Source organism: Actinophytocola sp. (assembly GCF_035762905.1).
In the GTDB taxonomy this organism is placed as follows: Bacteria; Actinomycetota; Actinomycetes; order Mycobacteriales; family Pseudonocardiaceae; genus DASYTH01.
Genome location: NZ_DASUCC010000010.1, coordinates 1 through 49,777, shown reverse-complemented (window position 1 = coordinate 49,777; position 49,777 = coordinate 1). Strand labels below are relative to the sequence as shown.

Below are 49,777 nucleotides of genomic sequence, written 5' to 3'. Positions count from 1 at the left end.
CTCTTCCGCAAACCGGAAACCGATATCGCTGAATTTGTCATGGCACTACCATCCCGACCCCACCCGCCACACCCCTGACACACCCCTGACACCACCACTGACACCGCGCCCCCCCACGTCACCGCAGGTCAAAGCCATGTGCGAGGACAACGCGCCCCAGGGTTGGTCTCTGGGTGGGGTCCGGGTGGTTCCCGATGTGGCGGTCGCGTCGCTCTGCGCATAGTCGGGGATATGCGAAAACTCAGTCCGGTGTGCACATGCCAATGCCCTTGGACCCAACCCCTTCTCGCCGGCCCCACACCCGACTTCCCCGAGATCACCTTCCACCACAATCTCAGAAGCTGATGCGGGCCCACGGCATCGTGGGGTGGGCGGGGTCGTACTCGATGTAGACGGGTTCGGAGGTCGCGTCCACGAAGTACAGCTTGTCCTTGCCGGCCGTCACCTTGAGGGCGTGGAAGGTGTCGCGCAGCGAAACGAGCGCCTGGTTGCGGAACTCCACCACACCGTTGCGACCGGCCGTGAGGATGACGCGGTCGTCCAGCGTGGCGACGTCGTACAGTTGCAGGTCGTCGTCGTGGGCGAGCGCGATGAGCCCGCCGGCGGTGCCGTGCAGCAGTCGGCCGTCCATGCTGCAGGCGAGCAGGGCCCCGTCGGGGCCGATGCAGCAGCCGGTGAAGGTTTCGTCCGCGGTGCCGCCGGCGGGGTTTTCCATGGTGCTCCAGGCATTGCCGTCGTAGTGCAGCAGCGTGGCGTTCTCGCCGACGGCGTACACGTCATGCGGCCCGGTGCCGGCGAAGGCCCGTACCTCGCCCGGCGCCGTGAACGTCTGCCGCCATTCCTCGCCGTTCCACTGGTAGATGTGTCCGCGGTGAACGGCGACGAACACGTCCGCATCGCCCGTGCCCCACAGCGGCCCCAGCGTGGGCGCATAGCCTTCCTCGCGCAGGTCCGGCAACGTGGTCACGGTCCACCGCAACGTCGGATCATGGGCGACGGAATCGAGGCCGTCCTGGCGCGGTTCGGGCCACCGCACCGAGGCGCTGGTCCACACGTTGCCGTCTTCGCTCGAAGCCCAGAGCGCGCCCGTCGGGGATCCCCAGAAGGCACGCAGGATGTCGTTCGTGCTCAGCACCGCTTCCAATACCGTGTGCCGCTCGCCGTCGGTGCGCTGGATGTGGCCCACGCCGTTGCCACCGTCGCCCTCCTCGTAGTCGACGAACAACAGGTACAGCGCTCCGTCCCGCGGGATGATCGCGACGATTTCACTGATGCGTTCGCTCATGGCGGGTTCCTCACCTCGTCCCGGGTTGGCGCACCGCGCCGGCGCGACCGGCCACCTTGATCACCCGAGCATGCTTTCAACGAAGGGCGGCCCCGGCAAGGACAATCGCTGCCGGTCCCGGCCGCGGACTCCCGCCCGCGGCCGGGCCGGTTCAACGAACTCCTACGCACACTTGTCGAAAGTCGCGAAATTGTATCCCAGTTGGTGCACATCGCCGGAAATGCTCATGCTCCATATGCCATCGCCGCCGCGCCGGAAATTGACGCTGTTCCCAGAACTGCCGGTATACCTGTACGCGTTGCCGCCCAGCGGGACAAGAGATTCACTGGCCGTGGTGAACGCCCCGTTTCCAGCAATGCCATCGTTGGGAAGTCCGCGGGCACTCTTCCAGCTCCTGGTCGCGGCGCTTGTCTGCGGTCCGAAGATGCAGTCGATCCCCGACCAGGGAAGGTTGCCATCTGCCCAGAGGATCTGCTGCCACATCGCGACGACGTTATTGTGTGAAAAGGTCGAACTGGAGATGGGGCCTTCATCGGTCCAATCGTCCTCCCACGCACCGACCCCCAGGACGTAGCCCTGGCTGGGGTTGGCCGACGCCGGCGTTGGCAGGATGACCACGGTCGCCGCGGTGGTCAAGGCAATCAAGGCGGCTGCGGCGAGTCGTTTCTTCAGATCAGTTTTCTTCATTCGCTGGCTCCTCACGGCTTCGGGGAAGGCGGGTTGTCCACTGTCAGGTACAGGTACGGAAGTTGTAGCCGGCGAGCCGGTGAACGCCGTCGTCGTAGAATCCGAACCGACCCTCCGAGTCGATGGTGATCCAGGCAACGCGCACGTCGCCCCGGTAAATGTACGTTTCCAGAACATCGGACCAAACAATGTCGTTTCCCGCGATCCTGAAGGCGTTGATACCGGCCTTTCCGTCGTCCGGCAGGTTCCTTGTGCGCTTCCATGCCGCGGTGGCGTTCGCCGTGTCCGGGCCGAAGATGCCGTCGATGCCGGCGTTGTCGAGTTTCCCGTCGGCCCACAGGATCTTCTGCCACAGGCAGGTCGCGTTGGAGAGTGCGTGTCTGCTGGTCGACAAGTCGCCCTCGTCCAGCCACCAGTCGTGGGAATGCACGTAGGCCCGCCCGCTGTGGTCTCCGCTCGCGGCGGCCGGAGACGCGCTCAGGCCCAGCACCGTCGCGACCGACACCGCCACCGTGATGGCCGCCGTGCCGAGTCTTTTGAGTTGCACGATTCACTCCTTCGCTCCGGATGTTCGGACATGCCGATTTCACCGGGTTCGGGAGTTGATGAGCATCCCCGTTCGCGGTTTTATCAACCGCCATCTTTGGTAGGCGGCCCGCCGGCCTGCGTCTTATCAACGCGACGAGCAGGTCGGGCGGTAGGGGGTGCTGGGCAGGAACTTCGTCCATTCCTCCGGGGAAAGATCGCGGTCGAGGGTGTCGCAGATGGTGGTGATGGCAGTGGGCGGATCGGTGTCCCACAGGGTGATCGTCTTGTCGGTGCTCGCGGTGGCCAGCGTGCGGCCGTCCGGGCTGTAGGCGACGGCGATGACCGGCCCGGCGTGGCCGGTGAGGGTGGCGAGCCGGGCACGGGCCGCCGTATCCCAGATGTCGACGGTGCGTTCGACGCTGCCGGTGGTGAGGGTGCGGTTGTCCGGGCTGAACGCGATGCTGTTGAGCGTTTCGGCCTGGGCGAGGGTGGTCGGGGCGGCGCGCTGCTGGCGGATGTCCCAGAGGGAAACGGTTCCATCGATGCCGGCGGTGGCGAGGGTGCGGCTGTCCGGGCTGAAGGCGAGGCCGCGGGCGATCGCGTTGTGCGGCAGGGTGGCGATGTGGGTGTGCGTGCCGGCGTTCCACAACTCGGCGGTCTGACCGTGGCTGGTGGCGGCCAGGGCGTGACCATCGGGGCTGAACACGACGCTGTTGAGAACGCTGCCGGCGGTAAGGGTGGCCAGTCGGGTGTGCTGTCGGGTGTCCCACAGGATGAGTTGCTGGTCGGTGCTGACGCTGGCGAGCGTGCGTCCGTCCGGGCTGAACGCCACATCCCGGATCTGGTCGGTGTGCCCGCGCAGGTCGGCCGTCTTGATCGGGTTCGCGGGGTGAGTGACGTCCCAGAGAGTGAGGGTCTGGTCCTGGATGGTGGCGGCTTGCTGCGGTGAGCCGCCGCCGACGGCGAGCAGACGCCCGTCGGGACTGAACGTGACGGTGGTCAGCGGCCCTGGCTGGACCGGCATGGTGCCCGACAAAGTGCGTTTCTCCCGATCCCAGAGCAGGACGGTGCGGTCAGCGCTGGCCGAGGCCAGGGTGCGGCCGTCGGGGCTGAACCCGATGGCCGTGACCGTTTCGGTGTGGCCGGTGAGCGGGATGCGGGTGGGGTCCCAGAGGATGACCCGGCTGTTCTCCTCGCCCGAGGCCAGCAGCGGCAGGTGGGGATGGAACGCGAGGGTGTAGATGAAGTTCGCGTGGCCGGTGAGCCGGACGCGGAGCGAACGGTGGGCGAGATCCCACAGGATGATGGTGCGGTCGTGGCCGGCGGAGGCCAGGGTGCGGCCGTCTGGGCTGAACGCCACGACTCTGACCTCGTCACTGTGTCCCGTCAGGGTGGCCACCGGGGCGCGGCGGACGGTGTCCCACAGTTTGACCGTCTGGTCGGGACCGGTGGAGGCGAGCAGGGCGCCGTCTGGGCTGAACGCGAGGGAGTCCACGGACCGGGTATGGGCTGTGATCGTTGCCAGTTTGGCGCCGGTTGTGCTGTCCCACAGCGTGATGGCGCCTTGGCCGCCGCCGGTTGCCAGCATGTCGCCGGCCGGGCTGTAGGCGACCGTTTGTGCCGGCCCGGTATTGCCGACCAGCCGTCTGATGGGCAGTCGCGTGTGCAGGTCCCACACGACGACGGTGTGGTCGAGGCTGGCCGAGGCCAGGGTCGCGCCGTCGGGGCTGAAGGCGATCGCCTTGACCGCGCGGGTGTGCGCGGCGAGGGTGGCCACGGGGGTTCCGGTGTTGGCGTTCCACAGCATGACCATGCTGTCGTCGCCGCCGGTGGCCAGCAGCTGCCCGTTCGGGCTGAAGGCAAGCGCGCGCAGCCAGGTGTTGTGTTCGGTAAGGACGGTTCGATGGTCGCGCCGTTGGAGATCGACCAGCGCTAGGGTGTGGTCTTTGCTGACGGAGGCCAGACGTTTGCCGTCCGGGCTGAAGGCGATCCGGCTGATGGCGTCGGTGTGACCGGTCAGCTCACCCTGATAGGCCCCGTGTGCGGTGATCGTGAGCAGCGCGCTGCGGGCTTCGGTGGTCGGCGCGATGCGGTACGCCTCGGTGGCGAGCAGCATCGCTGTGCCGGGTTGGGTTTCGAACAATCCGAGCGCCTGGGCGGCCAGTTGCCGGGACGTCGCGCCCTTGGCGACCTGGTCGGCCCGGCGCCGCTGGTCCAGGGCTACGACGCCCATGGTGGTTGCCGCCACGAGCAACACGGCCAGCGCGCCGGCCAGCAACCGCAGGCGCCGGTGATTGCGCACGGTCGCGGCGCGTTCGGCGTCCTCGGCATGGATGCTGGCGGTCACGAAGGCCCGCTCGGCGGGGCTCAGATCGTCCTCGGCGCCATCCGTCGCAAGCCAGTCCCGAGTCAGCACCAACCGCGCACCCCGGTACAGCGCACCGGATTCGTGGCCGAGCTCGGCCCAGGCGTGCGCGGCGACGGCGAGCTGCTGGTGGAACCGCAGCCGTTCGCGGTCGTTCTCGATCCAGTTCTTGAGCCGGGGCCATGCGGTGATCAGCGCCTCGTGCGCCAGGTCGACCGTATCGCCGTCAAGGGAGACCAACCGCGCGCGAGCCAACTGGTCCAACACCACCGTGGCGTCGTCGGGCGCGGTGTCGATGAGTTCGACCCGCTTGGCCGGCCGGCGGGTGTCGGGACCGTCCTGGCCCGGCGTGACCAGCCGCAGCAGCAGCCGGCGGGCCACGGCGGCCTGGGCGGATGAGAGCCGGACGTAGAAGTCCTCCGCGGTGCGCGTCAGCGCGCCGTGCACACCGCCGGCAGCCTCGTACCCTTCCATCGTCAGTGCGCGGCCACGGCGCCGTTGCCAGGTCTCGGCCAGCACATGCGACAGCAACGGCAATCCACCGGGCTCGCCGGCGACCTCGTCGATCAGTCGTGCGGTCAGCGCGCGTTCGACGACGAGCCCCTCGGCCGTGGCCGGTTTCACGATGACCTCGCGTAACTCGCCCCGGGTCATCGGGCCGACCAGCAGATGCGCCCGCGCGACGGCAGTGGCCAGCCGACGATGTTCGGCGCACCGGCCGTAGAAATCGGCTCTGATGGCCACGACCACCCGCAACCGGCTCTGCGGGCGCCGGGCGGCGAGGAGCAGGCCGATGAACCGGTCCTGTTCGCGTAGATCGCGGCAGAGCGTGAACAACTCCTCGAACTGATCCACGATGACGACGGTCTCCGGGGCGTCGTCCGCGGCTCGGACCAGGTCGGCGTACTGGCTGGCGGGATGCGTACCAGGAGTGAGGATCCGAATGGTCGCCGGGTTTGCGGTGTTTCCCAGCGCCGGTATGAGACCGGCCCGCAACAGCGAGGACTTCCCGCTGCCCGATGGCCCGACGAGCGCGACGAAACGCTGCTCGCGCACCATCGTCAGCAGGCTGTCGACCAGCCGGTCCCGACCGAAGAACCGGTCCCGGTCGCCCGGCTCGAACCGCGCCAATCCCAGGTACGGCGACACCGTTTCGCCGGACTCGGCTCGTTGGCCGCTCAGATCGTCGACGGCCTGACGCCACCGCCGTTTCCAATCCTGAACATCCCCACCGCACGCCGTCACGTACGCCATCGCCACCGGCAACGTCGGCAGCTGCCGACCCGCGGCGGCCTGGGAGAGCGCCGGAGCCGAATACTCGACCCGCTGGGCCATCGCCCGATACGTCAACCCACTGTCCTGCCGTAACAGGCGCAATTGGTAAGCGAACCGCTCAACCGGCCCGGTGGCCGGATCCAACGGATTCTCTTGCCGACCCATCCCGGCTCTCTCCCCACGGCGCGTCGAACATCGCCCGTCGAAGTAAACACCGCCGGCATCAATCCAAGCGCGCTGCGTAGTTGGTCAGCAGCCGAACCGGACCGCTTATCAATCGAACCGGACCGAAGTGATCACCAGGGGAGGGCGGTCAGCATGCTGCCACGGTCGAAGTCCGGTTCCTGACCCGCGCAGCGCTGTCCTTCGGTGCCGTGAACCGACAGGCTTGTCCCAACAGCGAAGCGGGCCCCCGGACTCCGGGGACGGTCTCAAGGAAAGGAACGCGAAGTGATCTTCGATGCGTCGTTCACTTTTGCAAACGCGGATTACTACGCACCGCTCGCCGCGGCCGACCCTGGGCTTCGCTACCTGCCGAGCCGTCCGCCGGCCGGTTGGGTCCGGCGGGACTTCGACGTGTGGACCGAGTGGGCACCGCCCGGTGCGCATGTTCCGGAGCAGGGGTGGAAGGTGCACGTCTCGGCGGCGCTGGTCCATGCCCAGGTGGTGCTGGACGTCGTGACCGCGGCCTGCGCGGATCACGGCGTGCCGTTCAAGCACCTTGCGGGGCGGAACTTCTTCCTCGGGTTGCACGGGAAGCATGCCAACCGGGCACAGAGCGGGAAGTTCTGCGCCGCGTATCCCCAGACTCCGGAACTCGCCGGCGAGTTGCTGCGGCGGCTGGAACACGATCTGGCCGGCGTTTCCGGGCCTTATGTGCTGACCGACCGCCGGTTCGGCGCCTCGGCGTGCGTCTCCTACCGGTACGGCAGCTTCCGCGGCGGCGGGCGGATGGAGGCGGACGGAACCACCACGCACACCGTACGCGCGGTGGACGGGTCGGAGGTTCCGGACGAGCGCCGGGCGGAGTTCCTGCTGCCGCCAGGAGTCGTCGACCCGTTCGCGCCGGTCGAACCGCTTTCCGTTGACGCTCCGGTGAGCTTCGGCGGCTACACCTTCGACGCCGTGCTGCAGCACAGCAACGGCGGCGGTGCCTATCAGGCAAGCAGCGCGGACGGCACGACGGTGTTCATCAAGGAGGCCAGGGCGCACAACGGTTACTCCGGCGACGGCCTGGACGCCCGCGCGCGGCTGCGCCGCGAGTACCTGACCCTGCGCGCCCTGCACGCGGCCACGCCGGGGCTGTGTCCCGAGCCGCTGGACTACTTCAGCCACTGGGAGCACACCTATCTGGTGACCGAGTTCGTGCCCGGCCGGCAGTTGGTCAAGTGGATGCTGACCAACACCCCGGCCATCAAGGTCGGCCAGCGGCCGCAGGACTTCGCGGACTACTACCGGCGCTGCATGTCCATTCTGGACCAGCTCACCGCGACCGTCGCCCGGCTGCACGCCCTCGGCTACGTGTTCGTGGACCTGAACTCGCGCAACGTCATGGTCGATGACGACGACCGCATCCGGCTGATCGACTTCGAGAGCGCGCGGAGTGCCGGCGAGCACATCCGGGCGATCGGCACCCCGGGCTACCTGCCGCCGGAGGCCACCGACCCGAAGCGGGTCGCCGCCATCGCGCCCACTCACTACGACAACTACGGGCTGTCGGCGATCGCCCAGATGCTGCTCTTTCCCTTGCATCCCTTCGCGGAGCGCAGTCCGGAGGTGCTCGACCATCTGCGGGCCGGGCTGGCCGAGCTGGCACCGGTGCCGCCCGTGCTGTGGCGGGCCGCGACCAGGTTCCGGCCGGCCGGGCGACGCCGCGCGCTGCCCCGACCGGACGAGGTGCGCGCCGACCCGCTGACCCACCTCGGCTGGCTGCGCGACCGCACCGCGGACGCGCTCGAAGCGATGGCCGAGCCGGACCAGCCGCACCGGATCTATCCGTGCGCCCCGGACGGGTACCGGACCAACAACCGCTGCGTGGCCCACGGCACCGCCGGTGTGCTGCACGCGTTGCGGCTGGCCGGCCGGGAGATCGACCCGAAGATCGTGGCCCGGCTGCGCGACGACTCGCTGCGCGGCCGGGACGACCTGCCGCCCGGACTGCTGTTCGGCACCGCGGGCATCGCCTGGGTGCTGGCCGACCTCGGCGAGCGGGACGCGGCCGGGGAGTTGCTGGCCGCGGCCGGGACGCACCCGCTCGCCGGCCGGTCGGCGACGCTGGCCGGCGGTGCCGCCGGGGTCGCGCTGGCCGAGTTGGCCGCGTACTGCCGCGACGACGATCAGAACCATCTCGACCGGGCCGCCGGCCTGCTCGAGGCGGTTCCGGACGGGCCGGAACTGGCCGGCCGGCTCGGTCGCGACGATGCCGCCGGGCTTTCCCAAGGCCGGCCTGGGCTCGCGCTCGCGCTCTACTACCTCGGCCGGCTCGGCGGTGATCCGGACCACCTCGACCGTGGCCTCCGGCTGCTGCACGAGGAACTGGCGCACGCCGTGCCATGGGAACGCGGCGCGCTGGGCTTCCGAGTGTCTACTTCGGACAAGCGAACCATGCCCTACCTGTACGCGGGCAGCGCCGGTTATGTCCACGTGCTCGCCAGGTATCTCAGCGTCCGGGCCGAGCCGGAGCTGGCGGCGGTGCTCGAGCAGTGCCTTGCCGGACTGGCCACCCGGTTCACCGTCAGCGGTGGGCTGTTCCAAGGGCAGGCCGGGCTCGCGTTGGTGCAGAGCGACATCGCGGCTCTGCTCGGCCGCCCGGAGTTGGCGGCCAGAGCGATCGACTCCGGCCGGGCGCTGTTCCAGTACGCCATTCCGGGCCCGACCGGCGTGCGCTGGGCGGGCGGCTACGGCTACCGGTTCAGCGCCGACCTGTGGAGCGGATCGGCCGGTGTGCTGCTGACGCTGCACCGGTTGGTCTCCGGCCAACGCGATCCGCTGTTCACGCTGGACGAGCACGTGCGGACCGGACAACAGACTTCGGCACCGATCAGCGGTGCCGGGAGATAAGAAGGAGAACGACGATGACCGAGGTTCTGAAGCTGCAGGCCGAGAACGAGCCGGAGACCACCGAGGACGCTCCGGTGAGCACGATCAGCACCGGCTGCTGCGGCCGGCCCGAACTCGGCTCCGAGTGACCTCGACCAACCACCAACTCTGACGAAAGGAGAATGACGATGACCGAGATTCTGAAGCTGCAGGCCGAGAACGAGCCGGAGTCCAATGAGGACGCTCCGTTCAGCACGATCAGCACCGCGTGCTGCGGCCCGCGCGAGACCGTGGAGTAACACCTGCTACGGCGCGCACCGCCCGGCCCGACGGTCGAGCAGTGCCGCTGCCGGTGACCGGGTGCGGCGACTCCCCCGCCGCACCCGGTCCGTGGTTCGACCCCAATCCATCTCCCGGAGGACGAAGTCATGAACGAAACCCTTTCCCTTGCCGAGCTGCCCTTCGACGAACCGATCGAGGACGCGCCGATCAGCGCGCTGTCCGTCGCCTACTGCGAGGACGCCTTCTTCGGCTGACCGATTCCGGCCACATCCACAAGGAGACGCCATGTTCGCCACCATCGGCGACGACATCGACGGCCCGCAGAGCGATCGGGAGACCCCCGTCCCGCTCACCCTGCCCCGGACCCCGGCCGGCTGCCTCGGCCGGCACTCCGGAGGCCCGCGATGACCACGGCCACCGTGGCCGACCGGGACCTGCGCCGGTTCCTGGCCGGCCAGGTGGCCTCGGTCTTCGGCACGTCGCTGACCAGCACCGCGATGTCGGTCATCGCGGTGGTCGGTCTCGGGTCCGGGCCGGCCGAGGTCTCGCTGATCATCGGTGCCGGAGTGTTGCCGGCGCTGGTGTTCGGCCCGGTGATCGGCGTGCTGCTGGACCGGGTGCGGCGGCCGCGCCGGATGCTGATCGGCACCGACCTGACCGCGGCGGTCGCGGTCGGCGCCGTGGCACTGGTCGGACTGGCCGGCATGCTGAGCATCGCCGTGCTGATCGCGCTGAACCTGGTGCTCGGCTGCACGCGGATCGTCATGGAAGGCCTGTACTTCTCCCACCTGAACGGGCTCGGCGTTTCCGACCTCGGGCGTGCCCGCGGCCGGCTGCAGTCGGCCGAACTGGTCGCCGGCGCGGCGGCCGGCGGGGTGGCCGGCCCGCTCGCCGCGGCCGTGAGTGCCGCCCTGCTGTTCCTCGGCGACGCGCTCACCTACCTGATCAGCGCGGCGTTCCTGATGTCGCTGCGCTCGCCCGACAAGCGCAGCGCGCGGGCACCGGAACGCAAGGGAGTCGCCGCCGAGCTGCGGGACGGGTTCCGCGTGGTGCGCGAGCATTCGGTGCTGGCCGGATTTCTCGGCTATGTGCTGATCGCCGAGCTGGCCACGGGCGGGATCAGTGCCCAGCGGGCGGTCTTCCTGCTCGACGAGCTCGGCCTTCCGGTCGCGTTGTTCACCGTTCCCGCGATCGCGGCCACCCTGCTCGGCGCCGTGGGCGCGCTGCTGGCCCCGCGGCTGCTGGCTCGTGGCGTGCCCGCGCGGCGGCTCGTCCTCACCGGACTTCCCATCGCGGCCGTGCTCATGACGGCGTTGCCGCTTGCCGGCGGCGGGATCGGCCCGACGCTGGCGATCGCGGCGGTCGGCATCGCGACTCCGGCCCTGTTCGGCGCCATGTCCAACATCGCCCTGGTCACCATGATCAGTGCGGACATCGGCGACGAGTACTTCGCCCGGATCACCACGTTGCTGGTCTCGGCGGGAACCCTGTCCGGCCTTGCCGGACTGCTGCTCGGCGCCGGGCTCGGCGAGCGGGTCGGGCTCCGCGCCGGGATCTGGCTGTGCGTCGCGCTCGGCGTGCTCGCCGCCGCCGTACTGGTGATCGTCGCCGGGCGGGCCCGCCCGGTCCGGCCCGCGCCCGTGCACACCGGTCCCCGTATTCGCATCGATCCATTGAGGACACTCGTGATTGCCAACCGTTACCCCCAAGCGCACCGGGACGACGCCGTCGACGTCATGCACGGGCATCGTCTCGTCGACGCCTATCGCTGGCTGGAGGATCCGGACCGGCCGGCCACCCGGCGCTGGCTGGCCGGGCAGCGTGAGCTCGCAGAGGACTACATCGCCACCCTGCCGGGTCAACGGCGACTCGGTGGGCTGCTGCGCAGCCTGCTGGCCGGACCGACCGCCTCGCCGGTCAAGTCCGCCGGCTCGGCACGGTTCCGGGTGGGCCGGACCCACGACGACGCCCCCTGGGTGGTCCAGGTCGCCGACGAGCCGGACGCGGCCTGGCGCACCGCGATCGGCCCGGAACAGTTGGGGGACAACGCCACCGTGCGTCGCTGGCAGCCTTCGCCGTCCGGCCGGTTCCTCGCGATGCAGGTGGTGTACGCCGGCGCCGAGGACAGCACGCCGCTGATCCTCGTCGACGTGCCGGCCGGGGCGATCCGCGAGCGCTGCGAGCTCACCCGGTACACCCCGGTCGCCTGGCGGGCCGACGAGTCCGGCTACTTCTACGTTCGGCGCCCGGGCGACCGGGCGGGGGCCGGGGTGTACTTCCACCGGATCGGCACCGGAATCGACCAGGACCTGTTGCTGCTCGGCGACGACAACCCGTTGACCCGCTACCACATCACGCTGTGGCACGACCGGTGGTTGGTGGTCAGTGGCCGGATCGGCGCCGGGCGGGCGAGCATGACCCGGATCGTCGACCTGGCCGGAACCGCGCGGCCCGCCGAGCTTCCGTTGCCCCCGGTGTCGGCCGCCGGGCTGTCGGTCGACCGGCGTGGCCGGATCCTCGCCATCTCGACCGAACGTGCCGAGTGCGGGGAGTTGCTGGTCGTCGAGCCGGACGGCCGAGGCGGCTGGGGCCAGGCGGCGGTGCTGGTGCCGGACGCGGCTCCGGCCGTCCTCACCTCGGTGAACCTCGCGGACGACCGCATCGTGGCGCTGTACACCCGGGACGGGTACAGCGAGATGGCCATCCACGACGCCAGGTCCGGCCGCCGGATCCGCGACGTCGAACTGCCCGGCGAGGGCACGGTGGCCGCCGTCGGGCAGACCGACGACCCGGCGACGCTCGCGGTGAGCTACGTGGACTGGGTGACCCCGCTTTCGGTGTGGCGGCTGGACATCGAGACCGGGCGGGTCACCCCGGCCGCGCCGGACATCGTGCGGCACGACGAGGTCGCGGTGCTGCGGACCACCTACCGGTCGTTCGACGGAACCGAGGTGCCGCTGACGCTGCTGACCCGGCACGACTCGGCCACCGGCCCGCACGCGCCGGGACCCACCGTGTTGACCTGCTACGGCGGCTTCGGCATCTCGTTCCGGCCCAGCTTCCAGGTGGACGCGTTGAGCTGGGTGCTGGTCGGCGGAACGCTCGCCATCGCCGGGGTGCGGGGCGGCGGTGAACGCGGCCGGCGTTGGCACCGCGAGGGATCCGGGGCGAAGAAGGTCAACGCGTTGCGTGACCTGCACGCCGCGGGCGACTGGCTGGTCGCCAACGGATGGACCAGCCGGGAACGGCTGGCGTTGCTCGGTGGCAGCAACGGTGGCCTGGTGGTGACCGCGGCGCTGGTGCAGCGCCCGACCGACTACGCGGCTCTCGCCTGCCACGCCGCGCCGCTGGACATGGTCCGCTACGAGCGCTGGGGACTCGGCCGGGCGTGGCGGGCGGAGTACGGCTCGGCCGAGGACCCGGACGCACTGGCCGCGTTGCTGGGTTACTCGCCGTACCACAACGTCGGCACCGGCTCCTTTCCGGCCATGTGGTTCTCCACGGGGAGCAACGACACCCGGGTCGACCCGGCGCACTCGCGCAAGATGGTCGCGCTGCTCCAGCAGACCACGTCCGGCGGCCCGGTACTGCTCAGCGTGGCAAGGGATGCCGGCCATCAGGGTGGCGGCCCGGACACCAACCGGCTCGGCGCGGCCATGCTCGCGTTCCTCGCCGTCCACACTGGACTCTCGCTCGAGGACGGAGGCCGCCGGTGAGCCCGCGACCTCGTACCCGCCGCGGCGCCTTCCTGTGGGAGGTCGCCGATCAGATCCAGCCGCGGCGGGCGGCCTCCGCCCCGGCCTCGAACCGGCTCGCGGCACCGAGCCGCGACATCAGCCGAGCGACCCTGCGGCGAAGGTGGCGCACGGAGATCCCGACGTCCCGGGCGGCGGCCTCGTCGGTGCAGCCGGAGGCGAGCAGCTTGAGCACCTGGCGGTCGTCCTCGGTCGGTTCCGGCTCGGGTTCGGATTCCTGACCCGGCCAGGTGATCGGCTTGGCCTCATCCCACAGGCGTTGGTACAGCTGAAGAAATCCACCGAGCAGCCCGGGCTGGCGAACGACCAGCGCGCCGCGTGCGCTGTCCTGCGGGTCGATCGGGATGACCGCGACCCGCTCGTCCATGATCACCATGCGTTCCAGGCGGGCGCCGGTGACCCGCAACGCCGCTCCAGCACCGGTCAGCTCGCGCAGGTAACTCCGGTTGGCTTCGTCGTCGAGCACGGTCGCGGCGTAGATGACGCGCATCGTGATTCCGCGCCGCAGCCCGCGCAGGTCCAGTGGCCGGCTCGCGGTCAGCGCCTCGGCGCGCAGCGGCCCGCCGGGCTGGACCGCGTACACGCTGGACGAGGTGAAGAACGACAGCTCCGCGAGAGCTTCGCGGACGGCGTCGAGGGTGTCCAACCGTTCGACGCCGGCCGACGCCGGGTCCGGCGCGGCCGGACGGGCATGCCGGCTGGACAGCGCGGCCAGCTCCGCGCGGGTGTCGCCGACCTTGCGGTACCGGCACATCAGGTCCTGTTCGAGCCGCTCGATGAGCTGGCCGAGCGCCGCAACGGGCCGGCCGAGCGCGATCCCGGACGCGCTCGTCGGGTCGGGCGTGGCGACCTCGAGCGCGACCAGGCCGGCCAGTGCCGCCCGCACCCGTTCCTCCGGGCTGTCCACGAGTTGGGCGATCCTGGCGGGACTGGCTTTCGGCTCGTCGAGCAGGGCAAGGTAGACCCGTTCCTGCAACGGGTTGAACCCGAGGTCGGTCAAAGCCATTGGCAGTCTCCAGGCCAGCGGACGATCGAGGGGTAGGGGAAGGGAGCACGGCCGAGGTGACGGCTCAGGATGGGGTGCGCATCCGGCGGGTGGACCCGGCGGCGAGCGCGCCGGTGCTGGTCGCCGCCCGGCTCACCGCGGAACTCGGCGCGGAGCACCGGATCCAGCTGCTCGACAGCGATCCCGATGCGGTCCTGATTCGGGTGACCGGCCGGGGTCGCGGCCTGACCGGTCGGATTGACGCCATGCTGGCCGAGGCCAGGTTCCACGGCTGGGTTCGCGAGCGCCCGCCCAACGGCGAGGCCGCGCGGGCGGACGGTCGATCATCCGGCGTTGCATGATCTCCCTACCGAGAAGTGGATGCCGCCGCCCATCGACATCGTGCACATTCAGCCCAATGCCAGTCACGGCGACACTTCTGGGGTCTTGACCGTTTACAGAAAATGCGCTACCGGCTGTGGCAGAGTGATGTTCGTGATCAGTGTCTCCGTGGTCGACGACGACCGGATGTTGCTCGACGGGTTGTCCGCGTGGTTGAGCCAAGTCGCTGACCTGCGGCTGGGCGGCGTCGCGCGCACCGTGGCCGAGTTGCTCGAGGCCAACCCGCGACCCGGCGACGTGGTGGTGCTCGACCTGCTGCTGGCCGACCGCTCCGACCCGGCGGACAACGTCGCGCGGCTGGTCGCGGCCGGCTCCCGGGTCCTCGTCGTGAGCGTCGCGCCCCAGGCCGAACACGGCATCGATGTCATGCGCGCCGGCTCCTCCGGCTACCTCACCAAGGACAACGACCTCGAGACGCTCACCGCCGCCATCCGGGAGGTCGCCGCCGGCGGCACCGCGTACTCGCCGGAGCTCGCCTTCGCGTGGAGCCGCGACGCCGACCCCGACCGACCCCGGCTCTCCGCCCAGGAACGGGCGGTGGTGATGGCCTACGCGTCCGGCATGACGCTGGCCGCCGCCGCCCGGCGCGCCGGCGTGCAGCCGGCGACCGCGAAGAAATACCTGGACCGGGTGAAGGAGAAGTACGGCCGCAGCGGGCGGCCCACGTACACCAAACTGGACCTGGCTAACCGGGTACGGGAGGACGGACTGTCCCGCTATCCGCACTGACCGGCCAGACCAGCTCGACCCGGACCCCGTTGTCGACCATGCCGAACACCGTGGCGGACCCGCCGGCCTCGCGCATCCGCTCCATGATCGAGCTGCGCAGGCCGAAGCCGGGTCGCACGGTTGCCGAGTCGAAACCGCTGCCCCGGTCGGTGACGTAGACCGTCAGGATGTCCTCGTCCCAGGTCACCGTCAGCCACGCCTCGGCGGTGCCGGAGTGGGCCAGCACGTTGTTCAGTGCCTCCCGGGTGGCTCCGGCCACGGCATCGATCACCTCGGCCGGCACGTCGGCGGGCAGGGCGTCGTGCAGATAGTGCACCCGCATCCCGAGGAACTCGGCCGCCTCGATGACGTCGGCGAGCTTGGCGCCCAGCGTGGTGAACGGGGAGGCGTCCTCGTGGATCATCCGCCGGACGTGGTCGGCGTCCGCGGCGCAGCGGTCGCGCACCTGGTCGGTCCGATGGTCGAGGCCCCCACGGGCGATCGCGGTCAGCGTTGCCAGCACGGTGTCATGCAGCTTGCGGTGCTGGGAGATCCGTTCGGCGAACCGCGCCCGGTCGGCGGCCCGGCGGGCCTCCACCGCGAGCTGGCGCTGGGTGGTCTCGTCGAGCATCCGCCCCTGTCCACACAGGTACCGCCGCATGAAGTGCAGGGCGACGGCGAACCACAGATAGGAGTTGAGCAGCCCGTCGATTCCGTCGACCGGCACCGGCAACGTGCCGAAGGCGAGGATGAGCGCCCCGAGTCGGGCGGCGGCGATCGGCAACCAGGCGAACAGCGCCGGCCACGGCGCGAGCGCGGCACCGACCAGCGCCGCGGTTCCGTAGCCCAGCTTGGGCGCCCAGTTCAGCCCGGTGAACATGTGCTCCGCCGAGCAGTTCATCGTGCCCACGAACATGAGCAGGCAGACGAGGGCGACGTCGGCCCCCACCGTCCACTGCGGAAACCAGCCCCGCTTGCGGATCCCGACGGCCAACCCGGCGTTCCAGGTCACCGCCACCACCAGCATCGCCAGGTTGACGGCCTGGCTGCGGTAGCCGGCGTCGGTGTGGTTGGCCACGGCGACCATCGCCGGCACCAGATAGCTCGCCCGCTGGATCAGCAGCAGCATCGCGATGAAGCGCAGCGCGCGTTCCTCGCCCGGCTTGGTGACCAGGTACATCGGGTCCCGCCAGCCCAGTGACCCGCCGAACAGCAGGCTGGCGGCCGCGCGCACCCGAAGCCGCAACGGCAGGGGAATCCCGTCGGCGACCGGCAGGACGGGCGGCGGCGTGGCGGTGGACACGGCGGCCTCCAGCTTCGACGGAGCCGACCGGACCAGTCCGGCCACGCCCGTGCTGTCAGTGCCGCCGTTTTCGGGATCAGGCTGTCGTTGCCGGCATCCAGTGCCTGACGTCCTGGAAACCGGGCCGGCCGAGGCCGCTGCCGGCAGTCTGCCAGCTACGGCACGCCGCCGGGCCGGTTATCGGGCTACGTAGCCGCCGTCGACGGCGAGGGCGTGTCCGGTGATGAAGGAGGAATGGTCGGAGCACAGCCAAGCGACGGTCTGGCCTACTTCCTCGGGAGTGCCGAGCCGGTCGACCGGTTGCAAGGCCGCGGCCTGTTCCTCGGTGACCATTCCCGCCGCGATGGCGCGGTCGAGCATCGCGGTGCGAATTCCGCCGGGGCAGATGGCGTTCACCCGGATTCCGGCGGTGGCGTATTCCAATGCCGCCGCTTTGGTCAGGCCGATCACACCATGCTTGGCCGCGGTGTAGGCCGCCAGACCGAATGGGATTCCGACCAATCCGGCGACCGAGGACGTGTTGACGATCGCGCCGCCACCGGAACCTCGCATCAGCGCGACTTCGCTGCGCAGGCACAGCCAGACTCCTTTGAGGTTGACCGCATTGACCCGATCCCAGTTCTCCTCGGTCGAGTCCGCCAGCGGCTGGTGTGCGCCTTCGATGCCCGCGTTGTTGAACGCACAGTCGAGCCGGCCGTACCGGGTCATCGCGGTCTGCGCCATGGCCCCGACGTCGGTCGCCGAGGTGACATCCGTGCGGACGAACACCGCGTCGGCACCGGTTTCGCTGACGGCTCGGCGGTTTCCGCGCCGGCCTCGTCGATGTCGCCGAGCACCAGCCGGGCGCCGTGCCGGGCGAACACCATGGCCGCCCCGCGGCCGATGCCCGACGCCGCACCGGTGATGATGGCGACCTTTCCGTCCAGCAGCATGGGTCGCATCACCTCATCGTCGTCGAATCTCCTGAGGAATTACCCAACCACATCTGCCGTCGCGGTGAACGGTTCGCCGTGGCCGGGGACGATGAGCGCCAGATCCTCGATGGCGAGCACGCGCCGGCGGCCGGCGTGCAGGGCGGCGGCGTCGGTGGCGAGCGGGTCCTCGGCCGGCCCGGTCGAGTTCCACCACAGATGGGTCAACGCCGCCACTCCGTCCGCGGTGCCGACCAGTGTGGTGATGTCCTGTGGGGTATGACCGGGCGTCTCGATCAGCCGCACCGATCCGGACAACTGGAATCCTTCGGCCGGCCGCCTCGTCCACAGGTCGTCGCGGTAGATCGCCCAGTGGTCGTGTACCCGTGCGTTGGGGAACAACGCGATGTTGACGGTGTGGTCGGGATGGTGGTGGGACAGCACGATGTCGGTGATGTCGCCGGGATCGACGCCGAGATCCGCCAGCGGCCGCAGAATCGCCGCCCGGTTCGCGACGAGTCCCGGATCGACGATCAGCGACAGGTCGCCGTCGCGAATGTAGGTCACCGTCGACGCCACCCGGGACTCGCCATCGCGGGTAATGGTGTAACCCGCGCACAGCAGGTGCAGCTCGGCGGTCCGATCCACGCGCGTCGAGTCGTCAGGCATGGTGCTCCTCCCGGTCGGCACTACCACCCGAGTTGGTGAACGGTTAGTGGCTCGATGGTGATGATCCTAGGATCGCCCGGATGGGCGGCGAGGGTGACGGGCGGCTGGTTGGGCGGGTGGCTGAATGCCTGGCCCTGGAACGGTTGTTGGATCGGCTAACCGGTGGGGTGCCGCGGCTGGTCGAGGTGACCGGCGAGCCGGGGATCGGCAAGACCCGGTTGCTGGCCGAGTTGGCGCAGCGGGCCCGGCGGCGCGGCGACCTGGTGCTGACCGGGCGGGCCAGCGAGTACGACGGGTCGACCGCGTTCGCCGTGCTGATCGACGCGCTCGACGGCTGGCTGCGTGGTCTCGACCCGGCCCACCGGCGGTCCCTGACCGGCGCGGACGCGGGCGTGCTCGCCGGGGTCTTCCCGGCCGTCGCGGCGGAGTCGGCGACGGTGGACCGGGTCACCGAACGGCACCGGCTGCACTGGGCGGTGCGGGCCCTGCTGGAGCGGTTGGGCCGGACCAGCCGCGTGGTGCTCGTGTTCGACGACGCGCACTGGTTCGATCCGTCCACCGTTGAGCTGCTCGCCCACCTGGTGCGCCGGCCGCCGCGCGGGCCGATCCTGCTCGCGCTTGGCTACCGGCACCGGCAGGCACCGGCGCACCTGCTGGCCGCGCTCGGCGGCCGCACCGCGACCCGGCTGCGGCTCGGCCCGCTCACCCAGGAGGAAGCGGCGGAGCTGCTCGAGGGCGTGCCGGGCCGGTTCGGCCGGCAGGCCATCCACCGCGACAGCGGCGGCAACCCGTTCTACCTGCTGGCCCTGGCCCGGGCCGGCACCCAGACCGGCGCCCCACCCGGCCCGGAGATCGACGACATCCCGCCGGCGGTGCGCCAGGCCATCCTCGCCGAGACCGCCGCCCTCGGCGCGCGGACCGTCGCGGTGGCCCAGGCCGCCGCCGTGGCGGACGGGGACTTCGACACGGATCTGGTGGCCGCGATCGCCGAGGTGGATCGGGCGGGCATCGCCGGCGCGATCGACGAGCTGGTGGCCCGCGACATGGTGCGCCCGGCCGGCCCGGGACAGCGGTTCCGATACCGGCATCCGTTGCTGCGCCACGTCATCTACCTGACCGCCGACGCCGGGTGGCGGTTGGGCGCGCATGCCCGCGCGGCGGCGACGCTCGGCCGGCGCGGCGATCCGCTTGACGACCGCGCCGTGCACGTGGAGCGTTCCGCGCTGCCCGGTGACGGCGCGGCGATCGAACTGCTGGTGGCCGCGGCGCGGCAGGTGCTCTGGCGGGCGCCGGCCATCGCCGCGCACCGGCTGGCCGCCGCGCTCGCCCTGCAGCACGACCGCACCGCCCGGGTCGACCTGCTGATCGAGTTGGCGCACGCCCGGGGGCTTGCCGGGGACCTGACCGGCAGCCGCGCCACCATGGACGAGGTGCTCGGGCTGCTGCCCCGGCACGGCGCGGCCGCACGCACCCAGGCGGTGGTCTTCTGCGCCATGGTGGAACGGCTGCTCGGCCTGCACGCTGAGTCCCGGGCGCGGCTGTTGGCCGAGTTCGAGGCGTTGGCCGGGGCGGAGTTCGAGGAAACCGCGTCGCTGGCCATCGAGCTGTCCTTCGCCGGCCTGATGCGTGGCGACTTCCCGGCCAACCGGTCCTGGGCGCTGCGCGCGCTCGAGCTGGCCCGCCGGTTCGGCAGCCGGCCGATCGAGGCCACCGCGCTCGGGTTCCTCGCGATGAACAGCTACGGCCGGGGCGAGGTCCGCCACGCCGCGGCCCGGCTGGACGAGGCGGCGCTGCTGGTGGACGGGATGCCGGACCACGAGCTGGCCAAACGGATCGACGCGACGCTCTGGCTCGGCTGGAACGAGACCTACCTGGAGCGCTACCGCGACGCGGTGCGGCATCTGGAGCGCGGCCTGCGCCTGGTCAACATGACCGGCCAGGTGTACCTGCTGCCGTTGCTGTTGGCCTGCCTGGACATCGCGCTGCGCTGGCAGGGCCGGTTGGTCGAGGCCGCGCGGTACGCCGAGGAGGCGGTGGACGCCGCCTACCTGTCCGGCAGTGCCGAACTGCGGTGCATCGCGCTCGCGGTCACCTCATGGATCGCGAGCTGGACCGGCGACGTGGCGCTGGCGGTGCGCTCCGGGCGGGCCGCGGTCGCCACCGCGGAGCCGTTGTCCGGCTGGTTCACCACCGTCGCCGCCGCCATGCTCGCCCGGGCCCGGCTGGCCGCCGACGACCCGGGCGACGCCGTCGAGCAGATCCTGGCCCAGTTCGGCGGTCCCGACCTGCCGGCCGCCGACCCGTGGACCCGCATGTCCTGGTGGGAGGTGCTGGTCCGCGGCGACATCGCGCAGGGGCACGTGGACCGGGCAGCCGGATACGCCGAGCGGGCCGAGGCGCTGGCCGCGCGCCTGGGTCTGGCCGGCCACACCGGCCTGGCCCGGCTGGCCCGGGCGCAGGTGCTGGCCGCCGAGGGCAGCCGCGACCAGGCCGCCGCCCATGCGGTGGTCGCGGTCGGTGACTTCACCGCGGCGGGCTGCCGGTTGGAGGCGGGCCGGGCCCACCTGCTCGCCGGGACCACGCTGACCGATCCCGATCAGGCCCGGCACCAGCTGGAGCTGGCCAGGTCGGTGTTCGCCGGGTGCGGCGCCCGCGGGTTGCGCCTGCGGGCCGTGCGCGAGCTGAACCGGATCGCCCGGCCGCCCGCCGATGGCCCGGGCATCGGCGGGCTCACCGCCCGCGAGTTGGAGGTGGCCAACCTGGTCACCGACGGCCTGACCAATGCCCAGATCGCCCGCCGGCTCGGGGTGACCGCCAAGACGGTCGAGAAGCATCTGGCGCAGCTGTTCGGAAAGCTCGACGTGCCGTCAAGGGCCGGGGTCGCCAGCGTGGTCACCCGCGCGCTCGCCGGGACTCCGCCGGCGACCCCGTGAGCGGAGCTTGCGGAGCGAATCATCGAACACTGGCCTGAGTCAGCTCAGAACACCCAGACGCCGTACGCCTGCAGCGCTTCCACGACCGGCTGGTAGAAGCTGGTGCAGGTGCCGCCCTGCATGCCGGAGACCAGACCCTTTGCGGTGCCGCCGTCGAAGACCGCGCCACCGCTGTCGCCGCCCTGCACGCACAACCCCGCCTGCACCAGACCGAACACGGCGCCCTGCGGGTAGTTCACGGTCACGTTGACCGCGTTGATCGTCGCGCAGGTCGTCCCGGTTCGCCAGCCGCTCTTGCACACGAACTGGCCGACGAAGTTGTTCGCGGCACCGGTGATGTCCTGCGCCCCGCCCGTGTACAGCACCACGTCGCCGTCCTGGGTCAGGTTGCCGTCGTTGAAGATGAGGCCGTAGTCGTCGCCGGGGAAGTTGGCTCCCACCGACGGGCCGAAGTACTTGTTGTTGTTGCCGTTGAGCCAGGTCGGGATCCCAGCCGTGCAGTGTCCCGCGGTGACCGCGTAACCGCCCGTGGTGTTGAACCCCAGCGAGCACCAGTCCTGTGTGGTGTCCGCCCTGGCGATCGGATGCCCGCCCTTGATCGTGGTGGTCAGCTCGCCGCCCACGTGCTCGACACGCACCGCCGTGCCGAACTCCTTGGCGGCCGCCACCAGCCGCTCGGTGTCGCGGGCCGCCGCGGTGATGGTGACCACGATCTGGTTCGCGGCAACGTCGGTGGCGACCGCGGTGTTCGGCACCGAGGCGGCCGTGAGCTCGCGGTGCGCCGCCGCCAACTCCGCGTCGGTGTGCGCGACCAGCTTGGCCCTTGCGCCCGCCGCGGTGACGGTCCCGGCCGCTCGCGCGTCGGTCACGTTGACCACCACCGTGCCGCTGGACTGGTCCAGCCAGAAGCCGGCCGCCGCCGAGCCCAACTCGCCGACCAGGCGCTCGCCGAGCGCGGTGATTCCGGCCTGGGCGGCTAACCTGGCCCTGGCCACCTCCGGCCGCAGACCCTGTTCCGCGGCAAGGGCTTCGGTGGCCAGGCCGGCGAGCTCCGGCGCGAAACCCGCCGGCCCGGCCCCCTCCGCGCCCGCTTGACCGGTCGCGGCCGGTGTCGCCAGCAGCACGCTCGCCGCGGCGGCGATCGTCACCGTCAGCTTCGTCCTCCATCTGGACATGCCAAACCTCCCTCGTTTTGGCCAGACCGGCGACCCCGGCCGGGCACAGGCCAGGGTCTCGACGGGGAAGGGTTGGCGAGTATGGGGGAAATCCCTACCCGACGCCTCAGCTGAGTCGGTAGATGCCGAGGCCGTAGGTAGCGGCGGTGAGCACGGTCGTGCTGCCGGTGTCAGTGGCTTCGAGGTCGGAGATGGGGACGAGGGGCAGGCCGGTGCCGGGTGTGGTCCAGGTGGCTCCGTTGTCCGTGGTGAGGAATGCGCCGACGTCGGTCGCGGCGTAGAGGCGCGTGCGGTCGCGGGGATCGAGGACGAGGTCGTTGACCGGGGCGTCGGGGAGGTTGCCGGAGATGTCCTGCCAGGACGATCCGCCGTTGCTGGTCCGGAAGACGTGGGCGGCGGGATCGCCGTTGCGGAAGCCGGAGACGGACACGTAGGCGAGGTTGGCGTCGGTGGGGTCGACGGTGACGTGGGTGATCCAGCGGGTGGGCAGGCCGGCGGTGATCTCGGTCCAGGTGCCGCCGGTGTTGCGGGTGATCCACATCCGGCCGTCGTCGGTGCCGACGTAGATGGTGGCCGGGCTGATGCGGGCCGCGGCGTGCGTGGTGATGGTGCCGAAGGGGTAGCCGTCGATGCCGCCGGGGCCGCGCGAGAGGTCCGGGCTGATCGCGGTCCAGGTGGCGGCGGAGTTGGTTGAGCGGTTGAGCCGGTTGCCGGCGTAGTACATGATCGCCGGGTTGGACGGGTCGAAGGCGACCGGGGTGAGCCAGTTGCGCCGGTCGGAGGTGGTGGCGCCGAATGCGGTCATCGTGTTGCCGCCGTCGGTCGACCGGCGGCACGAACCGTTCTGGGAACAGGCGTAGATCTTGTTCTGGTTGGTCGGGTCGATCAGGTTCATCAACCCGTCGCCGCCGAGGATGCTGTTCCAGTTGCTGCCGCCCCACGAGCGGACCGAGCCGTTGTCCTGCAGGCCGCCGCTGATCCGTGAAGTGTCCTGTTTGGACACAGCGACGGTGTAGAACTGGAGGTGTGCCTGGGAGGTGGACTTGGTCCAGGCTCCGGTGAGCGAGCCGTTGGCCGTGGAGCGGTAGACGCCGCCGTCGTTGCCGAGGTAGACCCGGTTGGCGGTCAACGGATCCCAGGCCATGGCGTGCTGGTCGGCGTGGAACAACGAGGAGCGCCGCCAGTTCGCGCCGGCGTCGAGGGACTCGACCATGTTCACGCCGGCCACGAACACGTGGCTGGCGTTGGCCGGGTCCACCCAGATCCGGCCGAACCACCAGCCGAACGTGGACTGTGCCGAGGACACCAGGGAGGTGTTGGTGAGCCGGGTCCAGGTGTCGCCTGCGTTGGTGGAGGTCCAGAAGCCGACGAAGTCGCCGGAGGTGTCGGATGCGATGGCGTAGAGGCGGTTGGGGTTGCTTCTGGCGACCGCGATCCCCATCCGGCCGAGGTTGGTGCCGGCCGCGGGCAGGCCGCCGGCCAGGCGGGTCCAGCTGGTCCCGCCGTTGGTGCTGCGGTAGATCCCGGAGCCGGTCCCGCCGTACACCCGGCCGTTGGGCTGGCGCTGGTGGTCCCACATGGCGGCATAGATCCGGTTGGGATCGGTCGGGCTGATCGCGACGTCGACCGCTCCGGTGGTGCCGTTGGCCCCGGCGAGCACGAGTTGCCAGGTGCTGCCGCCGTCGGTGGTCCGGTAGAGGCCGCGCTGCCCGCCCGGCACGAACAGGTTGCCGGCGGCCGCGACGAACAACCGGTTGGCATTGCCGGGATCCGCCGCGATCCGGCCGATCCGGTCGGTGCCGGTCAGGCCGACCGACTGCCAGCTGGCGCCGTTGTCGGCGGAGCGGAAGACGCCCGCGCCGGGGAAGGTCACGCTGCCGCCGCCCGGGTTCGCCTCGCCGGTGCCGGCGTACAGGGTGCCGGTGGAAGTGATCGCCAGCGCCCCGATCGACGGGGTCAGGGTCGGGTTCCAGGTGGTGGTGAAGGTGGTCGCGGCGTCGGTGCTCTTCCACACGCCGCCGGTCGCGGCGCCGGCGAACACGAGGTTGGGCTGGGTCGGATGGACGACCAGGTCGGTGACCCGGCCACCGATGTTCGCCGGCCCGAGCTGTTGCCAGGCGGCCTGGATGCCGGGCGCGGCCGCAATAGCGGCGGCGGTGCCGCGCGCGGCGGTCGCCATGGCGCTGATGTTCAGGGACGGGAACGGGTACAGGCGTTGGGCGGCGAGCCAGCCGTCGGCGCCCGCCGGCCCGGCCAATCCCTCGGCTTCGGGCTCGGGCCCGCCGAACGCCGACTCCGTGCCGGTCGGGACGGTGGCGCCCGGGATGCTCGCGGTGACGGCAAGCAGCAGGGCCAAAGCGGTCAAACCGCCGAATTTCGCCATAAACTCCCATGCTAACCACGAAGTTCTCGGCCAACACCTACCTTTCAGCCCATTTCCCAAGGTTATGGGCCCGATCGATGTCCGGGTCGAGGACATGGTGGAGTGCGGTTGGGTTGTCGGCACCGCGACCTGGGTGCGGCGCTCGGGGCCGTCCGCGGGCCGTTCGAGTCATGGGCGCGGTGCGGGCTATTCGGGGTCGGCGCTCTGGTCGAACAGGTGGATGGCGTTGCCGGCGGGGTCGAGGAAGGTGCCGCCGCGGCCGCCGGGGACGTCGATGATCTCGCCGACCCACTTGAGATCCGGGTGGTCGGCCGCGAACCGGTCCAGCGAGTCGACGCCGAAGAAGGCGCCGGGAGCCGACTCGGGGCCCGCGCCGGTCGGGAGGTCCAGCATGAGCTGAACCTCGGTGCCCGGCAGGGCGAACGCGACCGTCGAGTCGCCCTCCCGCCACGCCTCGTCGAATCCGAGCTTGCGGTAGAAGTCCACCGACTCCTTGAGGTCCTTCACCGGCTGGTACACGAAGGTCAGCTTCATGTGGACGAACGTAAACGGATTACGTTCGGCCGTCAATGGGTTATGGTCACGTCGATGCGTGAGTGGATTCCGGTTCCGGGTACGGCGAAGGCACGGCTGGTCGAGGCCGCGGTGCACCAGTTCGAGGTGGCCGGCTACGAGGCGGTCAACGTGGTGGAGCTGGCGGCAAAGGCGAGCGTCACCACCGGCGCGCTGTACCACCACTTCGGTTCCAAGCTCGGGCTTTACCTCCTCGTCCGCGACGAGATGGAGAAGCGGATCGTCGAGCGGATGGCCGGCGCGGCCGCGGCCGCCGGGTCGCGTGGGCGGCCGGCGGTTCGGGCCGCGCTGCTGGTGGCGTTCGACGCGGCCGTACGGTTCGGTGTCTGCCGCATCCTCGGCGAACCGCCGCCGGTCGAGCGGGACGACCCGGTCCGGGCCGAACTGCTCCCGCTGTTGCCGAAGCGGTTGGCGCCCGCGGCCGCCATGCTCGCCGCGGCCTGGCGATCGGCACTGCTCGCGGTCGCCGGCGGCACGCCATCACCGTCGGCCCGGGCGTCGCTGTCGTACCTGCTCGACCCGGATGGCGGCCCGTGACGGTTATTCCGCGGCTTCGTCGGCACGATCTTCCGCCACTTCCCGACCAAGCGGGAACTGCTCGGCGCCATCATGAAGACGCTGCTGGACCGGCTCACCGGCCGAGCCACGGAGTTGGCCGCGGCCGGCGACGCGGCGCAGGCGCTGTTCGCCTTCTTCGCCGACACCGTGACCCAGGCGGCCCAGCACCGAGCCGTGGTCGACCTGCTGGCCGATGGCGGCGACACCATCGACATCGCCCAGTCCGTCCGCGCCTTCCGGACCCAGATCGTCGATCTCCGCGCCGGCGCCCAGCAGGCCGGCACCATCCGCGCCGATGCCCAACCGGACGAGGTGATCGCGCTGCTGGCCAGCATCTGCCATGCCGCCCTGCACCCGACCTGGACGCCGGACCTCCAGCACCGCACCCGCATCGTCATCTTCGACGGCCTGCGCGCGCCCCGGACCGACCGGTGACCCCGGCCGGTTGGCGGTATCGTCCGGACGCGACGTTCATCGACCGACCGAGGGATGCCATGGCTGCCGCGGATGAGGAACTGCTGGCCACGCTCGTCGAGCAGGAGGAGCGGCTGCGGTTTCGCCGGTTCGACAACGAGACGGCACTGGCCTTGGGAGCGCAGCTGCTTGCCGCGGCCCGGGAGCGGGGGCTGCCGGTCACCATCTCCGTGCGGCGCAACGGGCAACGCCTGTTCCACGCGGCGCTGCCCGGCACGTCGGCGGACAACGATGCGTGGATCGAGCGCAAGAGCCGGGTGGTGGACCGGTTCGGCCACAGCTCGTATCTCGTCGGCACCCAGTTTCGGGTGCAGGGCGGCACGTTCGAGGAGGGCGCGCGGCTCGATCCGGACCGGTACGCCGCGCACGGCGGGGTGTTTCCGGTGATCGTGTCCGACGTCGGTCCGATCGGGACGGTCGGCGTCTCCGGCCTGCCGCAGGCAGAGGACCACGCCTTCGTGGTCGAGGAGCTGGAGAAGTTCCTGACCGCCTCGAACCGGTAACGGAACCGGCTTACCGGGCGCGGCGCTTGGCGGCACCGGCGACGGCGGCCGCGCCGATCAACAGCACCAGCAGGGTGAGTGACCAGCGGCGCTGCTCGTGCGCGCCGGGACCGGGCCCCGCGATCGGTGCCGGCGTGGCCGCCTGCCGTTGCGGGCGGGGCCGGGTGGTCGTCGCGGTCGTCGTGGTCGTCGTGGTCGTCGTGGTCGGCGTGGGTGCCGTGGTGACCAGGGCCGGCGGTGCGGTGGTGCGGATGGCCGGCCGGGGCGGCGGCACCGGCTGGGCCGGAACCGGGGGCGGGATCGTCGGCGCGGGTGGTGCCGGTGGCCGCGTGGATGTGGTGGTCGGGTTGGTTGTGGGCGCCGGTGGCGGTGGCGGCTGGGGTGGCGGCGGCTGGGGCGGCGGGTGCGGCTCGTGCTTCGGGCACGGCGGCAGTAGCGGCGGCAACGGCAGGAGGCCGCACAGGATCGGGATTGGCGGCAACAGCTGGTCCGTACAAATATCGTAATCACATTCCGCTGCGGTTTCGGCGGCGGCCGGTGCGGGCAAAGTCAGAAAATACCCCGAAATAACCGTTGTCAATGTCAGGAATATTCGCGGAACGTATTTCCTCCGTGCCGCTGGTGCGGATGTCATCTTGGGCCCGATCCGTGTGCTCGACTGTTCCAAGTATTCACAATCCACCGTAGCGCGTGTTCTAATGGTCGGCCAGAAAGAGGTGGGTGGGGCATGAACATCTATGTCGCCGGAGCCCTGTGGGTGCTCGGCGTCGCGGCCGTCACGGCTGTCCTGACGATTCTGGTTCGACGCTTCAGCAAAGGAGACGAAAACGCCGCTGAGGGGATCGGTGGGGTGTTCACCATCGTGGCCGGCGTGCAGGCGGTGCTCATGGCGTTCGTGCTGATTTCCCTGTTCGATACGGTGGGCTCGGCCCGGTCCGGCTCGTTCACCGAGGCGAATGCATTGGTCGGCGTCTACTGGGCCGGCGATTCCCTACCGGAGCCGGCCCGAACCCAGATTCAGGAGCTGACCAGGTCGTACACCAACACGGTGATCGAACAGGAATGGCCGAGCATGCGCGAGGGTGAGCCGGTGGCCACGGCCGGCTGGGACCAACTCGAGCGGATCCGGGTGACGATCGACTCGGCGCCGACCGAGAACGACTGGCAGTCGGACCGCAAAACCGAGGCGGCGAGCCAGTTGTGGACGGTGTACGAGGCCCGTCAGTCCCGGCTGGGCGCGGCCGGCGAAAGCGGCGTCAGCGCCGTCTTGTGGATCACCCTGCTGGTGGGCAGCCTGCTGACCATCGCCCTGCCGTACCTGTTCTACGTGCCCAAGCTCCATGTCCACATCGTGATGATCGCCGTGCTCACCGGAACGATCACCCTGCTGCTGTTCTCGATATACCAGCTGCAGAACCCGTTCGGCGGCGGCGCCCCGGTCGACCCGGACGCGTTCACCGCGGCGAGTGGCCAGATGCACGGACTCGCGACCTGACCACGCACCGCGCCACGAAAGGAGCCGCAGATGCCGCTGGATACCCTCAGCCTGCTGCGCGACGGTCTGCCCGAGGGGGAACCGCGCCGGGTCGTGATCGTCGGCGCCGGAATGGCCGGCCTCACCGCGGGTCTGCTGCTGAAGGACGCCGGCCACGAGGTCACCATCCTGGAAGGGCAGAACCGGCTCGGCGGCCGCATCCTCACCTACCGCGGCTTCGCCGGGGACATGTACGGCGAGTTCGGGGCGATGCGGTTCCCGGTGCAGCATCCGATGGTCCAGTGGTTGATTCGGGACAAGTTCACGCTGGCGACCAGCCCTTTTCCCATGTACGACGAGGACACGTTCATCTACCTGCAGGGCAAGGGGGTGCGGCGCAGCGAGTTCGACGCCGGCCGGTTCGATTTCGATCTGCTGCCAGGCGAGGCCGACCGGGAACCGCACCAGTTGCTCAAGGACACCATGGCCCCGCTGATCGAGGTCATGCGGCAGGACGACGAGGCGGCGTTCGAGCGCCTGCTCGCCGACTACGACCGGTACTCGTTGTTGAGCTATCTCAAGGAGCGCGGGCTGTCCGACGGCGCGCTGGAGATCCTCGGCCCGCTGTTCAACATGGAGGGCCGCTATCATTTCTCACTGGTCGAATGGTTCCTGCACTTCTACGAGGACGTGTTCGGCGACCTGATGTACATTGTGGACGGAGCCGACTCGCTGCCCCGGGCCTTCGAGCCGTACCTGATGGACGACATCAGGCTGGGCGCCCAGGTGCACGCCATCACCCAGGACGAGGGTGCCGTGACGGTGCACTACCGGGCCGGGCGCGCCTCGATGTCCGTCACGGCCGACGAGTGCATCGTGACCGTGCCGCTGGCCAGCCTGCGGCACATGGAGATTCAGGGCCTCGACCCGCAGAAGTGGTACGCGATCCGCAACTCCTACTACGGGCGGGCGCACAAGCTGTTCATGCAGTTCAGCGAGCGCTGGTGGGAGACCAGGTACGGCATCACCACCGGCCTCACCGTCACCGACCTGGCGATCCGCAACGTCGTCTATCCGCCCGCCGGGCAGGACCGGCGGATCGCCAAGGGTGTGCTGATCGCGTCCTACTGCTGGGAGCAGGACAGCATGCCCTACACGCCACTGGCCGAGGAGGAGTGCGTCGCCCAGGCGTTGCAGGATCTCTGCAAGATCCACCCCGAGGCCCAGGACACGTTCGAGTTCGGCGTGTACAAGGACTGGGCGCTGGACTGGTTCGCCTGCGGCATCGGCCCGCTGTTCCGGCCGTACGAGATGAGCGAGGGGTTCTACTCGGATGTCATCCGGCCGGTGCACCGGGTGTGGTTCGCCAACGACGCCTGCGACCGGCGGCACCGTCGGTGGGTCGAGGGCGCGTTGAAGGCGGCGGTCAAGAACGCCTACGCCATCCACACCGGTATCCGGAACGAGATGCCGTGGGAGGACTGACCGGACTTACTGAATCGGCAGGAGCACACCGCGCTCGCCGGCCGGCCGGGGGCCGTGGATGCGGCGGTCACCTTGTGCGATGGCGATATCGTTGATGCTCGCCTCGCGCCGGGACATCAGGCCCTCGTCGGTGAACTCCCACAGCTCGTTGCCGTAGCTGCGCCAGTACCGGCCCTCCCGGTCATGGCACTCGTACTGGAAGCGCACCGCGATGCGGTTGCCGCGGCAGGCCCACAGTTCCTTGCGCAGCGCGTAGTCCAGCTCGCGCTCCCACTTGCGCTGGAGAAACTCCACGATCATCGCGCGGCCGGTGATGAACTCGTCGCGGTTGCGCCACACCGAGTCCTCCGTGTAAGCCAGGGCCACCCGCTGCGGATCGCGGGTGTTCCAGGCATCCTCGGCCGCCTGCACCTTCTGCAGCGCGGTCTCCTCGGTGAACGGCGGCAATGGCGGTCGCGGGCTCACGTCATCTCCTCGGGCGAGCGGGCTTTCGGTTCAGCCCGAGTATGACGTGAGCCCAACGACCTCGTTACGCCCGGGAACATTGAGGCAAGCCTCGGGCCACCAACGCAACCTCAGGGGCACCGTGACGCAACCCAGCCACAATCAATCCGTCAACCGCACCACCAGCTGGAACGCAACAACCGCATAAAATCCCGGAGAGGCGGAACAGCGAGGCGGTTAAGCGCAGGTCGGGGTCATGCCGGTGCCGGTTCCGGTGCCCTGGAAGCCGAACTCGGTCGACTGACCGGCGGCGAGGTCGCCGTTGAAGCTGGCGTTGCCGAACTGCACCGTGCCGGTGGTGCCGGTGCGGGTCGAGTTCCAGTTGTTGGTGACGGCGGCGCCGGCCGGCAGCGTCATGGCGACCGTCCAGCCGGTGATCGGCGCGGAGCCGGCGGTAACCCGGACCGTGGCGACGAAGCCGCCGGTCCACTGGTTGATCGACACCGATGCCGTGCAGCCGCCGGGCGGCGGGTTCTGGGTGGTGGTTGTTGTCGTGGTCGTCGTGGTCGTCGTGGTGGTGGTGGTGATCGGGCCGTCGGACAGGGTCGGGGTCTGCCAGTCCCGCCACTGCGCCAGATTTCCGGCCTTCCGGCTGGAGATCCGTATCGCGCCGGCCGCGTTGCCGGTCCGCAGCAGGAACTTCTGGATGCTCTGCTGCAGCGGGGTCCGCCACTCGGGCCGCACGGCGCAGTGGGTGCCGTCCTGGACGTCCGACCAGTAGGTGATGTTGTCGATCGCGCCGAGCGCCCGGTAGACCTCGGCTCCGCCGAGCGCGGCCACGCTGCCGGACCTGGCGGCCAGCCAGTCGATGTGCGGGTTGTCCATGATGAACAGCCCGCGCGGCGCGATCAGGCCCACGGTTTCGTGCGTGTCCACCGGCAGGTTGTTCGGGTTGCCGGTGAACGAGCCGAACGCGTCGCCCAGCCACGGCTGCTCGCCGTAGGCGCTGCTCAGCGGTTGGGCGCCGCTCTCCCCGGGAATTCCGCGGAGGATGGGTGCGCCGGCGCTGCCCGACTCGATCGGCATGGTCAGGGCGATGCGCTGGTCGAACGCGCCGATCACGAAGGCGCCCTTGCCGTACCGGGAGCAGCCGGTGACGCCGGTCGCGTCCGCACGCAGGATGTTGCCGCCCGACCGCTCGATCACGTCGATGATCCGGCTGACCCCCCAGGCCCAGGCGACCAGCAGTCCGGTGCTGCTCGACGAGCCGTAGATGCTGTAGAACGCGCCCTGCTTGTTGTTCCGCGGCGTGCCCTCACGGCCCACCGCGAGCGGGTCGTAGTTGATCACCGCGGCGCCGGAGGCCCGGATGGTGGCGGTGTCCGCTCCGAATCCGCCGAGCACGACCACGGCCGGGAACGGGCCGGTGCCGCTGGGCAGTTGGACGCTCGCCGAGAAGCTGGCGCTGCGGCCCTGATCCGACACGTTCACCGTGATGCCGGTGCTCGACACCGTGCCCGTGACGCTCGCCGGTGCCGCGGGCTTCTGGCCGTAGACGGTCCGTTCCGCCAACTCCTTGATCTCGGCCCGCCGGCATCGCCAGTCGGCCCTTGTGGCGATCCGGGTGCCGTCCAACTTCCGGAACGGGTCGGGAAGCCGTGAGTTGGCCGGCGTGGAGCCGGGCACGGTCACCGGGCAGTTGGCGCCGTCGTCCTCGGCCGCGATGGTCACCGGGTCGTCGGCGGCCTTGGCGGGCGTGGATTTCGCCACCACCGTCACCGCCGCGGCGACCGTGAGCGCCGCTGCCGTCAGCGCCACGACCGTCGAACGGATTCTGGAGCGGCCCGAGCTGCTGATCACTATGGCTCTCCTTTCGGGCAGGACCGCGGAGAGGGCAGCGATGCCGGCTGACCTCGGGTCACCGAGGCCGGCAAGGTGTACATCAGGAGGCCGTGCTCGTGGGCTGAGCGATGTCACCGGCGCCAGGCTCAGCCGCGCCAGCTACCCCTGCAATGTTTCGGAAATATTCCGAAAGGATTCTAAATCGGTGAAGTCACCCCGTCAAGGTTCTGTGACGGTATGTGATTTCCGGCGCCCAAGTGCCTGTGTTACCACCGGTTATCGCGCAGCACCCAAGAAGTAGCGCTCGGAATGATTTCCGAAACTTTCAATGGGACACCTGCTGATGGCCGGCCACCTCGCGAGCGATGTCGATCCTGGACCGCAAGCCCAGCTTGGCCAGAATGTGCGAGACGTGGGTGCCGACGGTGCGCGGGGAGAGCACCAGGTGCTCGGCTATCGCCCGGTTGGGAAGACCCTCGGCGACCATGCGGGCGATCCGGACCTCGGTGGGGGTGAGGCTGTTCCAGCCGACCCGATCCTGCCGGTGCTTGGCCCGGGGCCCGCGCCGGATGCCGTGCCGGCGCAGCTGCGCACGCAGATGAGCCAGATCCCACCGCGCCCCGAGGCTGCCGTACAGATCGTCGGCGCGGGTGAACGCGGCCCGGGCGGGGGTCCGGTCACCGCGGCCGGCGAACGCGAGGGCCGCCGCCTCAAAGGCCTTGGCGCGCAACAGCGGGCGGGCCGCCTCGCGGTAGCGATCGGCGGCCTGCAGCAACAGTCCCGGGTCGTCGTCGAGCAGGCCGCGGCAGTAGGCATCTGCGGCGAGCCGGTGCGGAACCTGGGACCGCAGCGCCAGGCTGGCGGCCTGGGCAGCGATGTCAACGGCGGTGTCCACGGTGTTGGTGGACACCGCCAGCCGGGCCGCCTCCGGCAGCAGATCCTCCATCTCCTCCAGCTCTTCGGCGTGGTTGGTGACGCCGGCGGTGAGTACGGCGAGGGCCTCGTCCGGGGCGCCGGCGATTTCCTGGTCCAGGCTCCTGGCCAGGGTCAGGCTGGCTACCACGCGGTTGCCGATCCGCTCGGCGCTCGGCTCGGCCAGACTCAGATGTTGCCGCCCGGCCTCCGGATCGCCGCGGTGGAAGGCGATCGCGGCGGCGACCCCGCGGTCGCAGCAGGTGGCGCCGGGGTCCTTGAACTCGTCCGGCAGCACCTCCACCTCGGCCTGTGCGTCGTCCCAGCGGCCGACCTCGAACAACAGCTCGCCGAGCGCGCATTGCGCCTGCGCCAGGCGGACCAGGCTGCCGGCATGGTCGGCGCGCTGACGCACCCGCTCGGCCGCGGCGATCGCCTCGGTGTAGCGGTCCATGTCGCCGAGCGCGACCGCCTGGTTGATCTCCAGCAGCAGCCCCAGATCGGTCAGGCCAGGGTTGCTGCCGACGACCCGCAATGCCCGCTCGAACAGCGGCAGGGCGGCCCCGACGTCGCCGCGCATCACCGACACGATGATCAGCACATGCAGGGACCAACCGATCGCCCACTGGTCGCCGGCCTTCTCGGCGGTCTGCAACGCCTCGCGAGCCACCTGCCCGGCCACGCTGACCTCGCCGAGATTGCGGTGCGCCCGCGCGGTCAACACCAGCAGCCGGGCCCGCTGCCGCGCGGAGATCGACGGCACCACCAGAGCCGAGGACAACTCCTCGAGCGAATCCTCCGCTCTGCCCTCCAGCGTTCGGCACTGCGTCATCGTCCAGTGCAGGTCGACCAGCAGGTCCGGATCGGTGATCACGTTCATCGCGTTGGCGGCGACCCGTTCGGCCTCTGCGGGCTCACCGGTGCGGTGCAGCGCGTCGGCCAGCCGGCAGGCCAGCACCGCGCCCCGCTCCGTGGTCGCCGGTGATCTCGCGCTGCCTTGCCGAAGCAGCTCGATCGCCGCCTTCGGGGACTGGGCGATGAGCGTCGGGGCCGCTCCGACCAGCCAGTTGAGCAGCGTTTCGTCCAGCGGGCCGGCGCCGGGCGAGCGGACCGCGCGCAGCAGCTGCCGGGCTACCCGCAGGGTCGGTGCGCCCGCCTCGGCCAACGCGGTGGCCGCTTCGCCGTGCCAGGCCGCCCGGACCGACACCGGGATGTCGTCGTAGAGCGCCGTACGGATCAGCGGGTGCCGGAAAGACAGCGTCTCGCCGGTCTCCTCGAGCACACCTGCCGCACGGGCCTCCTCGATGGCCGGGACCAACTCGGCGATCCGGCGGCCCAGCACGATCGCCAGGTCCGAAGCCAAGAACTCGACGCCGAGCAGGGCGGCACCGCGCAGGACCGCGCGGGCCTCCCGCGGCACGAAGTCCAACCGGTGTGCGATGGCGGCCACCAGAGAGTCCGGGACGGGTCCGGCGGTCGCCTCGACGAGACCGGCGTCGGTAGTGGTCAGGCGGGTGGACCGGGTCAGGGCGTCGACGAGTTCGGTCAGGTAAAGAGGGTTCCCGGCCGCGCCGCCGGCAAGCTCGAGGAGATGGCTGCCGGGCTTGCCGTCGGCGATCGTGGCGATCAGGTCGACCACGGCGGGGTCGGGTAGGCCGTCGAGCCGGATCGTGCTGGCGTCGCCGACCGCGCGCTGCAGCGCGAGCAGCTCGTCCCGTTGGGGCACCGGCCGGGTGGTGCCGATCAGCAGCAGGGGCGAACGGTCGGCCGATCGGGCCAGCCATTCCCACACGCTGATCGTCGTCTGGTCGGCCCATTGGAGATCATCGACGATCAGGACGGTCGGGGCAGCCGAGCACAACTCGGCCATCAAGGTCAACATTTGTTCCGCGGCCGCAATGGCCGGATCGGCGCCATTGCTGATCAATTCGCCGTGCAGCAGCCGCAGGATGGTGGCCAGCCGTGGTTCTCCGGTTTCCCGGACCCGCATGGCATCCAGCAGCGGTTGTAACGGGAGGTCCTGACCAAGCTCGTCGGCCGCGGCCCGGAAGACCTGGCAACCGTGCCGCTCGGCCACTGTCGCCGCGGTTCGCGCCAGTGAGGACTTGCCAATGCCGGGCTCACCCTCGATCAGTACCGCCCGCCCGGTTCCAGAAACAAGATCCTTAATCCATTTTTCGAGTCTGTCGATCTCCGCATCGCGCCCGATAAGGGTGACGGTACCCCGCATATCTCCGACAGTACGACCTGAACCGCTCGCGAACAACGCCCAACTGGTCACCTAGTGGCATCCGTCGTTGTGCAGGCAGGGACGTTGCCGCGACAAATCCGGTATCAGTCGTTCACCATCTGTTAACCCTAGATTAATCTTTTATTAAATGTGTGCTGTCACTCTTTGCTCACCATAACGGTAGGTTTCGCCACACATATGCCGACCGCACCGACCGTGAGCTGGGACAGGATTGCGGGGCCCCCGTTAATGGTATTCCACCATTCAAGGCCTATGTCGGGGAGGCCAACATGCGTGTTCTGAGGATGATCGTTGCCGTCGTAGTATCCGCTTTGGCGATCTTTTGGGCACAGAGTGCGCTGGTCGCCAGCGCCGATCCGGGCATGACCCACGACGGAGTGGAGATGATCAGCAATTAGCGGATTGGTTTGTCCGTCCATTTGTTCGTGTGTCGCGGGGTCCCGGTGGCCGGCCATTGTGACGCCCACGTCCCAGGGGTAGCTCATGGCTTGTCGCAGGACTGGATCTGACGTACCAGCCTGCCTGGGACCTCGCGAACGATTCGCCTTTCGGCCATTCGCGCTGCCCGCTCGGCGGCGTGATCCTGCAATGCGTGGCCAAGGTCCACGAGCCGGGACCCCAGCATGCCCTCGTCGAGGGTGCTCACCGGCTCCCGGCGTCCGGCGTCCGCGTCGAGCAACCGGAGCACGTACCGGGCGATCTGGTTGTTGACGCTCGACAGCTCGGCCATGAGCACCAGCTCGTCATGCCAGTCCGGCGCAGTCACCACATCACCTCTCGGTCCGGGCCCAGAAGCGGGCATGCAGGCAACCCTCGCCGTATCGGCTTGCCGAGACATCGGTCAACTGACCTATATCTAACGACCGTCAGACGCCGAGGAGACGGTGGGCGGTCGCCTCGTCGTGCCGAAAATCCCGGGTGGGGGCGCGGTGGGCGATGGTGCCCTTGTCCAGGATCGCGATCTCCTCGCAGGTGGCGAAGGCCAGGTGCAGATCCTGCTCGACGAGCAGGATGGTGCTGCCGTCGGACTTCAGCGTGTTGAGAATGGTGGCTATCGAGTCCACTATGGACGGTGCAAGGCCCTCGGAGGGTTCGTCCAGAAGGACCAACGCGGGGTTGGTGAGCAGGGCGCGGGCGATGGCCAGCATCTGCTGCTCGCCGCCGGAGAGCCGACCGGCGGGATGGCGGAGGCGGGCACCGAGCGCGGGAAAGGTTTCCAGGACGCGGTCCACGGTCCAGTTCGGGCCGGGCCGGCGGCCGGCCAGCGTGAGGTGCTCGGAAACGGTGAGCGGTGGCCAGATTCGCCGGCCCTGCGGCACCAGCGCGACGCCCGCGCGGGCGATCCGGTCCGGGCGCCGGCCGGCGATGTCCGTGCCGTCCAGGTGAACCGACCCGGCGGACGGCGAAACCAGGCCCATCATGGTCATGATCAGCGTGGTCTTGCCGGCGCCGTTGCGGCCGAGCAGGCCGAGCGCGCCGCCTCGGGCCAGGTCGAAGGTGACGTCGCGGATCACCGTGCTGCCCGCGTATCCGGCGGTGAGACCGTCAACTCGTAGGAACATCGGCGCCTCCGCGGACCGGGGGCAGGAACAAGGGTTCCGCCCTTGTGGTGCCGAGATAGGCCCGGCGCACCTCGGCGCTGGCCCGGACCGCCTCGGGGGAACCGGTGAGCAGCACCCGGCCCAGACTGAGCACGGTCACCTCGGTGGCCAGCTCGAAGACCAGGTCCAGGTCGTGCTCGACGAACAGGACGGTGACCCGCTCAGGCAACCCGCGCACCAACTCGGCGAGCGCGGTCCGTTCGGCGGTGGACATTCCGGCGGCCGGCTCGTCCATCAGCAGCACCCGTGGCCGGCAAGCCAGGGCCAGGGCCACCTCGAGCTGCTTGCGTTCCCCGTGCGCCAGCCGGGCCGCGACGACGCCGCCCCGACCGGCCAGGCCGACCTCGGCCAGCAGCTGATCCACCCGGGCCCAGACCGCGCGTTCCCGCACGGGTACGACGCGGATCCCGCCGCGCTCGTGCCGGCGCACCGCCAGCGCGACGTTCTCGGCCGCGGTCATCGAGCCGAACAGGCTGGCGTGCTGGAGGGTCTGGCCGATGCCGAGCCGGGCCCGGCGCACCTCGGAGAGCCTGGTGATGTCCCGGCCGGCCAGCTCGACCGAACCCTCGGACACCCGGAGCAGACCGGTGACCAACCGGAGCAGTGTCGTCTTCCCCGCACCGTTCGGACCGATCAGCGCGTGCCGGGCACCGGGCCGAACCTCCAGATCGACCCCATCGACGACGCGCAACGCGCCGAACGTCCGACCCACCGACCGACAGGACACCGCCGCGCTCATATCCGGCTCGCCTCCTCCCGCACGGGTCGCCGCCCTGGCGGCCGCAGTCCGGCCGCGCCCCGGGGCAGCAGGTAGACCACCAGGATGAACACCAGGCCGAGCAGCAACGGGCCGTGGCCGCCCAGATCCGGGCCGACCACGTCGCGCACCACGATCACCAGCGCGGCGCCGAGGCACGGGCCCCACAGGCTGCCGGCGCCACCGATGATCACCGCGAGCAGCGCGAGAGCGGCGGTGGTGAAGCCGAGATCGGCCGGGGTGACCAGCCGCTGCTGCGCGGCCAGCAGCCCGCCGGCCAGCCCGGCCACCGCGCCGGCGATCACGAACGCGACGAACTTGTAGGGCCGGGTGGCATAGCCGAGCGCCCGCATCCGCGGCTCGTTGTCCCGGATGCCGCGCAGCGCCGCGCCGAACGGGGAGCGGGACACCAGCCACAGCACCAGAAAGCCGGCCAGGAACACGGCGAGCACGTACCAGTACAGGCCGGCGACATCCAGTGGGGATCCGGCGATCCTGGTCGACGGCACGCCGTAGAGCCCATTGGAGCCGCCGGTCACCGGCTCCCAGGTTTCCGCGGCCTGCGCGACGATCTCGCCGATGGCCAGGGTGAGCATCAGGAAGAACACCCCGTGCGTGCGCACCGCGACCCACCCGGTGGCGGCCGCGGTGGCGGCCCCGGCGGCCAACGCGACCAGCACCGGGACCGGGCCGGTGGCGGTGACGTTCTTGGTGAACCAGGCGGCGGCGTAGGCACCGACCCCGAAGTAGGCGGCGTGGCCGAGCGAGGGCAGCCCGGTCACGCCGACGAGCAGGTCGAGGCTCGCCGCCAGCAGGGCGAAGACCAGCATCCTTGTGAGCGTGGTGGTCGCGTACGGAGCGAGGAAAAGCGGTGCGGCGGCAAGGAAGACCACCGCCGCGCCGCCCAGGTACCGGCCGGTGTGCACCGGTGGTGCGATCATGACCGGGCTCCCGGACCGGCGAACAATCCTTGCGGGCGAACGATGAGCACGATCGCCAGCGCCCCGAACAGGATGAACGAGGCCGCGTCGGCCAGCAGCGCGCGGCCGAGCGACTCGATCTGGCCGATCAGCAGCGCGCCGATCAGCGCACCGCGCACCGAGCCGAGCCCGCCGATCACGACCACGACCAGCGCCAGGATCAGCACCGTGGCGTCCAGTCCCGGCCGGGCACCGTAGATCGGCGCACCGAGCACCCCGGCCACCGCCGCGGCCAGGGAACCCAGGCCCAGCACGGCGAACCGCACGCGGCGGTTGTCGACGCCGATGGCCGACACCATCTCCCGGTCGGCCACGGTCGCCCGGACCAGGGCACCCACCGTGGTGCGCTCGACCACCAGGTGCGTCACGACCGCGAGCCCGGCACCGGCGGCGATCAGCACCAGGCGGTACACCGGATACGGCTCGCCGAGCACCAGCACGGTCCGGTCCAGTCCGGGCGGCGGGTTCACCGCGCGGACGTCGCGGCCGAACAGCATCGCGAGCAGTTCGGCGACCACCAGTGCCACGCCGAGGGTGAGCAGCGCCTGGTCGAGATGACCGCGGCGGCGCAGCGGCTCGACCATCCCGGCCAGTGCCCCGCCGCAGACCAGCCCGGCCACCGCGGCCAGGGCGATCGCGGCCAGGAATCCACCCCAGCCCGGATCGCTGCCGCCGACCGCCCAGGCCAGGTAGCCGCCGGCCAGGAACAGCGCCCCGTGCCCGAGGTTGAGCACGTCCATCATCCCGAAGATCAGCGACAGGCCGATGGCGAGGATGAACAGCAGGAACCCGATCGCGACGCCGTTGAGGATGCTGACCAGGTTGGCATCCAGCCAGGACAACACTTACACGTCCTGGGTGAGTTCGCCGAGGTCGGCCACCACCGTGTTGACGTAACCGCCGTCGCGGCCGTCCACCTTGCGCAGGTAGAACTTCTGCTTGGGCGTCTGCCCGGAGAAGCTCCAGGTGCCGCGCGGGCTGTCCTCGACCGGGCCCACCCCGCCGAGCGCCTTGGACACGCTGTCGCCGTCCAGCCCGCCGGCCGACCCGAGCGCCTTGTTGAGCACCGCGGCGGCGTCCCAGGTCTGTACCGAGTAGACGGTCGGCGCCTCGTTGTACTTGCCGCGGTAGGCCTCGACGAACTCCTTGTTCGCCGGGTTGTCCAGTTCGCTGGTGTAGTGCAGCGAGGTCTGCACGCCGAGCGCGGTGTCGCCCTGGGCGGTGAGCACCCCGCCCTCGGTGAGGAAACCCGAGCCGTACAAGGGGATCGTGCCGGCCAGACCGAACTGGGCGTACTGCTTGACGAACGCGACCGCCTCGGCGCCGGCGAAGAAGCAGAACGTCGCCTTGGCGCCGGACGACCGGATGGCCGACAGGAATGGTTGGTAGTCCTGGGTTTTGCCGAACGCGGGTTTGGCGGTGTCGGCGATCGTGCCGCCGCCGGCCTGGAACGCCTTGGTGAAGCCGGCAAGCGCCTCGGCGCCGGCCGCGTAGTCCGGGGCGATCGTGTACACCGCATCCTTGAAACCCTGGTCCGCCAGGTACTTGCCCATCGCGGCGGAGACCTGCGAATTGGTGAACGAGGTGCGCCACACGTACGGCGAGGACGCCTTGCCGGTCAGGTCGACCGCACCGGCGTTGCTGATCACCAGCACCTTCTTCGCCTCGGTCACCATGTCCCGCACGCCCAACGCGGTGGCCGAGCTCACGATGCCCACCAGCAGATCGCACTGGTCGTTCTGCAACAGCTTCTGCACCGCCGGCACCCCGGTCTGCGGGGTCTCGCCCTCGTCACCGACCACGGTGGACACCGTGTAGTCGGCGAACTTTCCGCCGTTGCGCTCCAACCAGAGATCCCAGGCCCGCTTCATGTCGGTGCCCAGCGGGGCGTACACCCCGGCCTGCGGGATCACCAGTCCCACCTTGACCGAACCCCCGCCACCCGAACCACCGCCCGAACCGCCGCCGACGCTGCTGCCGCACCCCGGCAGCGCCAGTGCGGCGCCGGCCGCACCCACCAGACCCAGCGCATCCCTTCGGGACAACCGTCGCTCGTTCATCGCACCAGCCTTCATTGGCAGTCGACACTTTCGCTGACTTGCGCAAGTAGTCTGTTGAATGACGGCGCCGGTGTCAACGAACGGTGACCGAACGGCAACGCACCGGCCGGCCCGCCCGCGACATCAGGACGAAGGCTGGTGTGTGTCCAGGAACCGCAGCGCCTCGGTGTACTTGGCGCGCAGGCGGTTCTGGGTGGACTGGTCGAGCCGGGCCAGCCGGTGCGGGGACATGTTGTCGGCGATGTCGGCGCGCTTCACCACGATCGCGATCTCGTCGGCGGCGACTCGGGCCAGGTAGTCCGGTCGCGGCTCGCCGTCGTTCTTGCTCAGCGCCACCACCGCGTCCACCACGCGCGGCGGGCAGCCGGCGGCCAGCAGATCGGCCGCGGTCACCGTCGTGTCCTCGATGACGTCGTGCAGCACGGCGGCCATCCGGGCGTACTCGCCCTCGACCCGGTCCATCACGCGCAGCGGATGGCCGATGTAGGGCCGGCCGGACTTGTCGACCTGGCCCTCGTGTGCCTGCCGTGCGATCCGCACGGCGTCCTCGATCGTGAACGCCATGGCGACATTGTGCCGCAACGGCGCTGCCACGTGCGACCGTCCACAACGGACGCTACAGCGCGGGCGGTCCCTGGTGCACCCGGCGCAGGATCGGTTCGAGTTGGTACAGGTCGGCGCTGGACATGAGTTGGCGCTCGTCCCACCAGGTGGCGCCGGCTTCGGCGAGCGGGGCGATCACGTCGCGGGCGGCGATCGGGTCGCCCGGGGTGGCGCCGCCGAGGACGATCTCGAACGGTCCGCTGGGGTCCGCGCGGTGCGTGTTCAGGTAGGCGATCAGATCGCGGACCTGGTCGAGCGGCGGAACATGGCCGTGCGAGGCGTCGGCGAACAGCGGGACCACGCCGTCCCAGCGTGCGGCCCGGCGGATCGGCCTGCGGTGCGGCCAGAACCCGCCGATCCACACCGGTGGCCGGGGCCGCTGCGCGGCGGCGGGCAGCAGGGTGACGTCGCGCACCCGGTAGTGCCGGCCGTCGTGGTTCACCGGCTCGCCGGACCAGTAGCGGCACAGTAGGCCCAGGCCTTCGTCGAGCCGCTCGGCGAGCACGGTCGGATCGGTCTCGTCGCCGAAGCTGCCGTACTCGTCCCTGATCGGCCCGCCGAGCCCCGCGGCGAAGATCACCCGGCCGCCGGACAGCGAGTCCAGGGTGGCCACCTGCCGGGCGAGCTGTTCCGGCCGGCGGCGGGCAACCGGGGTGAGCAGGGTGCCCAGCCTGATCCGCTCGGTCGCCAGTGCCGCTGCGGTGAGCAGCATCCACGGGTCGCCGAAGGGCTGGCCGCGGCGCTGTTCCTTGTCGTGCACCACGTGATCCCAGACGAACAGCGCGTCCCAGCCGGCCTGCTCGACGGCCACGGCGACGGTGGCCACGTTCCGCGCATCGGCGAAGTCGCCGAAGTTCGGAACGTTGACGGAGCAGCGCATGGTCATTCCTCCACGTCCCTCTCCTCGCCCCGGCGGCGCAGGTAGTTGAAGCCGGGAATGCCCAGGATCGCCTGGCGGACGTCGTTGGCCACCGCAAGAAGCTCGTGGATGTCGGGGCCGACCCGGTTGAGCGTGCCCAGGATCGGGAGCACGTCGTCGTTGAGGTGCTTGGCCAGCCGGGGCAGCTCGTCGACCAGCTTGATCGCCGCCTGCACCTCGTGGGCACTGAACTCCTCGGCGAACTGGATCAGCGGGCGGGCCGCGCTCACCTGCTGCTTGGCGGCGCTGGTCACCTGCTGGACCTGGTCGATGGCGCCCTCGGCGGTGGTGATCGTGTGCTCGGTGCGGCGCACCAGCTCCTCGGCCCTGGCGACGACCGACTCGGCCGCGCTCAACAGGTTCAGCACCCGGCCAGGCACGGCGGCCGCCGTGGCCGCGGTGCGCACGGCCCAGCGGATCACGTCCGGTGGCAACAGTGTCGGCATGAGTCCATCTCACACGAGATCGACCGGAACGGCGAGGAAACCGCGGCTACCGGGCCAGCAGCGCGGACATGACGCGCTTGAGGTCTTCGTCGGGTGCGGTCGGTTCCTCGCCGCGCCACGCGATCACGTTGTCCGGGCGGACCAGGACGGCGCCGGTGGCGGGCAGGCCGACGGCGGCGGCGAAGGCGCCGGCCGGGTCGGCGATCCGCCCGGTGGCGGTGATCCGGTGGGCCGTGAGCGGAAGGTCCAGGCTGCGGGCCACGTTGTCGGACGCGGTGCACCAGGCCGCGGCGTCCGGGGCGGCGAGCAGGGTGAAGCCGGGGCCGGCCAGGTCGAGGGTGGACGCGGGGGAGCCGTCCAGCTCGATCGGCAGGTGCGGCAGGCGCGTGCCGACCCGGCCGGTGGGCGCGCGCGGGTCGTCGAGCTCCGGCGCCTCGCCGGCGGGCGCGGCGATCGCCGAAGACCGGTACAGCGCACCGAGTTCGATCGACGGGTCGTCCACCGGCGCGGCCAGGCCGTCCGCGGACAGCGACGGGTCGACCCGGAGCACGTAGCGGGTGTACGCCTGCTCGGTGGTCAGCCGGCCGATCGGCGCGCGCTCGGCCTGGTAGCTGTCCAGCAGCCCGGGCCCGGCGCTGCCATCCAGCACCATCGCCAGCTTCCAGGCCAGGTTGTGCGCGTCGGCCACCCCGGCGTTGCCGCCGAATCCACCGGTGGGCGGCATGACGTGGGCGGCGTCCCCGGCCAGGAACACGGTGCCGTCCCGGTACCGCTCCGCGTAGGCGGCGGTGGCCTCCCAGCGCTGCACGTTGTCGATCTCCACCGGCAGGTCGGCAACGCCGAGCGCGGTGCGGACCAGCTCCGCGCACCGCCGCGCGGTCATGTCCCGGCCGACCTGCCGGTCCTGCGTGCCGTCCGGGCGGGTGGTGGAGAACACCGCGAGGAAGCCGGAGTCCGACGTGATGGCGAACCGGAAGAAGCCGAGCAGCTCGGGATGGTTGACGTAGACCACGCTGAGGTTGCGCTCGCCGATCAGGTCCTTGACGTCGGCCCGGAAGTAGATCGTGACGCAGTCGGCGAAACCGCCCCAGCCGAGCAGACCGATGCCCAGCTTGTCGCGCACCCGGCTGTGCGCGCCGTCGGCCGCGATCACGTATTGCGCCGTCACCGTCCGGTCCGGGCCGCCGGAGCGGGGCCGCAGCACCGCGGTGACGCCGTCGGCGTGCTGCTCGAAGTCCACCAGCTCGGTGCCGAACCGATGCTCGGCGCCCAGCTGCGCGGCGCGCTCCCGCAGCACCGGTTCCAGCCCGACCTGCGTGATGAACACCCGCGACGCCGGGCTGAGGTGCTCGACGCCTGCGTTGACCGAGCGGAAGAAGTACTGCAGCTCCCGCCCGGCCAGGCTCTCCACCGCCATGATCGCGCCGTTCTGCACGAACTCCCGCTCCGCGGCCGCCTCCACCGCGTCCTGCAACCCGACCTGACGGAAGATCTCCATCGTGCGCTGGTGGAACATCGCGGCCCGCGGGTGGATGGCCGTGCCGGGGTGCCGTTCCACCAGGATGTGCTCGACGCCCCGGTCGGCCAGCAGCAGCGAGGCCGACAGCCCGACGAGGCTGCCACCGACGATCAGGACCGGAACGCGCTCCGCCGCCATCGGCACCCCTTCGTCCGACCGACCAGCCGGCCGGCTCGCGAGTGCCGGCCGTCCCGTCCATCGTGGCCTCTTCGCGCCGAATGCGACAGACCCCTAGGGAATCACCGCGTCCGGCTCCAGGGTCGGGGCGTCGGCCGGGACGGTCTCCGGGTACAAGAGCCCGGCGCCGGTGTTGAGGACGACCACCTCGTCGCCGGCCGCGAGCCAGCCCGACTCGCGCAACCGGCGGGCGGCGGCCAGGGTGGCGGCGCCCTCGGGGCAGAGGAAAGCGCCTTCCAGCCGGGCGCACCGGATCTGCTCGGCCAGGGTGTCGGCGTCGTCGACGGCGATGGCGGTGCCGCCGGTGGCGTAGAGGGCGTCGAGGATCAGCGCGTCGCCGAGCGGTTTCGGCACGGTCAGTCCGAATGCGACGGTGTGCGGATCGGGCCAGGGATCGGCGTGGGTGGCTCCCTTGTCAAAGGCGGCAACGATCGGGGCGCATCCGGTGGCCTGGACGGCGACCAGGCGGGGCACGCGCGGGCCGATCCAGCCGAGCTCCCGCAACTCGCCGAGGGCCTTGTGGATGCCGATCAGGCCGACACCGCCGCCGGTGGGGTAGAGGATCACGTCGGGTACCCGCCAGCCGAGCTGCTCGACCAGCTCAAGGCCCATGGTCTTCTTGCCCTCCACCCGGTAGGGCTCCTTGAGCGTGGACACGTCCTGAAAACCGGGCCGCTGCGCCAAAGCGTCGGCGATGAGCTGCCCGCACTGTCCGATGTGGCCGTTCACCAGATACAGCTCGGCACCGGCGGCCAGGCACTCCCGCCGGGTGATCACCGGCGCGTCCAGCGGCATGGTGACCAGGCTGGCCATCCCGCCGCGGGCGGCGTAGGCGGCCCAGGCCGCCCCGGCGTTTCCGTTGGTGGGCATGGCGATCCCGGTGACACCAAGCTCGTGCGCGCGGGAGGCGCCGACCGCCGCGCCGCGCGCCTTGAACGAGCCGGTCGGGATCAGGCCCTCGTCCTTCATGAGCAGTCGCTCGATCCCGTACTCCCGGCCCAGCCGGGGGAGTGAGACCAGCGGCGTCATGCCCTCGCCGAGGGTCAGCACGTGCGCGGGATCGCGCACCGGGAGCAGTTCGTGGTAGCGCCACAGGGTTGGCGGGCGGTTCGCGATCACCTCCGGGGTGACCGCGGCCGCCACGGCATTGAGGTCGTAGCCGGCCAGCAGCGGCGATCCGCAGCCGCACAGGTTGGTGACCCGGTCCGGGTCGTACTCCGCCCCGCACGCCGGGCAACGCAGGATCCGCAACGCCGAGTACGGCATGGTCATCAGGCGGCGTTGATCGCGGCGACGACCTGGGCGCGGAACCGGGACTCGGGCACCGCGGGGATGAGGTGCCGGCCTTCCGGGGTGAACGAGCGCGGGCTGAGCAGGTAGAGCGCGGCGGCGTCGTCCCAGAGGCGGGTTTCCAACCACTGCGACGGATCCACCAGCAGGGCGGTGCGGAGCAGGCCGGGCATCCCGGTGCGGTGCAGCGCGGCGACCATCGCCTCGGTCGGGGCGTAGCTGGGGGTCGGGCCGGGGGCCGGGAGGTCGACGAAGGTGACCCGGGCCGGGGCCGCGCGGCAGGCCGCGACGTCGTACTCGCAGTTGAAGTTGTCCGGGTTGTTCTCGGCGAACGAGCGGCCGGAGGCGACCACCCTGGACTCCCGGCCGAGGGCGGAACCGTAGCGCTGGAAGGAGGTCCACGGGCCGAGGACCAGAACCTGGATCCGGTTGCAGCCGTGGACGGCGGCGCCGAGGGCGTGGCTGAGCCGGGCCGGGTCGGCGGCGGTCGGCACGGCGGAGTGCAGGAAGTTGTTCAGCCGCTCGGCGCCGGCGCGCACGGCGGGCAGCCAGTCGTAGGCGGGCGGGGCGGGCGAGGCCAGACCGGGGATCACCGGCGGGGTGGCGCCCCGGCTGGCCAGGAACATCGAGACCGCGGTCGTGCCGGCCGCGACGCCGGAGATTCCCTCGGTGACGACGACCGCGCGGAGTTCACGGGCGGGCGTCAGCATGGCCAGGGCGCGGTAGTCGTCCAGGCCGGCGTCGGTGTCCACCACCAGGCAGGCGGAGGTGCTGGCAGCCGGTTGGTCGGCGGTGAACATGGGCAGCCCGACCGCGGTCCAGCCGAGGGCGAGCGCCAGGGTGGTGAGGGAGAACCGGGTCAACCGTTGCGTGCGGCCACCTGTCATGCGCTCACCGTACTGGGCATTTCAGATGATGATATCATTCGGATGTTCTTGGTTTCCGAGTGGAGGAGGGGCGGCGATGGTCCGGTTGACCCGGGCACAGCAGCAGGAACGCACCCGCGCCGCCGTGCTGGCCGCGGCCCGGACCGAGTTCGCCAAGCGGGGATACGCCGAGGCCAAGGTCGACGGGATCGCCGAGCGGGCCGAGCTGACCAGGGGCGCGGTGTACTCCAACTTCCCCAGCAAGCGCGCCCTGTACCTGGCCGTGCTGCTCGACGCGGTCGACCGCCCGGCCGGGCAGCCGGCGCCCGAGCCGGTGACCCGCCTTGCCGACGCGGTGGGCGGGTTCGCGCGGGTCTGGCTGGACCGGCTGCCGATGCCCGGTGACACCCCGGGCGCCGGCAACCTGGCGCTGCGCTCGCTGACCGGCGTGTTCGACGACGAACCGGGCCGCACGGCGCTGGCCCACCTCGCCCGGCTGGAGGCGGTGCTGCTCGGGCTCGCGCTGGAGTCGTGCGGGCCGCGCCGCCGGCGGGTCCGGTTGGCCGAGTTGGTGCTCACGCTGCTGTACGGGGCCGGCCGGCTGGCCGAGGCCGCGCCCGGGTTCGGCGACCCGTTCGACGTGGTCCGCGCCTGCCAGCACCTGGCCGGACTCGATCTCGCCGACGCCTGGGAACCGCCGCACCTGCCGTTCGTCGACCCGGCGCGATCCGTCGACGAACCCTGGGCGCCGCTTGAGGATCCGCCGGATCTGCGCACCGGTCGTCCGGTCGGGCTGGAGGCTGACGGCGTGGTCACGGTGCTCGGCACCGGCCGGCTGGGTGCGGCCGAGGAGACCGTGCGCGCCGCCCGGGCGGGCGACGCGGTGACCGTGGTCGTGGTGACCGGCGATCCCGCCGAGCTCGGCCGGCTGGTGCGGCTGCGGGTCGCCGACCTGTGCTGCTGCCTCGGCCGGGTGTTCGGTCCGGACGCCCGGCCGGGCCCACGCCTGGTGCTCGACGACCGCGGCGCCGTCGCGCACGCCGCCGGGGTCGCGACGACCGACGACACCGAGGCCGCGGTGCGGGTCCGGGCCGGGCGGATCGTGGCCCGGGCCGACGGGCGCGGCGCCGGGCACGCGGCGGCCGGAGCCGGGCGATGAGCCGCGCGACCGGGACCGACCTGCTGGTGCTGCACACCCTGCGCTGCATCGGGTTCGCCGGACTTGAGCGGGTGGCCGAGGCGGCCGGCCTGACCGAGCCGGACGCGGAGTCAGAGCTGATCGACCTCGCGGTGGCCGGCCTGGTCACCAAGGCGCCGGGCGGCTTCGGCGGGTGGGGGCTGACCGACGCGGGCCGCGCCGCCGACGCCGAGCGGATCTCCGCCGAGTTGGACGCTGCCGGCGGCCGGACCGCGGTTTCCGTTGCGTTCGAAGAGTTTCTCGTGCTCAATCCGGAGCTGCTCGACCTGTGCACGGCCTGGCAGCTGCGCTCGACCGAGGGCTTCGTGACCCCGAACGACCACTTCGACACCGCCTACGACGCCCGGGTGCTGGACCGGCTGGTCGACCTCGACCGGCGCGCCGGCACGGTCTGCGCGGAGCTTTCCGCCGTGCTGTCCCGGTTCCAGCGGTACCGCGACCGGCTCACCGCCGCGCTCACCCGGGCCCGGTCCGGCGAGCTGGACTACGTGGCCGACAACCTGACCTCGTACCACACGGTCTGGTTCCAGCTGCACGAGGATCTCCTTGCCACGCTGGGAATCCCGCGGTGAGGTGGATCCACCCGCTGTCCGCCGGCACCGATGTGCGCGCGGAAGTCCTTGGTGCCAAGGGTTTCGGCCTGATCGAGCTGCACCGGCTCGGTCTGCCGGTGCCGCCCGGGTTTGTCATCGGCACCGATGCCTGCCGCGCGTTCCTGCGGGACGGGCGGCCGCCCGACGACCTGGCCGGCGAGTTGGCAACGGCGCTCGGCGCGCTGGAAACCGCCACCGGCCGGCGGCTCGGCGCGCCGGTGCGGCCACTGGTGGTGTCGGTGCGCTCCGGTGCGGGCGTGTCGATGCCCGGCATGATGAACACGATCCTCAACCTCGGGCTGACCGATGCGGCGACCGCGGGGCTCGCGGCCGAGACCGGTGACCCGGCGTTCGCGGACGACTCGCGCCGGCGGTTCCGTGCCGGCTTCGCCGCCGCGGCCGGCTGTCCCGCTCCGGACGATCCGCTGCGTCAGCTGGATCTGGCCGTGCGCGCCGTGTTCGCCTCCTGGAACACGCCGCGCGCGGTCACCTACCGTTCGCTGCACGGCATTCCGGACGAGCCGGGCACCGCGGTCACGGTACAGGCCATGGTGTTCGGCAACCGCGACTCCCGGAGCGGAACCGGCGTCGCGTTCAGCCGCGATCCCAACACCGGCGAACCGCTCCCGTTCGGCGAGGTGCTGTTCGGCTGCCAGGGCGAGGACGTGGTGCTCGGCACCGCGACCACCGATCCACTTTCCGAGCTGGCCGCTCGGGAACCCGTGGTATGGCAGGAACTCCTCGCCGCCCTTGGCCGGCTCGAGCAGCATTACCTGGACGCCTGCTCGGTGGAGTTCACCGTCGAGACGGGCCGGTTGTGGCTGCTCCAGGTGCGCCCCGGCGGCCTGTCCGCACGCGCCGCCATCCGGGTCGCCGTGGACCTTGCCGACGCCGGCACGATCTCCCGACCCGAGGCGGTGCGCCGAATCTCCCCGCGCCAGTTGGAATCCGCCCGCACCCCCCGCATGCAGATCACCGGCCCCCGAACCACCCTCACCCGCGCTCTCGGCGCCTGCCCGGGCGTTGCCACCGGCCGCGTGGCCACCACCCCGGAGGCAGCTGTGCACCTGGCCGCCACCGCCCCGGTCATCCTGGTCCGCCCGCACACCTCCCCGCTGGACCTCCCCGGCCTCGCCGCCGCCGCCGGCGTGGTCACCGCGACCGGCGGCCCCACCAGCCACGCCGCCGTCGTCGCCCGCGCGCTCGCCAAACCCGCCGTCGTCTCGGCCACCGACCTCACCATCACCCCCGCCGCCGTCCACACCCCCACCCACACCCTCCCCGAAGGCACCCTCATCACCATCGACGGCACCACCGGCGAAGTCGCCCTCGGCCAACCCGCCATCGCCCCCGCCGCCCCCGACCCCCACCTGCGCCGCCTGCTCGACTGCGCGGCCGAGCAGGCGTAGCGGCCAGCCCCCTACCTGTTGGGTAGCACCAGAATCGCGTCGCCGACGGGGCGTTCCCCGGTGGCGTCGGACGGTCGGTTGACCACCTGCCCGCGGGCCACCATGGTGGTCGAGCCGCCGCCGTCCAGGTTGACCGCCTCCCGCAGACCCAGCGCCGC

The 49,777-nt window shown here is 70.9% G+C and carries 41 protein-coding genes and 2 pseudogenes; 14 read left to right on the top strand and 29 right to left on the bottom strand.

Annotated features, from left to right (window positions below; translation table 11 throughout):
* Window positions 1–334: 334 nt before the first annotated feature.
* The 4 genes from VFV67_RS01295 to VFV67_RS01280 form a co-directional block, all read right to left on the bottom strand.
* On the bottom strand, window positions 335–1,285 hold the full coding sequence (locus VFV67_RS01295) for a hypothetical protein (protein WP_326466536.1): 951 nt from the start codon (window positions 1,283–1,285) through the stop codon (window positions 335–337).
* A gap of 162 nt (window positions 1,286–1,447) precedes the next feature.
* Window positions 1,448–1,972, bottom strand: a complete 525-nt coding sequence (locus tag VFV67_RS01290; RefSeq protein ID WP_326466535.1) for a peptidoglycan-binding domain-containing protein — start codon at window positions 1,970–1,972, stop codon at window positions 1,448–1,450.
* A gap of 43 nt (window positions 1,973–2,015) precedes the next feature.
* The gene (locus VFV67_RS01285) at window positions 2,016–2,519 is read right to left on the bottom strand and encodes a hypothetical protein (RefSeq protein ID WP_326466534.1); all 504 of its coding nucleotides are present in this window, start codon (window positions 2,517–2,519) and stop codon (window positions 2,016–2,018) included.
* Window positions 2,520–2,645: 126 nt separating this feature from the next.
* Window positions 2,646–6,305 carry a helix-turn-helix domain-containing protein gene (locus VFV67_RS01280; RefSeq protein ID WP_326466533.1) on the bottom strand — a complete coding sequence of 1,220 codons (3,660 nt, stop codon included), beginning with the start codon at window positions 6,303–6,305 and terminating at the stop codon, window positions 2,646–2,648.
* Window positions 6,306–6,590: 285 nt separating this feature from the next.
* On the opposite strand from VFV67_RS01280, the gene lanKC reads away from it, so the two are divergent.
* The 3 genes from lanKC (at window position 6,591) to VFV67_RS01265 (ending at window position 13,177) form a co-directional block, all read left to right on the top strand.
* Window positions 6,591–9,200: a class III lanthionine synthetase LanKC gene (lanKC, locus tag VFV67_RS01275; RefSeq protein WP_326466532.1), complete on the top strand. Its 2,610-nt coding sequence runs from the start codon at window positions 6,591–6,593 to the stop codon at window positions 9,198–9,200.
* A 546-nt stretch (window positions 9,201–9,746) separates the two neighbouring features.
* The gene (locus VFV67_RS01270) at window positions 9,747–9,869 is read left to right on the top strand and encodes a hypothetical protein (protein ID WP_326466531.1); all 123 of its coding nucleotides are present in this window, start codon (window positions 9,747–9,749) and stop codon (window positions 9,867–9,869) included.
* The gene (locus VFV67_RS01265; protein ID WP_326466530.1) at window positions 9,866–13,177 is read left to right on the top strand and encodes an MFS transporter; all 3,312 of its coding nucleotides are present in this window, start codon (window positions 9,866–9,868) and stop codon (window positions 13,175–13,177) included. The genes VFV67_RS01270 and VFV67_RS01265 overlap by 4 nt, the downstream gene beginning before the upstream one ends.
* A 49-nt stretch (window positions 13,178–13,226) precedes the next feature.
* Here VFV67_RS01265 and VFV67_RS01260 read toward each other — a convergent pair whose 3' ends face one another.
* The gene (locus VFV67_RS01260) at window positions 13,227–14,222 is read right to left on the bottom strand and encodes a hypothetical protein (RefSeq protein WP_326466529.1); all 996 of its coding nucleotides are present in this window, start codon (window positions 14,220–14,222) and stop codon (window positions 13,227–13,229) included.
* A gap of 56 nt (window positions 14,223–14,278) precedes the next feature.
* Between VFV67_RS01260 and VFV67_RS01255 the strand changes: the two genes are divergently transcribed.
* Together VFV67_RS01255 and VFV67_RS01250 are read left to right on the top strand one after the other, a co-directional pair.
* On the top strand, window positions 14,279–14,563 hold the full coding sequence (locus tag VFV67_RS01255; protein WP_326466528.1) for a hypothetical protein: 285 nt from the start codon (window positions 14,279–14,281) through the stop codon (window positions 14,561–14,563).
* A 133-nt stretch (window positions 14,564–14,696) separates the two neighbouring features.
* Window positions 14,697–15,332, top strand: coding sequence for a response regulator transcription factor (locus VFV67_RS01250; RefSeq protein ID WP_326466527.1), 636 nt, complete (start codon window positions 14,697–14,699; stop codon window positions 15,330–15,332).
* Here VFV67_RS01250 and VFV67_RS01245 read toward each other — a convergent pair.
* The 3 genes and pseudogenes from VFV67_RS01245 to VFV67_RS01235 all read right to left on the bottom strand — a co-directional run bounded on the left by VFV67_RS01245 (window position 15,289) and on the right by VFV67_RS01235 (window position 18,194).
* Window positions 15,289–16,659 carry a hypothetical protein gene (locus tag VFV67_RS01245; RefSeq protein WP_326466526.1) on the bottom strand — a complete coding sequence of 457 codons (1,371 nt, stop codon included), beginning with the start codon at window positions 16,657–16,659 and terminating at the stop codon, window positions 15,289–15,291. The two genes, VFV67_RS01250 and VFV67_RS01245, sit on opposite strands and share 44 nt — an antisense overlap.
* Before the next feature lie 132 nt (window positions 16,660–16,791).
* Window positions 16,792–17,480, bottom strand: a pseudogene (locus tag VFV67_RS01240) (SDR family oxidoreductase).
* A 105-nt stretch (window positions 17,481–17,585) separates the two neighbouring features.
* Entirely contained in the window at window positions 17,586–18,194 is a 609-nt protein-coding gene (locus VFV67_RS01235) for an MBL fold metallo-hydrolase (protein WP_326466525.1), read from the bottom strand.
* Window positions 18,195–18,274: 80 nt separating this feature from the next.
* Between VFV67_RS01235 and VFV67_RS01230 the strand changes: the two genes are divergently transcribed.
* Window positions 18,275–21,127: a helix-turn-helix transcriptional regulator gene (locus VFV67_RS01230; RefSeq protein WP_326466524.1), complete on the top strand. Its 2,853-nt coding sequence runs from the start codon at window positions 18,275–18,277 to the stop codon at window positions 21,125–21,127.
* 44 nt (window positions 21,128–21,171) lie between these two features.
* Here the strand turns inward: VFV67_RS01230 and VFV67_RS01225 are convergent, their stop codons facing one another.
* The 3 genes from VFV67_RS01225 to VFV67_RS01215 all read right to left on the bottom strand — a co-directional run bounded on the left by VFV67_RS01225 (window position 21,172) and on the right by VFV67_RS01215 (window position 25,219).
* A complete protein-coding gene (locus VFV67_RS01225) occupies window positions 21,172–22,302 on the bottom strand; it encodes a S1 family peptidase (RefSeq protein WP_326466523.1) in 1,131 nt (376 codons plus the stop codon).
* 106 nt (window positions 22,303–22,408) lie between these two features.
* Window positions 22,409–24,685: a WD40/YVTN/BNR-like repeat-containing protein gene (locus VFV67_RS01220; protein ID WP_326466522.1), complete on the bottom strand. Its 2,277-nt coding sequence runs from the start codon at window positions 24,683–24,685 to the stop codon at window positions 22,409–22,411.
* 186 nt (window positions 24,686–24,871) lie between these two features.
* Window positions 24,872–25,219: a VOC family protein gene (locus tag VFV67_RS01215; protein ID WP_326466521.1), complete on the bottom strand. Its 348-nt coding sequence runs from the start codon at window positions 25,217–25,219 to the stop codon at window positions 24,872–24,874.
* 54 nt (window positions 25,220–25,273) lie between these two features.
* Between VFV67_RS01215 and VFV67_RS01210 the strand changes: the two genes are divergently transcribed.
* The 3 genes from VFV67_RS01210 (at window position 25,274) to VFV67_RS01200 (ending at window position 26,793) form a co-directional block, all read left to right on the top strand.
* Window positions 25,274–25,795 (top strand): TetR/AcrR family transcriptional regulator, encoded by a 522-nt coding sequence (locus VFV67_RS01210; protein WP_326466520.1) that lies wholly within the window; start codon window positions 25,274–25,276, stop codon window positions 25,793–25,795.
* 72 nt (window positions 25,796–25,867) lie between these two features.
* Window positions 25,868–26,251 carry a hypothetical protein gene (locus VFV67_RS01205; protein ID WP_326466518.1) on the top strand — a complete coding sequence of 128 codons (384 nt, stop codon included), beginning with the start codon at window positions 25,868–25,870 and terminating at the stop codon, window positions 26,249–26,251.
* 59 nt (window positions 26,252–26,310) lie between these two features.
* Window positions 26,311–26,793, top strand: coding sequence for a heme-degrading domain-containing protein (locus VFV67_RS01200; RefSeq protein WP_326466517.1), 483 nt, complete (start codon window positions 26,311–26,313; stop codon window positions 26,791–26,793).
* Window positions 26,794–26,803: 10 nt separating this feature from the next.
* Here VFV67_RS01200 and VFV67_RS01195 read toward each other — a convergent pair whose 3' ends face one another.
* On the bottom strand, window positions 26,804–27,067 hold the full coding sequence (locus tag VFV67_RS01195) for a hypothetical protein (protein WP_326466516.1): 264 nt from the start codon (window positions 27,065–27,067) through the stop codon (window positions 26,804–26,806).
* A 453-nt stretch (window positions 27,068–27,520) separates the two neighbouring features.
* Between VFV67_RS01195 and VFV67_RS01190 the strand changes: the two genes are divergently transcribed.
* Window positions 27,521–28,288 (top strand): hypothetical protein, encoded by a 768-nt coding sequence (locus VFV67_RS01190; protein WP_326466515.1) that lies wholly within the window; start codon window positions 27,521–27,523, stop codon window positions 28,286–28,288.
* Window positions 28,289–28,318: 30 nt separating this feature from the next.
* Window positions 28,319–29,752 carry an NAD(P)/FAD-dependent oxidoreductase gene (locus VFV67_RS01185; RefSeq protein ID WP_326466512.1) on the top strand — a complete coding sequence of 478 codons (1,434 nt, stop codon included), beginning with the start codon at window positions 28,319–28,321 and terminating at the stop codon, window positions 29,750–29,752.
* A gap of 6 nt (window positions 29,753–29,758) precedes the next feature.
* Here VFV67_RS01185 and VFV67_RS01180 read toward each other — a convergent pair whose 3' ends face one another.
* From VFV67_RS01180 to VFV67_RS01110, 16 genes and pseudogenes are all read right to left on the bottom strand, one after another.
* Entirely contained in the window at window positions 29,759–30,217 is a 459-nt protein-coding gene (locus tag VFV67_RS01180; RefSeq protein WP_326466510.1) for a nuclear transport factor 2 family protein, read from the bottom strand.
* Window positions 30,218–30,433: 216 nt separating this feature from the next.
* A complete protein-coding gene (locus VFV67_RS36715; RefSeq protein WP_414636151.1) occupies window positions 30,434–30,700 on the bottom strand; it encodes a cellulose binding domain-containing protein in 267 nt (88 codons plus the stop codon).
* A gap of 306 nt (window positions 30,701–31,006) precedes the next feature.
* Window positions 31,007–31,681, bottom strand: a pseudogene (locus VFV67_RS36710) (cellulose-binding protein); the annotation flags it as partial.
* Window positions 31,682–32,363: 682 nt separating this feature from the next.
* Window positions 32,364–35,180 carry an ATP-binding protein gene (locus VFV67_RS01170; protein ID WP_326466507.1) on the bottom strand — a complete coding sequence of 939 codons (2,817 nt, stop codon included), beginning with the start codon at window positions 35,178–35,180 and terminating at the stop codon, window positions 32,364–32,366.
* A gap of 502 nt (window positions 35,181–35,682) precedes the next feature.
* Window positions 35,683–35,967 (bottom strand): hypothetical protein, encoded by a 285-nt coding sequence (locus VFV67_RS01165; RefSeq protein WP_326466506.1) that lies wholly within the window; start codon window positions 35,965–35,967, stop codon window positions 35,683–35,685.
* A 100-nt stretch (window positions 35,968–36,067) separates the two neighbouring features.
* Window positions 36,068–36,763: an ABC transporter ATP-binding protein gene (locus VFV67_RS01160; protein WP_326466504.1), complete on the bottom strand. Its 696-nt coding sequence runs from the start codon at window positions 36,761–36,763 to the stop codon at window positions 36,068–36,070.
* The gene (locus VFV67_RS01155; protein ID WP_326466502.1) at window positions 36,747–37,514 is read right to left on the bottom strand and encodes an ABC transporter ATP-binding protein; all 768 of its coding nucleotides are present in this window, start codon (window positions 37,512–37,514) and stop codon (window positions 36,747–36,749) included. The genes VFV67_RS01160 and VFV67_RS01155 overlap by 17 nt, the downstream gene beginning before the upstream one ends.
* Before the next feature lie 23 nt (window positions 37,515–37,537).
* Entirely contained in the window at window positions 37,538–38,500 is a 963-nt protein-coding gene (locus tag VFV67_RS01150; RefSeq protein ID WP_326466500.1) for a branched-chain amino acid ABC transporter permease, read from the bottom strand.
* Window positions 38,497–39,384, bottom strand: a complete 888-nt coding sequence (locus VFV67_RS01145; protein ID WP_326466499.1) for a branched-chain amino acid ABC transporter permease — start codon at window positions 39,382–39,384, stop codon at window positions 38,497–38,499. The genes VFV67_RS01150 and VFV67_RS01145 overlap by 4 nt, the downstream gene beginning before the upstream one ends.
* Complete coding sequence (locus VFV67_RS01140; protein ID WP_326466498.1) at window positions 39,385–40,599, bottom strand: ABC transporter substrate-binding protein; 1,215 nt, start codon at window positions 40,597–40,599, stop codon at window positions 39,385–39,387.
* A 123-nt stretch (window positions 40,600–40,722) separates the two neighbouring features.
* Window positions 40,723–41,163, bottom strand: a complete 441-nt coding sequence (locus tag VFV67_RS01135) for an HD domain-containing protein (RefSeq protein ID WP_326466497.1) — start codon at window positions 41,161–41,163, stop codon at window positions 40,723–40,725.
* A gap of 52 nt (window positions 41,164–41,215) precedes the next feature.
* On the bottom strand, window positions 41,216–42,082 hold the full coding sequence (locus tag VFV67_RS01130) for an LLM class flavin-dependent oxidoreductase (protein ID WP_326466496.1): 867 nt from the start codon (window positions 42,080–42,082) through the stop codon (window positions 41,216–41,218).
* Between the two features lie 2 nt (window positions 42,083–42,084).
* Window positions 42,085–42,567, bottom strand: coding sequence for a hypothetical protein (locus VFV67_RS01125; RefSeq protein ID WP_326466495.1), 483 nt, complete (start codon window positions 42,565–42,567; stop codon window positions 42,085–42,087).
* Window positions 42,568–42,613: 46 nt separating this feature from the next.
* Window positions 42,614–44,224, bottom strand: coding sequence for an FAD-dependent monooxygenase (locus VFV67_RS01120; RefSeq protein ID WP_326466494.1), 1,611 nt, complete (start codon window positions 44,222–44,224; stop codon window positions 42,614–42,616).
* A gap of 93 nt (window positions 44,225–44,317) precedes the next feature.
* On the bottom strand, window positions 44,318–45,529 hold the full coding sequence (locus tag VFV67_RS01115; RefSeq protein ID WP_414636150.1) for a threonine synthase: 1,212 nt from the start codon (window positions 45,527–45,529) through the stop codon (window positions 44,318–44,320).
* Window positions 45,530–45,534: 5 nt separating this feature from the next.
* Window positions 45,535–46,440: a hypothetical protein gene (locus VFV67_RS01110; protein WP_326466490.1), complete on the bottom strand. Its 906-nt coding sequence runs from the start codon at window positions 46,438–46,440 to the stop codon at window positions 45,535–45,537.
* Between the two features lie 76 nt (window positions 46,441–46,516).
* Here VFV67_RS01110 and VFV67_RS01105 point away from each other — a divergent pair, with 76 nt between their 5' ends.
* The 3 genes from VFV67_RS01105 to VFV67_RS01095 are packed head-to-tail and all read left to right on the top strand — an operon-like array spanning window position 46,517 to window position 49,619.
* Window positions 46,517–47,578 (top strand): TetR/AcrR family transcriptional regulator, encoded by a 1,062-nt coding sequence (locus tag VFV67_RS01105; protein WP_326466488.1) that lies wholly within the window; start codon window positions 46,517–46,519, stop codon window positions 47,576–47,578.
* A complete protein-coding gene (locus VFV67_RS01100) occupies window positions 47,575–48,189 on the top strand; it encodes a transcriptional regulator (protein ID WP_326466486.1) in 615 nt (204 codons plus the stop codon). Before VFV67_RS01105 ends, VFV67_RS01100 begins: the two co-directional genes overlap by 4 nt.
* A complete protein-coding gene (locus VFV67_RS01095) occupies window positions 48,186–49,619 on the top strand; it encodes a pyruvate, phosphate dikinase (RefSeq protein ID WP_326466484.1) in 1,434 nt (477 codons plus the stop codon). Before VFV67_RS01100 ends, VFV67_RS01095 begins: the two co-directional genes overlap by 4 nt.
* Window positions 49,620–49,630: 11 nt before the next feature.
* Here the strand turns inward: VFV67_RS01095 and VFV67_RS01090 are convergent, their stop codons facing one another.
* On the bottom strand, window positions 49,631–49,765 hold the full coding sequence (locus VFV67_RS01090) for a phosphodiester glycosidase family protein (RefSeq protein WP_326466537.1): 135 nt from the start codon (window positions 49,763–49,765) through the stop codon (window positions 49,631–49,633).
* Between the last annotated feature and the right edge of the window lie 12 nt (window positions 49,766–49,777).

What these genes read in the sequence shown, in the direction of transcription:
- VFV67_RS01265 (WP_326466530.1), top strand. Translation starts at nt 9,866, where the DNA reads ATGACCACGGCCACCGTGGCCGACCGGGACCTGCGCCGGTTCCTGGCC.
- VFV67_RS01295 (WP_326466536.1), bottom strand. Translation starts at nt 1,285, where the DNA reads ATGAGCGAACGCATCAGTGAAATCGTCGCGATCATCCCGCGGGACGGA.
- VFV67_RS01115 (WP_414636150.1), bottom strand. Translation starts at nt 45,529, where the DNA reads ATGCCGTACTCGGCGTTGCGGATCCTGCGTTGCCCGGCGTGCGGGGCG.
- VFV67_RS01140 (WP_326466498.1), bottom strand. Translation starts at nt 40,599, where the DNA reads ATGAACGAGCGACGGTTGTCCCGAAGGGATGCGCTGGGTCTGGTGGGT.
- VFV67_RS01130 (WP_326466496.1), bottom strand. Translation starts at nt 42,082, where the DNA reads ATGCGCTGCTCCGTCAACGTTCCGAACTTCGGCGACTTCGCCGATGCG.
- VFV67_RS01220 (WP_326466522.1), bottom strand. Translation starts at nt 24,685, where the DNA reads ATGGCGAAATTCGGCGGTTTGACCGCTTTGGCCCTGCTGCTTGCCGTC.
- VFV67_RS01235 (WP_326466525.1), bottom strand. Translation starts at nt 18,194, where the DNA reads ATGCCTGACGACTCGACGCGCGTGGATCGGACCGCCGAGCTGCACCTG.
- VFV67_RS01125 (WP_326466495.1), bottom strand. Translation starts at nt 42,567, where the DNA reads ATGCCGACACTGTTGCCACCGGACGTGATCCGCTGGGCCGTGCGCACC.
- VFV67_RS01210 (WP_326466520.1), top strand. Translation starts at nt 25,274, where the DNA reads ATGCGTGAGTGGATTCCGGTTCCGGGTACGGCGAAGGCACGGCTGGTC.
- VFV67_RS01110 (WP_326466490.1), bottom strand. Translation starts at nt 46,440, where the DNA reads ATGACAGGTGGCCGCACGCAACGGTTGACCCGGTTCTCCCTCACCACC.
- VFV67_RS01225 (WP_326466523.1), bottom strand. Translation starts at nt 22,302, where the DNA reads ATGTCCAGATGGAGGACGAAGCTGACGGTGACGATCGCCGCCGCGGCG.
- VFV67_RS01100 (WP_326466486.1), top strand. Translation starts at nt 47,575, where the DNA reads ATGAGCCGCGCGACCGGGACCGACCTGCTGGTGCTGCACACCCTGCGC.
- VFV67_RS01280 (WP_326466533.1), bottom strand. Translation starts at nt 6,305, where the DNA reads ATGGGTCGGCAAGAGAATCCGTTGGATCCGGCCACCGGGCCGGTTGAG.
- VFV67_RS01270 (WP_326466531.1), top strand. Translation starts at nt 9,747, where the DNA reads ATGTTCGCCACCATCGGCGACGACATCGACGGCCCGCAGAGCGATCGG.
- VFV67_RS01105 (WP_326466488.1), top strand. Translation starts at nt 46,517, where the DNA reads ATGGTCCGGTTGACCCGGGCACAGCAGCAGGAACGCACCCGCGCCGCC.
- VFV67_RS01230 (WP_326466524.1), top strand. Translation starts at nt 18,275, where the DNA reads ATGGGCGGCGAGGGTGACGGGCGGCTGGTTGGGCGGGTGGCTGAATGC.
- VFV67_RS01215 (WP_326466521.1), bottom strand. Translation starts at nt 25,219, where the DNA reads ATGAAGCTGACCTTCGTGTACCAGCCGGTGAAGGACCTCAAGGAGTCG.
- VFV67_RS01150 (WP_326466500.1), bottom strand. Translation starts at nt 38,500, where the DNA reads ATGATCGCACCACCGGTGCACACCGGCCGGTACCTGGGCGGCGCGGCG.
- VFV67_RS01200 (WP_326466517.1), top strand. Translation starts at nt 26,311, where the DNA reads ATGGCTGCCGCGGATGAGGAACTGCTGGCCACGCTCGTCGAGCAGGAG.
- VFV67_RS01170 (WP_326466507.1), bottom strand. Translation starts at nt 35,180, where the DNA reads ATGCGGGGTACCGTCACCCTTATCGGGCGCGATGCGGAGATCGACAGA.
- VFV67_RS01135 (WP_326466497.1), bottom strand. Translation starts at nt 41,163, where the DNA reads ATGGCGTTCACGATCGAGGACGCCGTGCGGATCGCACGGCAGGCACAC.
- VFV67_RS01185 (WP_326466512.1), top strand. Translation starts at nt 28,319, where the DNA reads ATGCCGCTGGATACCCTCAGCCTGCTGCGCGACGGTCTGCCCGAGGGG.
- VFV67_RS01260 (WP_326466529.1), bottom strand. Translation starts at nt 14,222, where the DNA reads ATGGCTTTGACCGACCTCGGGTTCAACCCGTTGCAGGAACGGGTCTAC.
- VFV67_RS01160 (WP_326466504.1), bottom strand. Translation starts at nt 36,763, where the DNA reads ATGTTCCTACGAGTTGACGGTCTCACCGCCGGATACGCGGGCAGCACG.
- VFV67_RS01190 (WP_326466515.1), top strand. Translation starts at nt 27,521, where the DNA reads ATGAACATCTATGTCGCCGGAGCCCTGTGGGTGCTCGGCGTCGCGGCC.
- VFV67_RS01120 (WP_326466494.1), bottom strand. Translation starts at nt 44,224, where the DNA reads ATGGCGGCGGAGCGCGTTCCGGTCCTGATCGTCGGTGGCAGCCTCGTC.
- VFV67_RS01205 (WP_326466518.1), top strand. Translation starts at nt 25,868, where the DNA reads ATGAAGACGCTGCTGGACCGGCTCACCGGCCGAGCCACGGAGTTGGCC.
- VFV67_RS01290 (WP_326466535.1), bottom strand. Translation starts at nt 1,972, where the DNA reads ATGAAGAAAACTGATCTGAAGAAACGACTCGCCGCAGCCGCCTTGATT.